At 57.4% G+C, this 57671-nt stretch carries 50 protein-coding genes and 1 pseudogene (2 of these 51 running past the window's edge); 32 read left to right on the top strand and 19 right to left on the bottom strand.

Going from position 1 to position 57671, the window contains the following annotated elements; all coding sequences use genetic code 11:
• From aztB to IFT59_RS21755, 3 genes are all read right to left on the bottom strand, one after another.
• Positions 1-330 carry the start of a zinc ABC transporter permease AztB gene (aztB, locus tag IFT59_RS21765; protein ID WP_174198033.1) on the bottom strand. Its footprint begins 546 nt before the window's first position, so only the first 330 of its 876 coding nucleotides appear in the window; the start codon lies at positions 328-330; its stop codon lies beyond the left edge, outside the window.
• The gene (aztA, locus tag IFT59_RS21760; RefSeq protein ID WP_174197968.1) at positions 330-1133 is read right to left on the bottom strand and encodes a zinc ABC transporter ATP-binding protein AztA; all 804 of its coding nucleotides are present in this window, start codon (positions 1131-1133) and stop codon (positions 330-332) included. The genes aztB and aztA overlap by 1 nt, the downstream gene beginning before the upstream one ends.
• Before the next feature lie 288 nt (positions 1134-1421).
• Entirely contained in the window at positions 1422-2306 is an 885-nt protein-coding gene (locus IFT59_RS21755; RefSeq protein ID WP_174197967.1) for a LysR substrate-binding domain-containing protein, read from the bottom strand.
• A 103-nt stretch (positions 2307-2409) separates the two neighbouring features.
• Here IFT59_RS21755 and IFT59_RS21750 point away from each other — a divergent pair, with 103 nt between their 5' ends.
• The 6 genes from IFT59_RS21750 to IFT59_RS21725 all read left to right on the top strand — a co-directional run bounded on the left by IFT59_RS21750 (position 2410) and on the right by IFT59_RS21725 (position 8944).
• Positions 2410-3591: a trans-sulfuration enzyme family protein gene (locus IFT59_RS21750; protein ID WP_192088236.1), complete on the top strand. Its 1182-nt coding sequence runs from the start codon at positions 2410-2412 to the stop codon at positions 3589-3591.
• A 38-nt stretch (positions 3592-3629) separates the two neighbouring features.
• Positions 3630-4646, top strand: a complete 1017-nt coding sequence (locus tag IFT59_RS21745; protein ID WP_192088235.1) for an amino acid ABC transporter substrate-binding protein — start codon at positions 3630-3632, stop codon at positions 4644-4646.
• A 15-nt stretch (positions 4647-4661) separates the two neighbouring features.
• A complete protein-coding gene (locus IFT59_RS21740) occupies positions 4662-5813 on the top strand; it encodes an amino acid ABC transporter permease (RefSeq protein ID WP_113165955.1) in 1152 nt (383 codons plus the stop codon).
• Positions 5810-6907, top strand: coding sequence for an amino acid ABC transporter permease (locus tag IFT59_RS21735; RefSeq protein ID WP_113165860.1), 1098 nt, complete (start codon positions 5810-5812; stop codon positions 6905-6907). Before IFT59_RS21740 ends, IFT59_RS21735 begins: the two co-directional genes overlap by 4 nt.
• Positions 6904-7650 (top strand): amino acid ABC transporter ATP-binding protein, encoded by a 747-nt coding sequence (locus IFT59_RS21730; RefSeq protein WP_113165861.1) that lies wholly within the window; start codon positions 6904-6906, stop codon positions 7648-7650. The genes IFT59_RS21735 and IFT59_RS21730 overlap by 4 nt, the downstream gene beginning before the upstream one ends.
• Positions 7651-8050: 400 nt before the next feature.
• Positions 8051-8944: a helix-turn-helix domain-containing protein gene (locus IFT59_RS21725; RefSeq protein WP_113165862.1), complete on the top strand. Its 894-nt coding sequence runs from the start codon at positions 8051-8053 to the stop codon at positions 8942-8944.
• 71 nt (positions 8945-9015) lie between these two features.
• Here IFT59_RS21725 and IFT59_RS21720 read toward each other — a convergent pair whose 3' ends face one another.
• Positions 9016-11142, bottom strand: a complete 2127-nt coding sequence (locus IFT59_RS21720; protein ID WP_113165863.1) for a TonB-dependent siderophore receptor — start codon at positions 11140-11142, stop codon at positions 9016-9018.
• Positions 11143-11427: 285 nt separating this feature from the next.
• Between IFT59_RS21720 and IFT59_RS21715 the strand changes: the two genes are divergently transcribed.
• The 5 genes from IFT59_RS21715 (at position 11428) to IFT59_RS21695 (ending at position 17524) form a co-directional block, all read left to right on the top strand.
• Positions 11428-12432 (top strand): iron-siderophore ABC transporter substrate-binding protein, encoded by a 1005-nt coding sequence (locus IFT59_RS21715; RefSeq protein WP_446737855.1) that lies wholly within the window; start codon positions 11428-11430, stop codon positions 12430-12432.
• 2 nt (positions 12433-12434) lie between these two features.
• On the top strand, positions 12435-13478 hold the full coding sequence (locus IFT59_RS21710) for a FecCD family ABC transporter permease (RefSeq protein WP_113165864.1): 1044 nt from the start codon (positions 12435-12437) through the stop codon (positions 13476-13478).
• Between the two features lie 2 nt (positions 13479-13480).
• Positions 13481-14515, top strand: a complete 1035-nt coding sequence (locus IFT59_RS21705; protein WP_113165865.1) for an iron ABC transporter permease — start codon at positions 13481-13483, stop codon at positions 14513-14515.
• Positions 14516-14523: 8 nt separating this feature from the next.
• Positions 14524-15327: an ABC transporter ATP-binding protein gene (locus IFT59_RS21700; RefSeq protein ID WP_192088300.1), complete on the top strand. Its 804-nt coding sequence runs from the start codon at positions 14524-14526 to the stop codon at positions 15325-15327.
• A 1012-nt stretch (positions 15328-16339) separates the two neighbouring features.
• Positions 16340-17524, top strand: coding sequence for a GGDEF domain-containing protein (locus IFT59_RS21695; protein ID WP_192088234.1), 1185 nt, complete (start codon positions 16340-16342; stop codon positions 17522-17524).
• Between the two features lie 247 nt (positions 17525-17771).
• Here IFT59_RS21695 and IFT59_RS21690 read toward each other — a convergent pair whose 3' ends face one another.
• Entirely contained in the window at positions 17772-19004 is a 1233-nt protein-coding gene (locus IFT59_RS21690) for an FAD-dependent monooxygenase (RefSeq protein ID WP_113165867.1), read from the bottom strand.
• A gap of 53 nt (positions 19005-19057) precedes the next feature.
• Positions 19058-19507, bottom strand: a complete 450-nt coding sequence (locus IFT59_RS21685) for a MarR family winged helix-turn-helix transcriptional regulator (RefSeq protein WP_113165868.1) — start codon at positions 19505-19507, stop codon at positions 19058-19060.
• 263 nt (positions 19508-19770) lie between these two features.
• Between IFT59_RS21685 and IFT59_RS21680 the strand changes: the two genes are divergently transcribed.
• From IFT59_RS21680 to IFT59_RS21670, 3 genes are all read left to right on the top strand, one after another.
• Positions 19771-20130, top strand: coding sequence for a hypothetical protein (locus IFT59_RS21680; RefSeq protein ID WP_197978195.1), 360 nt, complete (start codon positions 19771-19773; stop codon positions 20128-20130).
• Between the two features lie 14 nt (positions 20131-20144).
• Entirely contained in the window at positions 20145-21455 is a 1311-nt protein-coding gene (locus IFT59_RS21675; RefSeq protein WP_192088233.1) for a diguanylate cyclase, read from the top strand.
• Positions 21456-21642: 187 nt separating this feature from the next.
• Positions 21643-22680 (top strand): AMP-binding enzyme, encoded by a 1038-nt coding sequence (locus tag IFT59_RS21670; protein WP_192088232.1) that lies wholly within the window; start codon positions 21643-21645, stop codon positions 22678-22680.
• Positions 22681-23376: 696 nt separating this feature from the next.
• On the opposite strand, the pseudogene IFT59_RS23400 reads toward IFT59_RS21670, so the two are convergent.
• Positions 23377-23577: pseudogene (locus IFT59_RS23400) on the bottom strand (cold-shock protein); the annotation flags it as partial.
• A 386-nt stretch (positions 23578-23963) separates the two neighbouring features.
• Between IFT59_RS23400 and IFT59_RS21660 the strand changes: the two are divergent.
• The 4 genes from IFT59_RS21660 (at position 23964) to IFT59_RS21645 (ending at position 30374) form a co-directional block, all read left to right on the top strand.
• Positions 23964-25904: a methyl-accepting chemotaxis protein gene (locus IFT59_RS21660; protein ID WP_192088231.1), complete on the top strand. Its 1941-nt coding sequence runs from the start codon at positions 23964-23966 to the stop codon at positions 25902-25904.
• 493 nt (positions 25905-26397) lie between these two features.
• Positions 26398-28029, top strand: a complete 1632-nt coding sequence (locus IFT59_RS21655; protein ID WP_192088230.1) for a sensor domain-containing protein — start codon at positions 26398-26400, stop codon at positions 28027-28029.
• Positions 28022-28459, top strand: a complete 438-nt coding sequence (locus tag IFT59_RS21650; protein WP_113165875.1) for a BLUF domain-containing protein — start codon at positions 28022-28024, stop codon at positions 28457-28459. The genes IFT59_RS21655 and IFT59_RS21650 overlap by 8 nt, the downstream gene beginning before the upstream one ends.
• Before the next feature lie 136 nt (positions 28460-28595).
• The gene (locus IFT59_RS21645; RefSeq protein ID WP_249407695.1) at positions 28596-30374 is read left to right on the top strand and encodes a sensor domain-containing phosphodiesterase; all 1779 of its coding nucleotides are present in this window, start codon (positions 28596-28598) and stop codon (positions 30372-30374) included.
• Positions 30375-30665: 291 nt separating this feature from the next.
• Here IFT59_RS21645 and IFT59_RS21640 read toward each other — a convergent pair whose 3' ends face one another.
• Positions 30666-31859 carry a GGDEF domain-containing protein gene (locus IFT59_RS21640; protein WP_113165877.1) on the bottom strand — a complete coding sequence of 398 codons (1194 nt, stop codon included), beginning with the start codon at positions 31857-31859 and terminating at the stop codon, positions 30666-30668.
• A 176-nt stretch (positions 31860-32035) separates the two neighbouring features.
• Here IFT59_RS21640 and IFT59_RS21635 point away from each other — a divergent pair, with 176 nt between their 5' ends.
• Positions 32036-32245 carry a hypothetical protein gene (locus IFT59_RS21635; RefSeq protein ID WP_113165878.1) on the top strand — a complete coding sequence of 70 codons (210 nt, stop codon included), beginning with the start codon at positions 32036-32038 and terminating at the stop codon, positions 32243-32245.
• A gap of 82 nt (positions 32246-32327) precedes the next feature.
• The gene (locus IFT59_RS21630) at positions 32328-32828 is read left to right on the top strand and encodes a helix-turn-helix domain-containing protein (RefSeq protein ID WP_342366134.1); all 501 of its coding nucleotides are present in this window, start codon (positions 32328-32330) and stop codon (positions 32826-32828) included.
• Between the two features lie 158 nt (positions 32829-32986).
• On the opposite strand, the gene IFT59_RS21625 is transcribed toward IFT59_RS21630, so the two are convergent.
• Positions 32987-33538: a sugar O-acetyltransferase gene (locus IFT59_RS21625; protein WP_113165879.1), complete on the bottom strand. Its 552-nt coding sequence runs from the start codon at positions 33536-33538 to the stop codon at positions 32987-32989.
• Between the two features lie 253 nt (positions 33539-33791).
• Between IFT59_RS21625 and IFT59_RS23215 the strand changes: the two genes are divergently transcribed.
• Positions 33792-34433, top strand: coding sequence for a hypothetical protein (locus IFT59_RS23215; protein ID WP_249407694.1), 642 nt, complete (start codon positions 33792-33794; stop codon positions 34431-34433).
• Here the strand turns inward: IFT59_RS23215 and IFT59_RS21615 are convergent.
• The 4 genes from IFT59_RS21615 to IFT59_RS21600 form a co-directional block, all read right to left on the bottom strand.
• On the bottom strand, positions 34415-35026 hold the full coding sequence (locus IFT59_RS21615; RefSeq protein ID WP_113165880.1) for a hypothetical protein: 612 nt from the start codon (positions 35024-35026) through the stop codon (positions 34415-34417). The two genes, IFT59_RS23215 and IFT59_RS21615, sit on opposite strands and share 19 nt — an antisense overlap.
• Positions 35026-35538 (bottom strand): hypothetical protein, encoded by a 513-nt coding sequence (locus IFT59_RS21610; protein ID WP_113165881.1) that lies wholly within the window; start codon positions 35536-35538, stop codon positions 35026-35028. Before IFT59_RS21610 ends, IFT59_RS21615 begins: the two co-directional genes overlap by 1 nt.
• A 1567-nt stretch (positions 35539-37105) precedes the next feature.
• On the bottom strand, positions 37106-37729 hold the full coding sequence (locus IFT59_RS21605) for a TetR/AcrR family transcriptional regulator (protein ID WP_113165883.1): 624 nt from the start codon (positions 37727-37729) through the stop codon (positions 37106-37108).
• A gap of 422 nt (positions 37730-38151) precedes the next feature.
• The gene (locus IFT59_RS21600) at positions 38152-38754 is read right to left on the bottom strand and encodes a hypothetical protein (protein WP_192088229.1); all 603 of its coding nucleotides are present in this window, start codon (positions 38752-38754) and stop codon (positions 38152-38154) included.
• Between the two features lie 123 nt (positions 38755-38877).
• Between IFT59_RS21600 and IFT59_RS21595 the strand changes: the two genes are divergently transcribed.
• Both IFT59_RS21595 and IFT59_RS21590 read left to right on the top strand, forming a co-directional pair.
• A complete protein-coding gene (locus IFT59_RS21595; protein ID WP_062583343.1) occupies positions 38878-39192 on the top strand; it encodes an ArsR/SmtB family transcription factor in 315 nt (104 codons plus the stop codon).
• A 73-nt stretch (positions 39193-39265) separates the two neighbouring features.
• Positions 39266-42568: a chemotaxis protein CheB gene (locus IFT59_RS21590; RefSeq protein ID WP_249407693.1), complete on the top strand. Its 3303-nt coding sequence runs from the start codon at positions 39266-39268 to the stop codon at positions 42566-42568.
• A gap of 821 nt (positions 42569-43389) precedes the next feature.
• Here the strand turns inward: IFT59_RS21590 and IFT59_RS21585 are convergent.
• The gene (locus IFT59_RS21585; protein WP_113165884.1) at positions 43390-43797 is read right to left on the bottom strand and encodes a DUF2000 family protein; all 408 of its coding nucleotides are present in this window, start codon (positions 43795-43797) and stop codon (positions 43390-43392) included.
• Between the two features lie 100 nt (positions 43798-43897).
• On the opposite strand from IFT59_RS21585, the gene IFT59_RS21580 reads away from it, so the two are divergent.
• The gene (locus IFT59_RS21580; RefSeq protein WP_249407692.1) at positions 43898-44722 is read left to right on the top strand and encodes an AraC family transcriptional regulator; all 825 of its coding nucleotides are present in this window, start codon (positions 43898-43900) and stop codon (positions 44720-44722) included.
• Between the two features lie 138 nt (positions 44723-44860).
• Here IFT59_RS21580 and IFT59_RS21575 read toward each other — a convergent pair whose 3' ends face one another.
• Entirely contained in the window at positions 44861-45169 is a 309-nt protein-coding gene (locus IFT59_RS21575) for an aldehyde dehydrogenase family protein (RefSeq protein ID WP_342366133.1), read from the bottom strand.
• Here IFT59_RS21575 and IFT59_RS21570 point away from each other — a divergent pair.
• On the top strand, positions 45153-45455 hold the full coding sequence (locus IFT59_RS21570) for a hypothetical protein (protein WP_192088228.1): 303 nt from the start codon (positions 45153-45155) through the stop codon (positions 45453-45455). The genes IFT59_RS21575 and IFT59_RS21570 overlap by 17 nt on opposite strands.
• Positions 45456-45505: 50 nt before the next feature.
• Here the strand turns inward: IFT59_RS21570 and IFT59_RS21565 are convergent, their stop codons facing one another.
• Positions 45506-47626 carry a histidine kinase dimerization/phosphoacceptor domain -containing protein gene (locus IFT59_RS21565; protein WP_062583337.1) on the bottom strand — a complete coding sequence of 707 codons (2121 nt, stop codon included), beginning with the start codon at positions 47624-47626 and terminating at the stop codon, positions 45506-45508.
• A 195-nt stretch (positions 47627-47821) separates the two neighbouring features.
• Between IFT59_RS21565 and IFT59_RS21560 the strand changes: the two genes are divergently transcribed.
• The 3 genes from IFT59_RS21560 to IFT59_RS21550 all read left to right on the top strand — a co-directional run bounded on the left by IFT59_RS21560 (position 47822) and on the right by IFT59_RS21550 (position 50428).
• Entirely contained in the window at positions 47822-48937 is a 1116-nt protein-coding gene (locus tag IFT59_RS21560; protein WP_113165886.1) for a PAS domain-containing protein, read from the top strand.
• Positions 48938-48940: 3 nt separating this feature from the next.
• Positions 48941-49354: a response regulator gene (locus tag IFT59_RS21555; protein WP_062583333.1), complete on the top strand. Its 414-nt coding sequence runs from the start codon at positions 48941-48943 to the stop codon at positions 49352-49354.
• Between the two features lie 243 nt (positions 49355-49597).
• Positions 49598-50428, top strand: a complete 831-nt coding sequence (locus tag IFT59_RS21550) for a glycosyltransferase (RefSeq protein WP_162734819.1) — start codon at positions 49598-49600, stop codon at positions 50426-50428.
• 1193 nt (positions 50429-51621) lie between these two features.
• Here the strand turns inward: IFT59_RS21550 and IFT59_RS21545 are convergent.
• Both IFT59_RS21545 and IFT59_RS21540 read right to left on the bottom strand, forming a co-directional pair.
• Positions 51622-52854, bottom strand: a complete 1233-nt coding sequence (locus IFT59_RS21545) for a glycosyltransferase (RefSeq protein WP_113165887.1) — start codon at positions 52852-52854, stop codon at positions 51622-51624.
• A gap of 68 nt (positions 52855-52922) precedes the next feature.
• Positions 52923-53477 carry a DUF2585 family protein gene (locus tag IFT59_RS21540; protein WP_113165888.1) on the bottom strand — a complete coding sequence of 185 codons (555 nt, stop codon included), beginning with the start codon at positions 53475-53477 and terminating at the stop codon, positions 52923-52925.
• Positions 53478-53861: 384 nt separating this feature from the next.
• Between IFT59_RS21540 and IFT59_RS21535 the strand changes: the two genes are divergently transcribed.
• From IFT59_RS21535 to IFT59_RS21520, 4 genes are read left to right on the top strand one after another with little or no spacing between them, the layout of a single operon-like run.
• The gene (locus tag IFT59_RS21535) at positions 53862-54806 is read left to right on the top strand and encodes an ABC transporter ATP-binding protein (RefSeq protein ID WP_113165889.1); all 945 of its coding nucleotides are present in this window, start codon (positions 53862-53864) and stop codon (positions 54804-54806) included.
• Entirely contained in the window at positions 54803-56011 is a 1209-nt protein-coding gene (locus IFT59_RS21530) for an ABC transporter permease (RefSeq protein ID WP_113165890.1), read from the top strand. The genes IFT59_RS21535 and IFT59_RS21530 overlap by 4 nt, the downstream gene beginning before the upstream one ends.
• Before the next feature lie 11 nt (positions 56012-56022).
• A complete protein-coding gene (locus tag IFT59_RS21525; RefSeq protein ID WP_113165961.1) occupies positions 56023-56784 on the top strand; it encodes a fatty acid desaturase in 762 nt (253 codons plus the stop codon).
• Between the two features lie 20 nt (positions 56785-56804).
• Positions 56805-57320 carry a sterol desaturase family protein gene (locus IFT59_RS21520; RefSeq protein WP_113112029.1) on the top strand — a complete coding sequence of 172 codons (516 nt, stop codon included), beginning with the start codon at positions 56805-56807 and terminating at the stop codon, positions 57318-57320.
• Here IFT59_RS21520 and IFT59_RS21515 read toward each other — a convergent pair whose 3' ends face one another.
• Positions 57321-57671: the final stretch of a squalene/phytoene synthase family protein gene (locus IFT59_RS21515; RefSeq protein WP_113165891.1), read on the bottom strand. Its footprint extends 573 nt past the window's final position; 351 of the gene's 924 nt are visible here — the last part of the coding sequence; its start codon lies off the right edge, out of view — the gene reads right to left on this strand; the stop codon is at positions 57321-57323. It lies immediately after the preceding gene.

Raw genomic sequence — 57671 nt, 5'->3', positions numbered from 1 at the left:
TGAAATCAGATAAAAGGCGGCCATAGAGGCGTCTTCTTTCTGGATCGTGAACCGGGCGACGGCGCCGGCACCCAGTGCTACGACCACGCCGGCAATCAAACCACCGATGGTCATAGGAACGATCTCAAGGCCGTAAAGCAGAAAGCCGGCAGCTGCACCAGGCAAGATCGCATGCGCCATTGCGTCGCCAGTCAGGCTCATGCGGCGCAACATGAGGAAGACGCCGACCGGGCAAGCGCTGAGCGACAACATGAATGCGCCAAACAGCGCCCTTTGCAGGAACCCGAATTCTACGAACGGTAGTATCAGCGTCTCATAGAGCATATCGATTACATCCCGCCACGTGCCGGTGACGCCGCGATGCCGTCATGACCGATCATTGTCTCATGCAGGTGATGAGCTGGTTGCCCACACCATGGAGCGTTCTCGTCCCATGCCTCGCCGAACTGGCGTGCGCGAAGAAGATTTTCGGCAGAGAGTGTCTGACGCGCCTCACCCCACGCAATCGACCGCCGCGCCAGAAGAAGCGCCTCGGGAAAATGCTCGCGCACCAGATCAAGGTCATGCACGACGACCATGACAGTGCGCCTTTGATCCTGCCAGTGCTTGATGAGCGCTATCAGGTCGGTAAGCGTCCTGGAGTCGACAGCGTTGAATGGTTCGTCAAGCAGAATGAGATCAGCATCTTGCACGAGGACACGCGCGAACAACGCTCGCTGCATCTGTCCTCCCGAAAGTGTGTCGATGGAACGCTTCTCGAACCCTTCCAGGCCGACGGACAGCAACGCTTGCGTCACCGCTTGCCTGTCTTCTGCGCTATGACGACCCAAAAGACCCCTTTTGGGCCAGAGACCGAGCGACACAAGGTCAAGCACACGAGCTGGAAAAGAGCGATCCAGCTCGGAAAGCTGTGGCAGATAGGCGAAGCGGGTGCCCGGTGCTATCGAGCACGTACCACTCATAGGTCGCAATAGACCAACGATACCCTTCATCAGGGTCGATTTACCCGATCCGTTCCCGCCAACAACGGCCACGAGGCTTCCTTTGCGTACGACACCGGTCATGTGATGCACAGCAGGATGGCGATTGTAGCCCAAGGTCAGATTGTCAAAGGTAAGGCATGCTTCAGTCACGACTACTGTCTATCTCCCGCGGCGCATGGCGAGCAACGCGCTGCTCGTTAATGTAATGTTATTACATTTACCGACTTGGAAGAAAGGACGCAACCCTGGACAAAACGAAGTTCGACGTTTTTAGAAAACAGGGCAAACGGCCAGGGGTCGCGGTGTCGATGTTTCACGAACCACTTCGATGAAATGTATTTTGCCTTCCACCGGGACCTGCGCTGGAAAGAGGGCACTTATCCGCACAGAGTCCGCAAACCACCCTGCATTCGCAGCGGCGAGGACCAGTAGCAGTTCCTATCTTGCGTTACGAACTGCCATCAGTGCCGTGACAAAGGCTCGCACGAGGCTCGCCTTTTGCATATCCGGCCGAAACAATAGATAGCTCTTGAAGTAGACCGAGGGCTCGAAGGGTCGAAAAATCAGGCCGCGCTGAGCAAAACCATCGATAGCAAGTGGGTTGACGATTGCCAGGCCTACTCCCTCAAGCGCGAGTGCGCAGGCCGTGATGGCAAAAGGGGTCTCAATTACAAGATTAGGTCTGGATCCTGCTTCGGCGCAGAGACGCTCGAATTGGAGCCGAGCCCGATCCTCTGCCGACAACGCTATGTAATCCACTTCATGAAAGTCCTCCGGCCGGACAACGTCTCGTTTTACCAGAGGATGGCCTGGCGGGATGGCGCATAGCGCCGGGAAGCTACCGAAGACCTGATGTTCGACGCCTGACAAGTCGACTTCATCGGCCGCGAGACCGAGATCAAAATCGCCATCGACAATATGGTTGCGTACAGCAGCAGATGACATGATGCTGAGCGTCACGATCGCCGCGGGGTAGCTTTCCCGAAACCGTTTCACTGCACGCGGCACGATCGTTGATCCAGCAGCGGCAAGACTTGCCACGCGGATCTGCCCCGAACCGAAATCCCGGATCCGAGCCGCGGATGAGCGCAGCAGATCAAGCCCTTTGAAGCTGGCATCGACATCGCGGTAGAATGCCTGTCCTTCCGGAGTCGAAATCAACCGCCCCTTAACTCGGTCAAACAACGCAAATCCAACAGAGTCTTCCAGTTCGCCAATCAGGCGGCTGACATTCGGTTGCGTCACGCCCATGAGTTCGGCTGCGCGCGAGACGGTGCCACTGATGATGACGGCGCGAAAGGCCTCAATCTGACGGAAGTTCATCCCTCACCTATACGGTTTATGCATAGACTTAGATCCTCTGGTCAATTGTTTGTCTACCTCGCTACTGCTTAGACTGTTGGAAAATATCCAATGAGGACAGTTCATGCGTGACAAGACGCTCTGCGTAAAGCGGCCCGAAGTTTCCCACCAAGGTTTTGCGAGCCTTGCAACACCAACCTACCGGGCATCGACAATCGTCTTCGACAGCGCAGAAGCCTATGCCAACCGCTCCAAGCGAGGCCCCGACGGCTACACCTACGGCCTCCACGGGACACCGACCTCCCGCACGCTCGAGGCATCGATCACGGCTCTGGAGCAGGGGCTTCGGACAGTTCTCGCTCCCTCGGGACAAGCCGCCATCACTGTGGTTTTCCTCTCTGCACTGATGCCCGGCGACACGGTTCTCATTCCCGACAGCGCCTATCCGCCGGTGGCGGGCTTCTGCGAGAACTACCTGAAGCCGCGCGGCATCTCCTACCGCATCTATGACCCCATGATCGGCTCCGGCATCGCAACCCTTATCGACGACACCGTCAAGCTGATCTGGACGGAATCGCCCGGGTCTACGACGATGGAGATCCAGGATATTCCCGCCATCGTCGCGGCCGCAAAATCCCGCGGCGTTCTGACCGGCTGCGACAACACCTGGGCGACTCCGCTCTACTTCAAGCCGCTCGCCCATGACATGGACTTCTCGTCGATGGCGCTGACGAAATATGTCGGCGGCCATTCCGACCTTCTCATGGGCTCGATCGCGGTCAAGGACATCGCGCTCCACAAGAGGCTGAAGGACACCATGCGGATGATCGGGATGGGGGTTTCGCCTGATGATTGCGCGCTGGCGCTTCGCGGCTTGGAGACCATGGGCGTGCGGCTTGCCCATTGCGGCCGGGTTGCCCTGGATTTTGCCCGGAAAATTGCGGACCGCGTTGCGCCGGAACTGGTGCTTCATCCAGCCCTCCCCGGCGCTGCCGGCCATGAATTCTTCCAGCGAGACTTTGCCGGCGCAAGCGGCGTGTTCAGCCTTGTCATTCCCCCGCACGCCGAGGCTGCTCTCCCCGACCTCCTGACGGCGGCGCAGACCTTCTCGATCGGCGCCTCCTGGGGCGGCACCCACAGCCTTCTTGCACCGATGACCATCACCCGCGCGACTGACGCTCATGCCCATCCCGGCACGATCTTGAGGATCAACGTGGGTCTGGAAGATGAAGACGATCTCTGGGCAGACCTCGAGCCGATCATCGAAGCGATCGCGACAGCGCCCGCCGTGAAGAAGGCTGTCTGAGCAAATCACGAACCAAAAACAACAAAGGGAACGACAACATGAAAAACTGGACAATCGGCATTGCGGCAGTCGTCGGCACACTGATGGCGACGACTGCGCACGCAGGACCAACGCTCGACAAGGTAAAGGAGAGAGGTCGCATTATTTGTGGTGCAAGTCAGGGCACCATTGGGTTTGGATCCCCTGACGACAAAGGTCACTGGACCGGCCTCGACGTCGAAACCTGCCGCGCTGTGGCAGCAGCCATCTTCGGTGACAAGGACAAGGTGGAGTTCGTCCAATTGAGCGGTCAGCAGCGCATTCCGGCGCTCCAGACCGGCGAAATCGACATCCTGCCCCGCACCCTTACATGGACATTGCAGCGAGATGCGAACGGCATCAATTTCACCACCCCGACCTATTATGAGTTCACGGGCTTCATGGTCGCCAAGGCATCCGGCGTCACCAAGGTTGAGGAGATGACGGGAGCGTCCGTCTGCGTTCAGACGGGCTCCACCACCGAGGTCGTCGTCAACGATGTGTCCACCAAGCTGAATCTGCAGCTAAACCCGGTCGTGTTCGACAACGTTGCCGCCACCCGCCAGGCTTTCTTCTCCGGCCGCTGCGATGCCCTCATCACCGATGCGGCCGCGCTTGCTTCCGTTCGCGCCACGCAATCCGACAAGCCCGACGACTACGTCATCTTCCCGGCGACCAAGTATATGGATGCCCTGACACCGGCCGTGCGCCACGGCGACGACAACTGGACGGATATCGTCAACTGGTCGATCCAGGCACTCCTCAATGCGGAGCTCTACGGCATCACCCAAGCCAACATCGACGAAATGATGGGCTCGGACGACCCGCGGGTAAAGCGCTTCCTCGGAGTCGAGCCCGGTAACGGCAAGGCGCTCGGGCTCGATGACAAGTTCGCCTACAATATCGTCAAGCAGCTCGGCAACTACGGCGAAATGTTCGACCGCAACCTTGGTGCCGGCAGTCCTCTCAAGATCGAACGCGGTCCCAACAGGCTGTTTTCCGATGGCGGGCTGATGTTCCCGATAGCCTTTCAATAGCGATTGGTGTCGATCATGATTTCCGCTGTTCTCGATAACAGACGGTTCAGAAGCTGGGGCGGGCAGATCCTTCTGCTGGGCGGCTTTGCCGCCCTCCTCCTCTGGCTTGTGATGAACACCGTCACCAACCTCGATGCCCGCGGGATCAGGGTCGGCTTCGACTTCCTCTGGCGTCGCGCCAATTTCCCGATCTCAGAAAGCGTCCTGCCCTACGACCCCTCCGACACCTTCCTCTGGGCTTACGTCACAGGCGTCGGCAACACGCTGGCGATATCGGCCCTCGCGATTTTCCTGTCGACGGCGCTTGGCTTGCTTGTCGGACTGGCGCGGCGGTCGAAGCATCCGCTGACTTCAGGCGTCGCCGGCGTCTTCGTGACGACCATGCGCAACATGCCGCTGATCGTCCACCTGCTGTTCTGGTACGCGCTCGCCACCACAGCGCTGCCGGCGCCGCGCGAGGCCTATAATCCCCTACCCGGCGTCTTCCTGTCGCTGAGGGGATTCTACATTCCCGCACTGGAACTGGACGCCATGGCCTGGCTGATGATCGGCCTCGTCATCCTCGTGACCTTGGGTGCTTGGCGCTTGCGTCACCTCATGATGGGAACAGGCCGGTGGCGTGACCGCCACCCCGTCCTGGCACTTTTTGGGCTTACGGCCGTCGTTGCCCTCGGCGCGGCGCTGCTTCTCCAGCCAAGTGCCGTGGTCAGCCTTCCCGAAATGCGGGGGTTCAACTTCACAGGCGGGCTGCGTCTGTCGCCGGAATTTGCCGCCCTCATGCTAGGCTTGGTGATCTACACCTCCGCCTTCATCGGAGAGATCATCCGCGGCGGCATCGACGCCGTGTCGATCGGGCAGTGGGAGGCCGGACGCGCGATCGGGCTGTCGGAACGGCATACGCTCACCAAGATCATCATCCCGCAGGCACTGCGCATCATCATTCCCCCGATGACATCGCAGTATTTGTCGACTGTCAAAAACACGACGCTTGCGCTCGCAGTCGGCTACCCAGAGCTCGGCCTCGTCGTCGGCACGGTGATCAACCAGACCGGCCAGGCGATCGAGAGCATCGGCTTGCTGCTTGGCATCTTCCTGACCATCAGCATTGCCGTGTCGCTGTTCATGAACTGGTACAATGCGCATGTCGCGTTGGTGGAGGCACGATGACCGTAGTTGATGTCGCCTCAACAACTGTCCATATCGAGCCATCCGCTCCGCCAAGGCCACCGCGAAGGCCCCTGCTGCGGCTTTTCTTCGGCGATCTGGTGGCATCGGTGCTGACCGTCTCCACCGGTTTCCTGCTGATCCTGATGATCCCGGCACTGAACTGGGCGGTGCTGGACGCGGTGTGGGCCACCGACGATCCCTCCGCCTGCCGCGACGGCGGTGCCTGCTGGGCCTTCATCGCGGCAAAATTTCGCTTCATCATCTTCGGTGTCTATCCACCGGACGAGCAATGGCGACCGCTTCTGGTCATGGGCCTGATCCTTGCGATGATCCTCGCCTCCTTGTCCCCGAAGCTATGGGGCCAGCGGTTGATCGCTGCCTGGATCGCATGCGTCGCCGTCATGCTCGCTCTGATGTGGGGCGGCTTCCTCGGCATGACGCCGGTTCCGACGTCAAGCTGGGGCGGGCTGCCCGTGACGCTGCTGCTTGCCTTGCTGTCGCTTGGTCTCGGCTTTCCCTTCGCAGTATTCCTTGCACTCGGAAGACGCTCGTCGCTACCGATCCCCCGAATGCTGTCCCTGATGACGATCGAGCTGGTCCGCGGCCTGCCGCTGGTGGGGCTGCTGTTTGTGGCTTCCATCCTGTTGCCGCTACTTCTGCCGGCAGGATGGTCGATCGACAAGCTCGGGCGCACGCTGGCAGCACTGACGGTGTTTGCCGCCGCCTATCTTGCAGAGGTGATCCGCGGCGGCCTGCAAGGTGTCGCGGCCGGCCAGATAGAAGCTGCCAAGGCTTTGGGCATTCCGGGATGGAAGGCCGTGTGGCACATCGTCCTGCCACAAGCACTCCAAAAGGTTATTCCGCCTCTTACCAACACGGCCATCGTGATGGTCAAGAACACTAGCCTCGTCCTCATCGTCGGTGTCTTCGACATGCTGAGCGCTGCCCGCGTGGCGGCCACCGACCCCGTATGGGGTGCCCCCTATGTCGAGAGCTACGTCTTCGTCGCCTTGATCTATTTCCTGATCTGCTTCGGCATATCCAACTACAGCCGCTGGCTTGAAATCCGCGTGCAATCCCGGAGCTATCGATGACCGTGAATGACCTGAACGCTATCGAAGTGGCCGCCCTAGACAAATGGTATGGCAGCTTCCACGTCCTGAAGAACATCGACCTCACCGTCGCGACGGGGGAGCGCATCGTCGTCTGCGGGCCCTCCGGCTCCGGGAAATCGACCCTCATCCGCTGCATCAACCGGCTGGAGGAGCACCAGCGCGGCAGTATTTCCGTCAATGGCATCACGCTTGGCGACAGCCTTAAGAACCTGGATGCAATCCGGCGCGAGGTCGGGATGGTGTTCCAGCACTTCAATCTCTTCCCGCATCTGACCGTCAAGGAGAACTGCGCCCTGCCTCAGATCCTGGCCCGCGGAAAACGTCGACGAGATGCAGAGGAGATGGCCATGCATTTCCTGGCGAAGGTGCGCATCCCCGAACAGGCCGACAAATACCCCGGTCAGTTGTCCGGAGGGCAGCAGCAGCGGGTGGCGATCGCAAGGGCGCTTTGCATGACGCCGCAGGTCATGCTGTTCGACGAGCCAACCTCGGCTCTCGATCCGGAGATGGTGAAAGAGGTTCTCGACACAATGGTCACGCTTGCAGAAGAGGGGATGACCATGATCGTCGTGACCCATGAGATGGGCTTCGCACGAAAGGTGGCAGACCGTGTCGTGTTCATGGAAGCAGGAGAGGTGATCGAGGTCAATGAGCCCAGCGCGTTTTTCGACGCTCCGTCCCAACACAGCACCCGGCGATTTCTGGCTAACATCATGTACTGAATGTGTCATTGCCAAACTTAAAAATCGAACGGAGTCGCGCCCTACACAGAACGTCCGATCGGCCGCCTTGATCGGACACGAACCTTCGAGACGGCATAGCGCTGTCCAGCCGAAACAATTGCCCGAAGACATCCTTTCGGCATTGTTCGCGTACCTGAAGAACGAAAATGCCGGCCGCGGGAGGAACGGCAGACTTTTCGGGTAATCGAACGACGCCTGCGAGGAGGATTGCCGCTGTTCTGCCAAGTGCCTCATGGGATGAGTGGGCCTTAGACACGAAGCCATTCGGGGCGGAGTCTTCTTCGTTGATGAACATCTTCGAAAAATGGTATTTGTCATGTTGTGGTAAACCCGCGCTCGCGTTGCTGCGCAAAGCGAGCCGTTAGGAGCTATGTGCCCTTTGAATTTCTGGCATTCCATGGTTTGGCGCACGGATGGCATTCGGGTTATCTCCCCGGTCAAATGGAGACGCTTCGACGGTATGGTCGGCGCACTCTGGGAGGCGGAAAGCCAGGCAGGTGCCAACGGCTATTACCTCGCCGCCGATCCGCGCATCATGATCTTCTTCGACGACGTTTCATCGAGAGTCCGCATTTCGAACCAGAATGGCGACTTCGAGCGAAATCACCGGCCCTTGACCCGGGCAATCTACATTCCCGCGGGCGTGCCGATGTGGACGACGAGCACGTCACTTCATCGCTTCTCGCATCTAAACCTGCATCTTCATAAAGACCGTCTGCTGCGCTTCCTGTCGCCATCGGTCGGGCAGGCTGCCGCATTGTCAGCGCTGAAACAGCCTGCGGAATTACAGGATGCGCCGGGGCTGCAGGTGCTTGCCGGTCTGCTTGCCGAAGAACTGGACAATCCTTCTCGCCATGAGGTCTATGCGGAAAGCCTGGTCGGCAGCATCGTTACCGGACTGCTCGAGATCTCCGAACAGGGTGCTGGCAAAGCCGACGGCCGTCTGACCCAGGCGCAGATGAACAAGCTTGCCGCCCGCATCGACGCGCTTGGCGACTGCCGGATGACCGTCGCTGAAATGGCGGCCGCCGTCGGCCTGTCTGAAAGCTGGTTTGCCAACGTCTTCAAGCAGACGACAGGCAAGACCCCGCTCCAATGGCAGCTTGCCAGGCGGATCGATCTTGCCAAGAAACTGCTGCTCGACAACGACCTGAGAGTTGCAGGCATTGCTGCACAGCTCGGTTTCTCCGACCAGGCGCATTTCACCAAGGCATTCCGGCAGGTTGCTGGCGAGACCCCCGCGGCGTGGCGGCGGATGCTGCAGGTTCGCTAGCCACGCGATCATCCCAAAGGAAAAGCCCACCCACTTTCAGGCGCGTGGGCTTTTTCGTTTCGAGTTCCGCGTTACCAGGTCTGGCGCAGCGTCGCCATAACGGTACGGCCGGGATTGTAATAGACGCCGCCGCTGTCCTGGCTGGCAATATGCTTCTCGTCGAACACGTTGCTCATGTTGAGCTGGAACGTCGTATTCTTCTGGATCTTGTAGGTGAAGGAGGCATCGAACAGGAAGGCGCTTTCCGACGATCCGCTATTGGCAAGGTCGAGGAAGTAGGAGTCCATGTATCGACCGCCGACGCCGAACGTCATGTCGCCGCGAGCGCCCTCGCCGTCCAGCGTGTAGGTCGTCCACACAGATGCCAGGTGCTTGGGTACGCGCATCAGGCGATTGCCGTCATTGACGCCACCGGGCTCGTCGATCTTGGAGTCGATATAGCTATAGGCTGCGATGACGTCGATGCTCTCGGTCACTTCCGCCTTGGCTTCAAGTTCGAAACCGCGGTGGCGGACCTTTTCAACTGTCGACGGCAGATAGGTGACGCTGTCGTAGACGGTAATATTGCTCTTCGTCAGGTCATAGACCGACGCCGTGAACAGCGCGGGGAAGGCTTCCGGACGGTACTTGATTCCAACCTCATACTGGCGTCCAATCGTGGGCTCGGTACCGATGCCGGGAGGTGCAGCCGACTCGGCATAGCTTGCAAATGCTGCGACTTCCTCGGTGATCTTGTAGCTGACGCCGAACCGCTTGGTGAACTTGCTCTGCGTGTCGGAATCTGAAGCGGACGAGAAGAGATCGTCCTGGCTCAGATCGAACCAATCGTTGCGCACGCCGACACTGGTAGTTAGCTTATCCCAGAAGGTGAGATCCTGCTGCAGATACAGACCCGTCGTCTTCTGGTCGTTTGCGGTACCGTAGGTGGGGTCGGTTGAAACCGGTCCGCCGGTATAAACCGGATCGGTGGTGCTGATCGGCGGTGCACTTGTATCGTACAGACCGTAATTGTCCGACTTGAAGTTGTTGTAGTCGATGCCGACGAGCGTCCGGCTCTCGACATTGTCGAAGTCCTTTTCGTACATCAGGTGCGCATCGACAACGAATTGCTCGGTTGAGGTATCGCTTCCAAAGAAGTAGCGATCCGCAAGGTTCGAGCCGTCGGTACGCGTATTGGACAAATAGGCGCTTCCGAACGCGGTGTCGGAATTGCTGTAGCGCGCTTTCGAACCGAAGCTCAGGCCGTTGTCGAAGTCGTGGTCGAACATCAGGCTGTAGGAATTGCGGTTGGTGGTCAGGAAGTAATAGTCAGGCTCACCGAAGAACTTGTCGCGATCGAAGTCCGACCCGATCGGCTGACCGCCGCTGCCCGGAATGCCGTCCTTGTCGAGATGATCGAAAACGAAGGACAGGCTGGTAAGATCGGTCGGGCGCCATGTGAGGCCGCCCATCAGGAACTTCTCGTTGTCCTTGGAGTAATCGTATTCCGCATCGGCATTCTGGAACTTGCCGGTGAGACGGTAGGACAGCGTATCGTCTTCGGTCAGATTATCGCCGAAGTCGAAGCCACCTTCCTTGTGGCTGAACGAGCCGCCGGTCGCATAAACCTCTCCGAAGCGTTCGGTCTTCGGCAGCTTCGTCACGTAATTGATCGCGCCGCCCGGTTCGGCCGCGCCGAAACCCGAAGAACTGGTGCCCTTCAGAACCTCGATGCGCTCATAGGCATAGGGTTCTTCCTTGACGCCGCCGAATGTGCGGCCGATCGCCAGCCCGTCGCGGTAGGTGTAGGGCGTGAAACCACGAATATCGATATAGTCGTAACGATCGTCACCACCGTAATAGTCGGTGACAACACCAGCCGTGTACTGCACCACCTTCTCGACGCTGTCGGCACCGCGCTCCTCGATCTCCTTCGAGGTGATGACGGAGATGGATGCCGGCGCAACGAGGATATCGTTCGGCATTCTACCGACTGCGGTAGTCTCCGTCGCGACGATCGATTGGGAATCGTTGCTCGTATCGAGCGTCGTGCCACTTCCGCTGATGACGATCGGAGCCAATGTCGTATTGGAACCCGAATTGGCTTCCTGCGCGGCCAACATGGTCGGTGACAGTGAGACAAGCGCCGTACAAGCGAGAAGGACAGCTTTTGAGGAGCGAGTGGTAAACCGGTACGCGCGGCGGCCTGCTATATCCATATTGCAAATTCCAAGGGTTGGCGTGATCTTTTCAGGGGAAAGGCCGCAAAGTCGTTACCCGCCCAAGCACTTGAAATGCTTTGGCCGCAGCAAATTGTCTTACCAGAAATGTCCCCTGCAACGCTGATAACTTGAGAATTGTTGTCCGGTATTGTATTTTTTTCGTAAATTGTAAAAAACCACGGAAATTGCAGGCCAAGATCTGCGCATCTGTCGGCTTCTCGTTGACGCCGTCTCGTGAACCTGAAAATGGAAGTCTACTTAAAGCGAGGCAGAGGTCACCCTATGATGCGGTCTTTTCTCCTGGCCGTGCGATTTGCGGCCGTATGTCTTTTGTCTTCTCTTTCGGGCGTAGCGGCTGCTGCCGACGGTCAGACCTACCCCATCGTCCTCAAAAACGCGTTGGGAACGGCTGTTATCACGAAGAAACCCGTGCGTGTCGCAACCGTCGCCTGGGCCAACCACGAAGTGCCGCTGGCGCTTGGTATTGTGCCGGTCGGCTTTGCTCGCGCGAATTTCGGCGATGATGACGGTGACGGCGTGCTGCCCTGGGTGGCCGCACGGCTGAAGGAACTCGATGGCAGTACGCCGGTCCTGTTCGACGAAGGCGATGGTATCGATTTCGAGGCCGTCTCGGCAACAAGGCCAGATGTGATCCTCGCCGCCTATTCCGGCCTCAGCCAGGCAGACTACGACACGCTGAGCCAGATCGCCCCAGTCGTTGCCTTTCCTGACGGGCCCTGGTCGACAGACTGGCGGGCGATGATCCGTCTCAACAGCGCCGGCATGGGCATATCGGACGAAGGCGAGGCCCTGATCACCAGGATCGAGGGACAGATCGCCGAGACGGTCGCCGGTCATCCGGAAATCAAGGGGAAGTCGGCGATGTTCATCACCCATCTCGACCCGACCGACCTCAGCACGGTCAATTTTTACACATCCCACGATACCCGCGTGAAGTTCTTTGCCGATCTCGGCCTGACCTCGCCCAAAAGCGTGGTGGAAGCATCGCGCTCAGGCAAGTTTTCCGGATCCGTCAGTGCCGAGCGGATCGATGCCTTCGACGACGTCGATATCGTCGTCACCTATGGTGGCGAAAAGCTTTTTGATGCGCTGAAAACCAATCCGCTGACCTCGCGCATGCCGGCAGTGGCGAAGGGCGGCCTCGTCATGCTCAGCCGCAATCCGCTCGGCACAGCCGCAAACCCGACGCCGCTTTCGATCTCCTGGCTGCTGACGGACTACGTGGCGCTATTGTCCAAGGCCGTGGGCACGACCGCTCCAAACTGATGATGACGGATCGCCGCCCCGATGCGAAACACCGCATATCGGCCATCGCGCTAACGAACCGCAACCGCGCCCTGTGGCTTGCCGGTGTCGTGGCGCTGCTCGCCGCGCTCTGCGCGTTGTCGGTGACGGTCGGCACACGTGATGTGAGCTGGAGCGATATCACTGCTGCTCTCGCTGGCCGGACGGACAACCTCGGCCAGGCTGCCGTCGCATTGCGTATCCCGCGAACGCTTCTTGGCGTCTTGGCCGGTGCGGCACTCGGTCTTGCCGGCACCGTGATGCAGGGCGTCACCCGCAATCCGCTTGCCGATCCCGGTATCCTTGGGGTCAACATGGGTGCGTCGCTCGCCGTGGTGATCGGCATTGTCTGGTTTCAGATCGAGACTGCGGGAGCGTATATCTGGTGGGCGATCGCAGGAGCGGCGCTCGCTGCCGTGTTCGTCTATACGATCGGCTCGCTCGGGCGTGGCGGCGCGACGCCGTTGAAGCTGGCGCTGGCGGGGGCCGCGACTTCAGTCGCCTTTGCGTCTCTCGTCATTGCCGTGGTTCTGCCGCGCGCCGATATAGCCGGCGGCATCCGCTCTTGGCAGATCGGCGGCATTGGCGGGGCGACATCAGAGAGGATCTGGCCGGTCCTGCCGTTTCTCGCCGTCGGCTTCGCGATCAGCCTTCTGTCGGCCCGCAAGCTGAATTTGCTGGCACTGGGTGACGAGCTTGCCGTCGGTCTGGGCGAACGGGTTGCCTTCGCTCGCGCCTCCGCCTCGATCGGCGCTATTCTTCTCTGTGGCGCAACGACTGCCGTTTGCGGCCCGATCGGCTTCCTCGGACTTGTGGTGCCGCATGTCTGCCGGCTGCTGGTCGGGATAGACCACCGCTGGCTTCTGCCGTTTTCGGCGCTCGGCGGCGCCTGTCTACTGATCGCCGCGGACGTTGCGGGCCGCATAGCCGCCCGGCCGGCGGAGATCGATGTTGGTATCCTGACTGCGCTGATCGGAGCGCCGGTCTTCATCTGGATCGTACGCCGCCAGCGCGTGCGAGAACTCTGACGATGGTTTCCACCTCGCTGCAGACACTGATTGCCAATCGCCGACGCCGACAGCGCCGCTACCGAAGCGTGGTTTCCATTCTGGCGCTGCTGGTCGTGGCGCTGTTTGCGCTCAGCCTCGCCATCGGTCAGACCGTGACGCCACCACTCGAGGTGATCCGTGTCCTGCTCGGCGAACAGATCGGAGGCGCATCCTTTACCGTCGGACAGCTGAGGCTGCCGCGTGCTGTGATGTCGGTTCTTGCCGGATTGAGCTTCGGTCTTGGCGGCGTCACCTTCCAGCTGATGTTGCGCAATCCGTTGGCAAGCCCGGACATCATCGGGATTACCTCAGGCGCAAGTGCTGCGGCGGTGTTTGCCATCATCGTCCTGTCGCTGAACGGTCCGATCGTTTCAGTCATCGCAGTCGTCGCGGGGCTCGGCGTTTCCATGCTCGTCTACGGCCTCTCCTTCCGCAACGGAGTGGCCGGAACACGGCTTATCCTGGTCGGCATCGGCATCTCGGCCATGCTGGAAAGCATCATCGCCTATATCCTCTCCAGCGCACCGGCCTGGAACCTGCAGGAGGCGATGCGCTGGCTGACCGGCAGCGTTAACGGTGCCCAACTCGGCCAGGCAATCCCGCTTCTCGCTTCGCTTGCCGTGTTCGGCGGCCTTCTGCTCAACCGCAGCCGCGATCTGGAAGCGCTGCGCCTCGGAGACGATATGGCATCCGCCCTCGGCGTAGGAGTGGCGCGGACCCGCATGCTGATCATGGTTGCTGCCGTCGGCATGATCGCCTCGGCGACCGCCGTATCGGGGCCGATCGCGTTCGTCGCCTTCCTGTCTGGGCCAATCGCCGTTCGTATCGTCGGCAGTAGCAGTTCGCCGCTAGTTCCGGCAGCTCTGATCGGGGCGGTGCTGGTGCTGGCTGGCGATTTCGCCGGTCAGTTCCTGCTGCCGAGCCGTTATCCGGTTGGTGTCGTGACCGGAGCGCTGGGCGCACCCTACCTCATCTACCTGATCGTACGCGTCAACCGTACCGGAAGCGCCCTATGAACAGTGCAATGCCAGAACACACGCTCGAAGCCCACGGGCTGTCGACCGGTTACGGCACCGACAACATCCTGCATGACCTCGACCTGACGGTCCCGCCGGGCAGGATCACGGCCATCGTCGGCGCCAATGCCTGCGGCAAGTCCACGCTGCTGAGAGCCATGTCGCGGCTTCTGGCCCCGCGGGAAGGTCAGGTTCTGCTCGACGGCAAGTCGATCCACCGCATGTCGGCCAGGCTGCTTGCCCGGACCATGGGCCTCCTCCCCCAGTCGCCGATCGCACCTGAGGGCATCGCGGTTGCCGATCTGGTCAGCCGCGGCCGACATCCGCACCAGAACCTGTTTTCCCGTTGGACGCGTAAGGATGACGAAGCCGTCGATGCGGCATTGACCGCCACACGCACGACCGAACTTGCCGAAAGACCCGTGGACGAGCTTTCCGGCGGTCAACGCCAACGCGTTTGGATCGCCATGGCGCTGGCACAGGAGACCGACATCCTGTTGCTGGACGAGCCCACGACCTTTCTCGACATCAGCCACCAGATCGACGTTCTCGACCTTCTGACCGATCTCAACCGCGAGCGTGGCACGACTGTTGTCATGGTCCTGCACGACTTAAACCTTGCCGCTCGCTACGCCGACCATCTGGTCGCCATCGCAAAGGGTCGGGTCCATGTCTCCGGCTCCCCCGAAGAGGTCCTGACGCAACAGAACATCCGCGCCGTATTCGGGCTCGAAAGCCAGATCATCACCGACCCGGTCTCCGGCCGTCCCATGATGCTGCCGATCGGCCGGTATCGCGTTTTGGGGTGTTGAACGGCAAGGTCATATAGCTCCTTGATGGGACCAGAACCTACGACCCGGTCATTAGAGATCAAATCACTAAGATTCCTTAGGCAGTTCATCAGCTCATTAGTGGAGGAACGCTGTGTCAGCCTGCCGAGGGATTACAAGTTGGCGGGTCGATGAGCCCACGCCCTCCGCAATGACGACCAGATCGTACTGTTCGATCTTTCCGCTTACGAAGATAACCGAGACGGCATCTGCTACCTCCTCGCTCTCGATCGGGTCAAAGGGCGCAAGGTCGGCTTACAGGAACCACGCTTCGGCCGCTGTCAGCAGTTTCTTCTCGTCTCTCATTCCTTCCTGGAACAAGCGGAAAAGCAGCATCGCGAGCTCGTCGGGATGCGTGTCGTGTATCGGCACTGCCTGCGCAAATACTCTTTCGAGCAGAGCCAGATCTTCAGGCCGGAGAAGAACATCAGATGGAATTCTACCGCGCATAACGTAAGCTAGTGTGAGGTTGGTTGATTGGCAAGTGTTCGTGGAAGTATGATAGCGCTACCACTTTGTCGTCGGCTCGTTCTGACCAGCCTGCCAATGTCACAGAAACACGACCCAGACTTTGTCGCGGCGCAACAGGGTGGATCTTGCCACACTGGCGCTGAGCGGCAGCGAACGCGCCGCCCAGCGAGATCATGCTTCGCTCGGCTCCCTTGGTGCAGGCGGTTGGGAATGACGAGGCGACATTCCGGTTATATGCCGGGCAGCTTCAATGGCGCTCTCGGTTGAATGCAAACCGAAGATGTTTTCTGTACTGAAAACCATATCACCTTCCACTAGGTGCGGGTATGGCGGCGGCTAAAGATGCGACCGTCACATTCGATCCGCTGGCAAGTTGTATGACAGCGGGAAGCAACCCTATGCTTTAGTGCAGGCATGTAACGCCACGCTTAACGTTACGCCAACCATGTCGGCGGCATAGGAGGCTACGTAAAGAATCCTTCAAACATCTCCCTGTAAGCTTTGACTCAAGGCAGGCAGAGCAATGCAGATCGATTTACAAACTCTCTGGTACTTAACAATCGGAACGCTGCTGGTGTCAGCGTCGCTTCTCCTTTGGGAAAGGCAGGCTCATCCAGGTCGCGCACGCGTGCTCGGTGTTATGGCCGCGGCTCTCTTCGCGTTCGTTCTCGGCTGCGCACTTGCAATGAACCGCAGCCAAATCCAGGTCGCGCTCGGCATGGGGGCGACGAACATCCTGATGATGTTGGGCTACCTTTTGGTCCTCAACGCCATCGCCGGCCTCGACGGTCACCGATATGTCTGGTCGTCTGCTGGAGCGCTAAGCCTCCTGGCTCTCGCCTGGGCGATCGCTGGCACGCACTTCCCGGCCGCCTTCTGGAACCATGTCTCGTCTGTCCCCATCGCGCTGACCTGCGGCCTGACATCTTGGATACTTCTGCGCAGCCGCACGGTCCAGCGATTGCGCTCGCGTCCGATCGCAGTATCGATCTCGGCTTTCCACGCCGTGTTCTACCTCTGCCGCGCGTTCATTGCCCCTATCCTCCTTCAGCTGTACGGGCCAGATATTCTCCCCACCATCGGAAAGGCGACGATGTACGAGGCCGTCTTGTATTCTGTAGCGATGCCGATGTCTTTTCTGATGATCGTTCGAGAGGAGGAGAAGCAGCACCTGCTCCGCCTGTCGCAAACCGATCAGTTGACCGGGCTTGCGAACCGCCACGCCTTTTTTGAGCAGGCAGCTCGGATCATAAGGGAGCGGCAAGGCCACCCCGTCTCCCTGCTTGCCTTCGACCTCGACCACATCAAGGCGATCAACGACCGTCACGGCCATCCAGTCGGAGATCAGATTCTCAAGCTGTTCGCAGAGACCGCCCGCGAAGAAGCGGGACCCGACGCGCTTCTTGTCCGGCTGGGTGGTGAGGAATTCGCCGCACTCCTGCCACGGTGCAACCATCATCAAGCTCTCAGTCGTGGCTCAGTGATCGCACGCCGGTTCGCCATCGCAGCCGCGCAAGCAGAGGGCCTGAAGACCCAAGCGACCGTCAGTATTGGTCTTGCGGCACCGGACTGCCATGACCTCGCCGAAATGCTCGCGAGCGCCGATGGTGCTCTGTACCGAGCAAAAGCCCTTGGACGAAACCGGGTTGAGACAGCCTGCCCACACCAATTGCCCGCGACGCCCTTGAGCCGTTCGCTTGCATCATAGGTCAGGGGCAACTGTGGCAGGGAGTACAAGCGCGAGTTTGGCATCTCCCCGCGCCATGATGTCCAAAACTCTTCAGTGGAAGCGGTTTGGTATGATCACGAGCACAACACGGCAGCGGTTGCAGCCTATCAAAAAGCAGAAGCCAGCTCTGGCTTAAAGCAATCTGTCAAAGATAGGTGCGGAACGTCAACAATCTGACCGTGCGCTTACGAACGCCACCCGCTCCACGGGGATTCCGACCTAAACCTCAAGGTCCAGTTCGATGAGGTCGTTGGTGCAAAGGCAACTTCTCATATCGCGAAAGATCAGGTCCATCCGGTTCACTTGCGAACAATTTGGTGGCAAGACCGCGAATAGCCGGCTTGCTCGCTATGCGGAGGGTGTTATGCAGCAGGTTGATGCCGAGCCGGCTGTGCGGGTTCATCATGCGGGGAGCAATCTTTGGTACGCCCTGCCCTTTCTCGACCATTGGCCGCATCGCCTCTTCATAGGCGGAGAAGGCTTGCCTAATATCGCCGTTCCGCCGCAGCTCGCTGGCAATCACATAGCCGCCTGTCACAGCGAGTGTAGCGCCTATCCCCGCAAGCGGTGTTGCGCACCAGGCCGCGTCGCCGGTAAGCACGACGCGCCTCTTCGACCACCGATCCATGCGCACCTGCCGCAGCACGTCGAAGTAGAAATCTTCGGTCTCTTCCAAGCCGGCCAGCACCCGATGCGCCTGCCAGCCGGAATCGTCAAATCGCTCGCGGAGATAGGCCTTCTGCTGCTCGACGGTCCATTCCTGCTCGCCGTTCGGTGGCTGCTGGAGCGACAGCATGGCCCGCGTCGTTCCATGCGTGTCGGGCCGCAGCGATATGCTTCTGCCATCCGTCGCATTGTACCAGCGCCACATCTTATCGTCGTCGGCATGTCGCGGTATGGTGAAATAGGCGATGGTGAGATCCATCCATCGCGGTTTGTTCTCCTGAGGGAAAACCAGCTCGCGTGTCGATGAGCCTACGCCCTCCGCGATGACGACCGCATCATATTGTTCGGTCTGCCCGCTCGAGAAGGCAACCGAGACCGCCTCTGCGCCTTCTTCGATGGGATCGATGCGATCGATGCGATCGCCGAAACGAAACGTCGCGTAGTTGCGGGCTGACTCGTACAGGAGGCGAGCAAGATCCCCACGTAGGATTTCCATCTCCGCCGTTGGGCCAGCGCTACCGAAATCGGCAGTGAGGAATTTGGCGACCTCTCCGCCATGCTCATCGATCCAGACAGTCCCCTCTTCCCCTGTTCCGCGATCGAGGGCTGCCTGTTCCAAATCCATCCGGCGCAGCACTTCACGGCCCAAACCCCGGATGTCAATATTCTGCCCACCGTCTCGAAACTCTGGGGTGCTTTCGACGACTGTTACGTCGAAGCCGTAATGGCCTAGCCACCAAGCGGCTGTATTGCCGGCGACGCTTGCGCCGGTGATGAGGATGCGACGGGACATGCGATGATCTCCTTTCCGTAAAGAACATCACTCGTGATATATTTGTTCCGTCGTCAGCGCTCGAAATTATCGATCAGTCGCTGGAAAAGGCGAACCATTGACATTGCCTCCTCGGATGAAAAGCCTTCCAGCCCCCTAGCATTTGCAGCTAGTAGCGCGTCGCGTCCCCGCCGGGCTGCCTCTTGCCCCTGGCTCGTCAATTCGACCATTGCCGCCCTGCGATCGATTGACGAGGGCGACCGGCGGATCAGCGTCAGCGCTTCCAGCTTGTCGAGGATCGCGACCATCGCCGGCTGCTTGACTGCGGAGGAACGCACAAGGTCGCGCTGGAGCATCGGTCCCTTCCAGGAAAGGAGCATGATCGGGCCAATCAGAGAAAGCGAAAGCCCGTATGGTCGCAAGGCCGTATCTACCAGCCTGTTGAACACACGGGCAGCGTGATTGGCCAGGTAGCCGGGAGCGACTGCCGCCTCCGGATGAATATGGTCGTCCTGTTCTTGCATAGGTCTTTCCTAGGCGAACTACGACCCGGTTGCCAGCACAAGATTTGCTGCACGATCCGTGGATCTCAAATTGATAAAGCAACTGTTCCAAAAGCTGAGCGTTACCGCAGCAACTTCGTTATGCTTCCTTTAACTTGGCGGCACGCAATGCAGCCGTCTTGGGGGTCTTGAAGGGATCCGAACCTACCCAGTAATGTTTGTCTGCCTTGACTTGATGTCCGACCGGTGGCCCTATCCCGCAACTCAAACAATAGAGGCCAACTGTGACATCGGTATTCGAGAATATTTCCGGGGCAGAGCTGGAGGCTATGGACGATGACCAGCTCGACTCGGTTGAGTTTGGCGTCATTGGTCTTGATGCAAGCGGAATGGTTTGTCGCTACAACGCACGGGAATCTGCCCTTGCCGGGCTCCGGCGAGAAAGCGTCCTGGACTGCGATTACTTCAACGAAATCGCCCAGTGCATGAACAATTTTTTAGTGGCGCAGCGCTTTGAGGATGAGTCTGAAATAGATGACGTTATTCCCTATGTACTGACATTGCGAATGCGTCCGACACCTGTCCGCTTGCGATTGCTCAAGAGCAGCGAGATGACGTTGAGATACATCCTAATCCAGCGATAACCGGGCATCCTCCAGTGCAGCAACCACAAGACGACGAATACGAACAACTCCTGCAGTTTGTATATGCTTGTCCAGTCGGCCTTGTCGACATCGAGAAGGACGGCACGATACGGCTGATGAACCCGCTCGCTATGAACCTGATGATGTCGCTATCGACGGACGGGATGGCGACGAACCTCCTGGAGGCCCTTCAAAACTACGCACCTGAGCTGCGTTCGTTGGTGCAAGACTTCAGCGCGAAGCGCGGAACGATCTGTTCCAACCACCGGATATATCTTGGCCCAGAGGATACCGGTAGCTCAGACGCACCGAAGGTCCTCAGCTGCACGATCGTTAAGCTCAAGGATGAGCGCTACGTGGTCACCCTTGCGGATGTCTCTTTGCAGGTGCGCCAGGAACGCCGGCTACGAGAAGCAGAGACCTGGTTCGGGTCACTTCTGGAAGGCGTCAAAGATTTTGGTGTTGCGTCTCTAGGCCCAGATGGTCGTATAAACGCTGTAAATTCCACTCTCAGCCTGCAAACTGGATACGACGAAAGCGAACTCAATGGGCTCTCGGTTGAGGATTTGATGGAAGATCGACCAGAAGGAACTCTGCTATCCACGGCGCATCGCCTGGAACAGGCGCGAAAAGACGGCTGGCATCTGGATGAAGGCTGGGGGTCTCGTCAAAATGGAGAGCGATACTGGTGCCAAAGCCTGATCGCAGTCTGTGTCGACGAACTGTCAAACGACCAGAGGTCAATCAGAGGGTACACCGTCATTATGCGCGAGGTGGAGCGCCGTGACACGGATATGCGGGAACTCAAGAAGCTTTTGCAGACCGACCATCTAACCAGTGCTTATAATCGTGGCGCTTTTTTCGATGCGGCCAACAGGGAACATATCAGTAGCCAAAGGCTCGGACGACCGTTCGCGCTCGTTACCTTTGATATCGATCATTTCAAGCTGATCAACGATAGCTATGGCCATGGTGCCGGTGATGATGCGCTACGGACCATATCGAAGGTCTGTATCAATGCAGTTCGCCCTGGACACGTTTTTGCGCGGATAGGCGGAGAAGAGTTTGCTATCATTCTTCCAGGTGCAGCTTTGGAGGAAGCAGTTGAGCTCGCGGAGTCCCTTCGCAAAATTATCGCATCAACTGCGATCGTAACGCAAAAGTCGACAATCTGTGTGACTGCCAGTTTTGGTTGCGCCGAGGGACTGGGCGCGCAGCAAAGCGTTGCTTCCATACTCGCTGATGCTGACGCAGCTCTTTATCAAGCCAAGCGCGCGGGCCGCAACAGGACTGCCCCACCACTGACTGCAAACGAGACGCAATGAGCAAATGCTGAGCCCGAGGTCGGCTGCGCGTGTATTGCAAAGCCTCATCGAAGCCGAGTTGAAAACCCAGCGGGGACCATCTTCCCGCCCGGGTAACTCGGCTGCTGCCGCTAATGAGGTCTGGCACGCAGACCTTTCATTGAGAGATGGAACGGGCAGCGGGCTAGGGCTCGACTCCCTGGAGACTATGGCGATTGGTGCCGCCGTCAACGAGATGTTTCATCTCTACGAAAGCACATCAACCCCTAACCTCACGGAGATTGAGACATTTGGAGGCTGGTTGAAAGCGATCGAAGAGGCGTGGGATCAGGGCATATCGAAAATTACCTTCCTGACGTCTGGATCGACCGGACTGCCTAGGCGATACACGCATGATGCGACTTTCCTGATCGAAGAAGCTCAGTTTCTGGCTGGTTATTTCCAGTCCTGCCGCCGGATTATCGCACTGACTCCGGCGCATCACATTTACGGCTGCATTCTCACTGCATTTCTGGCTGACGAGTTGGGCGTGGAGGTGATCGCCGAGACAACGTGCACGCATAGTTTTTTGAATTACGAGCTGGTGCCTGGGGACCTTGTCGTTACGTTTCCTGATCGATGGGCGGCTATAAACAGGACAGTGTCAGCCTGGCCGCCCGGTGTTAACGGCGTCGTATCGACCGCTCCCTGCCCAGCTCAGTTAGTAATGTCGCTCCTTGAGCGCGGTCTTTCCGGCATGACCGAACTCTACGGATCAACTGAGACCGCTGGTATTGGGTGGCGTCGACATCCGGACGATGGCTTCACTTTGATGCCACATTGGCGCTTCCCAAATAGTGACGGAGACCCTGCCGGCAGTTTGACGCGGCTTGAAAGAGGTGAGCAATCGTATGATGTACCGGATGAATTTATCAGAACGGGCAACCGTTCATTCACCGTCGGCGCCAGGCGGGATGGCGGTGTGCAGGTGGGAGGGGTTAATGTCTGGCCTCAGCGGGTTGCAGCCGAACTCGAGCGTCATCCGGAGGTGGAGCGGGCGTCCGTTCGCCTAAAATCGACTCCCTCAGGCGCGCGGTTAAAAGCGTTCATCGTTCCAGTTTCTGCCAACGCGGAAATCGGTCTCCATTCAAGACTCGACCAGTGGTGCATGCAACGCCTGTCCGCCGTTGAATGTCCAAAGAGCTGGACCTTCGGCACAAATCTACCCACCAATGAATTTGGGAAAGCGTCAGATTGGGTGGAATAAACAGCAGCCTCCAACGGTTCAGTATCGTGGTGATCTCACGACACGCTCGTTCGATAGCGAGTAAAGTCAGTGAATTGCCGGTCTTATCGGTTATAAAAACTAAGAGTCTGCCGGGGTGAACTGCAGGACACCTACTTGACAGCGACCAAATAACTACTTCTTGACCCGACCGTGGTATAAGAGACTGGCAGGCCAGGGATGTTACCGCGTTGTGGCTTAAGCGAGATGACAATCGGTTGGTATCGGTAGTTGTCTTGCTCGCTACCTGCCGAACCATACCCGTCTCTCCACTCAGCAAGTTACTGTGTCTTTTTCGCGCTTTATAACCAGTAAATATGATTTGTGTCGTACATGGGTTGGCGGAACGAAGCTTCGTTCCCTTCAAGTGTCACAGCTCGAGGTTCTATCGCGCTATGCGATTTCACCCAACGCGCGCGCGGTACTCGGAGGCACTAGATCCCATACTCACACTTTGAACTGAACTGAACGTACCAGTCACGCAAATGGTTATTAGACAAAGCTGCCGAGCTGGTTGCGCACAATGTGGATCGATGTCGCGTCAAACGAAGTCGCTCACGATTTGAGCATCCATGACAGCTATCGCCGTCGAAGACCCCACTCCTTCTCGAATTCTTTCTCGAAAGTTGAAGTTGCATTATCCGGTTCAGGCTCGCGTTGAGGTGCCTTCGGCTTGGAAATGACCGAGAGGCCTTCTGCAAAGACTTTCCCGTTCCGCGAGCCAATGGAATACCGAAGAGCAATGCCGTTCTCCAAGGTCGGAAGATTGGCTTCCTCAACCTTTGAGATATGCAAGAATACGTCCGCAGTGCCATCGTCAGGTGTGATGAATCCGAACCCCTTGGCTACGCTGAACCACTTAACCGTTCCTGTTGGCATACATTGTTTCCCTATCTCAGCCGAGTTACTGGGTTTCATGGCTGCCATATATGAATGCGACACAATCGACGATCGGGAACGTCTGAGTTAGTGCGTCGCGCTGATTGCGATTATTGCATTCCGCAGCTTTAGCGGGTCAACAATTTCTGACGGCAGCAATCATGCGCTGTCCCATGCGCATATTTCTACCAGGCTATCGCGTATTCACAAGGAAACCAGAACTCAAGGGAAACCTGAGTAATCTTTTCTTATGAGAACTCTCTTACCTTCCCGCCAGGACACCGAGATCGATCAGATCCTTTTACGCGCATGATGCGCGCCGTCTACGACGGCTCCTGTCTCCTTTCTCCCCGCTGCGCTCATTCCTTTCCCTGCGAAGGTCATCCATGCTTAAAAATCTGAAGATCAAGACCAAGTTCCTGATGGCGATCGCTGTCCTCGGCGTCATCTCCCTCGCTGGCCTGTTGTTCGTCACACAGCGCTTCAGCGCGGCGAACCAGTCCTATTCCAGCTTTCTCCATAAAGAGAGCACCGCTGCAGCGTTTCTTCCACGCGGCGCAGCAGCCACGTGGACAGCCACAACGTGGCTCAGCCGTGCGCTGGCTCAGGCCCCGCAGTCGGCGGCTTTTGCAAATCTTTCTGAACGTTTTGGCAAGGAGCTTGCAGGAGCCCGCAGTCGTCTAGAGCAGGTCCCAGGGCTCGTTCCTAGCCGTCATGCTGCGGTGCAAGAGCTTCTCCTCGATATCGACAAGCTGGCAGCCATCGGCGACCTTCTGTTGAAGGCTCATGCCGCCGGCGACACTGCTAAGGTTACTGCATTGTCAGGCGATCTCGACAAAATCGTCATCGAATTGTCTCCCAAGTTTGGTGCAAACAACGGAGCAATGACGGATATGATCAAGAACGGCGGTGACCAGCTGTCGGCGGAAGTTTCCTCCACTATCCAGCTAGCCCTCATCGGAATGCTTATTGGTATCGCGGTTGCTGTTGCGATTGCCATGGCGATCGCCCACACAGGCGTCACCGCTCCGATGGCGCGCCTTCGTGAACGCATGTCTTCGCTTGCTGCCGGCAACACAGACGCAGAGATCGATGGCCTGGGCCGCAAAGACGAGGTTGGTATGATGGCCGAGGCTGTCGCCATTTTCCGCGACAACGCTCTGGAGCGTCTTCGCCTTGAGCAGGAGGCAATCGACAATCTCAGTCTTTCTGAACGTGAACGCGTCGAGCGCGAAGCATTGAGAAGCCAAGAAGCTGCCGACGTGAAGTTCGCCGTAGAGAACCTTGCCAGAGCGCTCAGCCAGCTTTCCGAAGGCAACGTGTCATACCGCGTTGATACGCCGTTTACTTCAGCGCTCGACGGCGTCCGTAACGACTTCAACGCATCTGCGTCAAAGCTGCAGTCGGCACTTGAACATGTTGCCGAGAATGCGCGCAGCATCGAGGCTGGTTCCGCTGAAATCAAGTCGTCCGCCGATGATCTTGCCAAGCGAACCGAACAGCAGGCCGCGTCTGTCGAAGAGACCGCAGCAGCGCTCGAAGAAATCACCACCACCGTCAAGGACGCCGCCAAGCGCGCTCAGGAAGCCGGCTCTCTCGTTGCCCGCACCCGCCAGGGCGCCGAGAAGTCCGGTGAAGTCGTCCAGAACGCTGTCAGGGCTATGCAGCAGATCGAGAAGTCTTCGGGCGAAATCGGCAACATCATCGGGGTGATTGATGAGATTGCCTTCCAGACCAACCTCCTCGCTCTGAACGCCGGTGTCGAAGCCGCCCGCGCAGGGGAGGCCGGCAAGGGTTTTGCGGTCGTCGCACAGGAAGTGCGTGAACTTGCTCAGCGTTCTGCCAATGCTGCGAAAGAGATCAAGACATTGATCAATGCTTCCAACCAACAGGTCCAGAACGGCGTACTTCTGGTTGGCGAAACCGGCCGCGCACTGGAAACGATCGTTGCGGAAGTCCAGGAAATCAACCGCAATGTCAGCGCAATCGTCGAGAGCGCTCAGGAACAATCGTCCGGCCTTCAGCAAATAAACACCGCCGTCAACGCGATGGACCAGGACACCCAGAAGAACGCCGCAATGGTCGAGGAGCAGACTGCCGCAAGCCATGGAATGGCGCGCGATGCAGCTTCGCTGAACGAACTCCTGTCACAGTTCAAGCTGTCGGGTGGAAGCGGTCGACGTGGATATACACTCGCTCAGGCAATGCGCCCTTCAGAACGCCGCGAAACATCCGGAGCTTCGCCGGCCCGTGCCTTGAGCCGTAAGCTGGCAACGGCCTTCTACGGCAATGCCGCTGTAGCTGCCAACGAGTGGGAGGAATTCTGAGGCTCAGCTCCCAGCGATCAGCAAGGCAAGGCCGCGGATATCAGTCGATACCGCGGCTATTGGCGGGCTGGAGCGACTTGCGTGGATCAAGCGCCCGTTGTGTCTGACAACGGAGGTCGAGCCATTGAACCAATTTAGTGGCGCACCTGCGGGATCGGCCGGTCTGAGTAAGCAAGAGTTGTCAGGATGCCGCGCAAATCACGGCTTTAAGTACATACCCGCAACAGCCTGCTTACGCTTAAAAATCAGTCCGCGAATTGCCTAACCCTCCACGATAATAGACAATGTGGCGTAACCTCAGGAGCCGCTCTTCGGCATTTCTCCAGTAAGCTTGTTGCGCCAACCCCGGCGTCTCCATCTACCTAAGCTAGATCTAATATTCGTTCAGCAGTCACTAACTTTGTCGCCAGGAACCCTCATATTTTCGGAAATGAAGCTATTGTTGAGTAATATCTTCCACTTACTTTCGGACAACTCGCACTGGTAGGCCGTCATGTCACTTGCTACACTTTCACCAAACAGGTCTGCACAGTATTCCCCTGGAACGCCGAGTGCCGAGCAGGTTCTTGAAAACTTGCCGCATCCCGTCCTCGTCGCCGACGCCGATGCTATCGTCATTTACTCAAATTTGGCAGGCCAAATTGTATTCGGAGCAGTTGTTGGATGTGACGTACACTCGCTGTTTCCGGGCTCTACGTTTTGGCTTACAGGCACCCCATCCGCTATCCTGACCTCATTGAACGGCGAGAAGTTCGAAGCAGCGTTTGCTCCCCTCGGCGAAGGGCGCTTCCTTATCGATCTGCGACCTCCGAGCGACTCGGCGGTCGCCGAGATGCCAGAAACCCTGGACGAGCTGACTGGTCTTAAGAAGCGCAACGCACTTCTGTCCCACCTCTCTCTTGCTCTAAGCGACGGTCCGGCTGCCTCGTCGGTCGCCATTCACTGCCTTGATCTCGATCGCTTTAAAATGGTCAACGACACGCTTGGACATGCGGTGGGCGACCTCCTGTTGAAGAAGGTAGCCGACCGCCTGACGGCTGCTTGTCGCAAGGGTGACATCGTCGCTCGGTTAGGCGGAGACGAATTTGTTGTCCTGCAGCATAACGTCGATGAGGAGGTGGAGGCCGTGACGGTCGCATCTCGCCTCGTGGACCTCGTCGGCCGCACATATGTCATCAACGGCCACACCATAAATATCGGCGCGAGCGTCGGCGTCGCACTTGGGACCAATGCGATCCAGCCGCGTGACCTACTGCGCAATGGTGACCTTGCTCTGTACGAGGCCAAGAAGGCCGGGCGTGGCCGTTACCGCAAGTTTGAGAGCGGCATGGATGCTCTGCTCCTCGGTCGCCGCGAAATGGAGATCGATCTGCGTCGTGCGTTGGCGCTTAAGCAGTTTAAGCTAAACTACCAACCGTTTCTCAACGTTGCCACCAATAGCGTGGACGGCTTTGAGGCGCTTTTGCGCTGGGAGCATCCGATCAAGGGTAATATCCCGCCTCTTTCGTTCGTTTCGGTTGCTGAAGAGAATGGCTTGATCGTGAAGATCGGCGAGTGGGTGCTGCGTACTGCCTGTATCGAAGCTATGTCCTGGCCAGGTGAGATGATCGTTGCTGTCAACGTCTCACCGCTTCAGTTCAAGGCCGACACGCTGCTCGAGACAGTCGCATCGGCGCTTAAGAACTCGGGATTGCCACCTCAAAGACTTGAAATCGAAATCACCGAGGGTGCGCTGCTCGATGATACTAACAACGTTATTCAGACGCTGAGGGCCCTGCGCGATCGAGGTGTTAAGATTTCGATGGACGATTTCGGGACCGGCTATTCGTCGTTGAGTTATCTACAGAAGTTCCCATTCAACAAGATCAAGATTGATCGCTCCTTTGTTGCCGGCGACGACGCTGATAGCGAGGCAATCCTCCGATCGATCGCAAGTCTTGGCACGAGCCTCGGCATGGCCATCACAGCCGAGGGCGTCGAGACCGCTGAACAGCTGGCGCGGATCCGCGGCGAGCGATGCACGCACGTCCAGGGATATCTCACCGGTCGGCCAATGGGCACGGATCAAGTCCCTGCCTTTCTGGCGCAAAACGATTTAGAGAAAAAGGAATTCATTCATGGCTAGCAGCATGTACCGGCTCGTCTATTATAGCCGCAATCATATCGCCCACGACGAAGCAGTATTTGCTTCGAATGTCGACGAGATCCTGGCCAAAAGCCGGGTGAACAACGAGCGCAACGAGATTACCGGCGCGCTCCTGTTTAATGCGGGGTGCTTTGCCCAAGTCCTCGAAGGACCTCTGGACAGAGTAGAAGCCGCATTCGAGCGTATCCAACAGGACGAGCGACACGGTGATGTCTCGCTGCTCGCGCTAGACCCAATAGGCCATCGGTCTTTCCCGAACTGGGCGATGGGCTTTATCGGCCGATCGGATATGCACGCTGAGCGCTTCGCCGGTATCGGTTCCTCCAGCGGGTTCGATCCTTCCCGACTGAGTGGCGATGAAATCCATTCGCTCTTGAAAGAGCTCGCGATTGAGGAAGATGCCGCTTAGCTTTTTGATGGGAAGAGAGCGACTGCCATGACGATCTCAATATAAGCTATTTCGAGCATACGCACAGAGTTCGAAAGCTTAGTTTATTCATATCTCAATTCTTTTACCGCACTAGGTAATCCTGGGAGTGCAAGCCTTGGATGAACGTCAGATGATCAAAATAGAAGAGGCTAATCGTCTCGATGCTTTGTACAACCTCGATTTGCTGGACACACCAGTAAGCGAGATCTTTGATCGCATCACAAGGATGGCGAGCCTAATATTCAATCTCCCAATCGCAGCTGTCTCCTTAACCGACGTTGATCGGCAGTGGTTTAAGTCTCGTGTCGGCGTTGACCATCAAACCATACCCAGAGATCGAGCCCCCTGTGCCCAGGTTGCTGAAAGTACCGACGTCCTGGTGATCCCAGACATGGCGAAGGATGATTGTTACAAGTACAGCCCGCTTGGTAAAAGTGGCATCCGCTTCTACGCCGGGGCCCCCTTGGTCACACGCGACGGGTTTGGGCTCGGGGCGCTGTGTGTTCTCGGGACATTGCCCCGAGAAACAACCACCGAAGAAATTGCATCACTGACGGACCTTGCAGCCATGGTCATGGCACAGATCGAGTTGCAACATGCCTTTGGACGTATTGATCCGATAAGCGGCTTACCGAACAGAACACAATTTTTGGACGACATCAGTGACATTGGGCAGGATGATACCGGCGACATCCAGCGGTTTGCGGTTCTCATAGACCTGGCCGAAACCAAACAGATCGACCACCTGTCTCGTGTGCTTGGTCCTGCGGAGATTGATAGAGGCGTCAGAGAGGCCGCACGTTTTCTGAGGACGAAATTGGATGGACGCACTGCCTATCATATTTCGGCAACTCAGTTCGCGGTCGTAACGACTGAACGCGTCCGGGAAAAGTGCATCGATGATGTCACTGCCCTGCTTCTGGGACTGCAATCGGCCTTAAGCTTCCAGTTCATGATGACACCCGTTGCAGGCATGGCGCCATTTGGTGCTGGTATTGATCCGGATGACCTCTTGAGGGCTATGGGTAGCGCTGCTCAAGATGCGCGCCTGAACGGCCTGCAGGTTGATGTTTTCTCAGCCGAAAGCGATGACAGACACCGTCGCAGTTTCAGGCTGCTGCAAGATTTTGATTCTGCATTACTGGCTGACGGGCAATTGTCGTTGGTATTCCAGCCGCGCCTCTCACTTGCGACCGGGCAGTGCGTCGCAACTGAAGTGCTTTTGCACTGGTACCACTCTGAACTGGGGAGCATATCTCCAGGGGAGTTCGTCCCTATTATTGAGAGCTCGACGCACGTCAGAGATATGACCAGCTGGGTTCTTGATACGGCGCTTCGTCAGGTACGCTCGTGGATAAAACAAGGACTGACGGTCCCTATATCTGTCAACGTCTCGTCGGCAAATCTGGAAGAGGAGGACTTTGTAGAACGGGTGATCGTAGCGCTGCTTCGCTACGGCATCCATCCATCGCTCCTTGAATTAGAAGTCACCGAAAGCGCGGTAATGAAGGATGCGGGCGCTGCATTGCAGAAATTGCAGGCTTTGGCCGACGCCGGTATTACCCTTTCGATCGATGACTTCGGAACCGGCTACAGCAGTTTATCATACCTCCAAAGGTTGCCCACGACGGTCGTGAAGATTGACCAGTCGTTTGTCAGAAATCTTGACGTTGGAGAGCGTGACGAAAGTCTCGTCCGCTCAATGATCGCGCTATCTCATGACCTCGGCTATCGGGTTGTGGCAGATGGCGTTGAAACGGCTCAGGCAGCGGATGCATTGACGGACATGGGCTGTGATGAAGCACAAGGATATCTCTACTCAAAACCGCTAACCGCGCGATCCTTCCAACATTGGTTCGTCCAGGACAGAACCTGCCAAGGTTGCGTAAGATGATTGCGGAAATTCTCACGAGCACAATTCACAAGCAAACGCACTACAGGCAGGCAACGCCCCACCAGACGACCGCGGCCCCGATACCTAGATCGCTGCACCACACGTGCAAGATGCGCAAACATAAAAGATGACCGTTGGTATGATACAGACTTTTTACCGGCCATGCTCGTAGCGAAGATGCAAAGCCCTTTTGGGCCTACGCGTCAGGACTATTCACAAAACATCTACGCACGGAGTATCAACTGCGCGCGTATGCATTTGTAATGGCGCCCTCAGTCGGGTAAGCATTGCTTATTCATATCGAGGCACAGCTAGAGCTCGTGTCGGGCTGGGCAGAGCGTAGTCGTTGCTCGCTATCTTGACCCTGTTTCGGCCTGAATGCTTCGCTTTGTAGAGTGCCTCGTCAGCTCGGCGATAGGCTTCACTCAGTCCGTCAAAAGACGTGAGTGTCGAGATACCGAAACTGGCAGTGACCTGAAGGTCATCTGGAAGGCCAGGCAAGGCCATGGTTGCTGTGCGCAGCGTCTGAGCCACACGTACCGCGACTTCGATTTCCGTGTTAGGCAAGAACACCGCGAACTCCTCACCTCCTATGCGCCCGGAGGCGGCATTTTCAGGAACCGATCTACTTAACATTTGTCCGAAACCCTGGATCACCAAGTCACCGACATGGTGGCCGTAAGCATCATTGATCCTTTTGAACCGATCGAGGTCGCAAAGGACAACGGCGTGCTTCCCTTCGGGATATTTCGCTAAGATCGAAGCGACACGCCGGTCAAGGCCCCGCCTGTTAGCCAGAGAGGAGAGCATGTCGCCCTCTGAATTGCTCCTCTCGTCTGCCATGATATCCAAGACAAGTGTGGTAAGAAGTGTTAGTCCGACAGCGACGACCAGCACAGCAGTCACGCCTTGTGAGATTATAGCGTAGTTTGTGTGAATGTAGTCCTTGGCCGTAGCACCAGACCCGACAAGCACGGCGAACCCCGCTTTCATCAAAAAATGAAAGCTGGTGAATAAAAGCAAGCCAGTAAGGAAGCGGTCAATTGCCTGACGCCTCTGCGATGTAAGGAGTGACCAGACGCTGAGGAGAAATACGATCGCGAACGGGCTTTGGTACAAGACAGCTTGCGTCACGCTTCCACGAGGTAAGTCGTATATGGCGCAAGACAACCCAAGGCACGCAAGTACAAATCCTAGAACTGCCAACGTGTTTGGCCGATGCCCGTGAAGACGACAGATGCCAACCGCAAGCAGTACCATCCCAACTAGCAAGGTCGAAAAAGCGCCAAGCGCCCAGAACTTCGTCATCGACGCGTAAGCCACCAACAGCTCACAGATCGCTGAGAGAGAAGCGACACCGAATCCTGCTGCCAGCCATAGCGTAGCTATTCGAGAGCGGCTGCGGGTTGCAACGGCAACAAATACCGTACTGAACGATACGGCTATAATAAAATTCACTGCTAGAAAGAAAGCTGCGCCGTTCATGTTTGTCACTATCAAAGTTCCGCGCGCACAACTCGCACTGGGCATGCTAAATAACGAAGAAAGGTAAAAGCATGGTAAGTCGCTTCGCCATTGGAGGACGATGTAGTGGGGGACCGACCAGCGTAGTCTTGCCCATCGATGGCGGATATCCGATCAGCCGAAGGAAGTCGGCATGTTTGGACGGCAAAGAGGCGGAAGTTGAGATTGAAGCCATGAACTCGCACGAGGCGATTGAGACAGGCGTAACCGCGCTCGCCCAGTTTGTCTGTAAACACTTCCCGCCGCCTGAGAATTTACAGGTGGACATCAGTGATGAACAAGTTCGATCCGTCGCCACAGTCAGTTTTGCCTTCAATATAAAAATCGCTACAGGTGTGGCAAACTGACCTTGTGCTCACAGCCGGGTCCTTTCGCGACATAGGAGACCAGTTAGGTCGCTTTCATCACCGTCTCTGTCGAATGTAATCGATGATTGCCTGTGCTATTGGCAGCTTGGCTCTCGTTGAGTCGCGATTGAAACACGAGGGACCGATGAGCAGAGGCAAAATGAACGCTGAGGGCCCGCACCCTGTCGATATTCACGTGGGCCGCCGCGTCCGGATGCGGCGAAACGAGGTAGGAATGTCTCAGACAAACCTCGCGGACGGGTTGGGGATTACATTCCAGCAAGTGCAGAAATATGAGCGAGGGACGAACCGTATAAGCACGTCGAAGCTCTACGAGATAGCGATCGCTCTTGAGACGCCAATAACGTACTTCTTCGAGGATCTGGCTCTCAGCGACAAGATGGCTGGAGAATCCATGGCAAGCCTCGAACGTCAACAGTCTTATAGATCGAGCAAGGAAGGATACGACGTCATCGATGCAATGAGTAAGCTTCCGCGTTCGATGCGTTCGAAGATCGTTTCGCTCCTACTCGTACTTCAGCCCGGACAGGACGGTGACGACAGCGGTGGTACCGATGCGTAGCGCTTGTGTCTTGCCAACGGATACCGCCGTTTCCCCCATTAGACATTCGCCTTAAAGTCGGGGCATCATGTCCCGACCAGGCCAAAGCCGGCGGGGTGATCATAGCATTGCCAACCTCACTATACCCCATCTGACTTAACATGACCGTGAGCTCGTCGTCAGCGAATCGGTCGCGCCGGATTTCCGACAACCGTAACCCCGGTCGCCACACTCCGGGTTACTACCGAGCCCGCGCCCACGGTCGCTCCATCGCCGATAGTCACCCCGCCAAGTATTATGGCACCTCCTCCGATCCAGACATCCTTGCCAATGGTGATAGGCCGCCCAATTTCGAGCCCCGCCTTGCGTAGGGCCGCATCTTGGTGGTGTTCTGGACAATATATCTGGACTGCAGGTCCAAACATCGTGCCGTCGCCTACCGAGACCAATGCGGTATCAAGTATGACGCAGTCTGCGTTGATATAAACGCGGTCTCCAAGTTTGATATTCATTCCGTAGGCGCAATGGAATGGTGACTCGATGAAAGCATTGCCCGGCTCGGCAAACAAGACGCGAAGTTCTGGGGCCATTGCTCCCCGCTCGTTTGGCGGCATACTATTGTGAGCGTGCACGGCAAGTCTCGCCAAATTTCGCAGCGCATCGAGTTCAGGATCGATGCAGCAATACCACTCTCCCGCTTCCATCTTCATGCGTTCGCTTTTCAAAAGCATTCCTCCGCTCGTGCCAACCGACGCGGTCTTAAACTCTTACGCTGCAGCAGGGCAATGCTATTGCGGGAAACACATTTCCTAGGAAACTCTCGACCGAGAGCATTCCGTTACAGCGTGAGAGTTTTTTGCTGGAGCCAAGGCGAACGCCCGCTTTTGTTCTGCGTCTAATCGGCGTTTCGTTCACTTCATTTGTGTCTGAAACGGTACGATAGCATTCGATGACTTTCCTGCCGGTGAACTTCCGCGTCACGGGATGCTGGTCACGACCGGCAACGTCCTGTCGCCGCTGGCTCGCTGGATCGTCATTGATCTCGACCTCATGACGATCCGGCAGGCAACAACCCGTCTGTCCGATGCGGAAGGGCCGGTGAAGATCCAAAGCGAACGCACCGATGCCATTTCGGATGACGAGCGGCGCAACATGATTGCGTCCGGGAACGAGGTCTGGATCATGCCGGATCCCGATCCGCCAATGATCGGCGAGCCGACCGACCAACTGTGCAGCGTCGCCCTGTTCGATGGCGACGACGTCCTGCAGGAGGTCGGCTCCGATTGTCCAAGACCACGTTTCGTCGCAGTGCTGGAAGCGTTGGCGGCGTCCGCCAACAGGCGAGCCCGTTCGCAGGGGCATGCGCCGGCTCCTCCTTCCGCGGAGGCGGCGATCGGCTCAGCGCATAGCGAGCCCGATGGCACGCTGGTCCTATGGCTGCGAGCCGAAAGCGAAGACGGGTCCGTCGTCGGACATGGTGAGTTTCGCTACTCCCCGAGCGATCAGAACTATGACCGTGTGCTGCGCCATCTGGGACCGATCCCGCCGGGCGGTGAGGTTCTTGTTTTACCGTTTCCACCACGCTGGCCAGACGAAGTTGCGTCGCCTCAGCGACCAAGGTCGTAGGTCGCCGTCGCAATCACCTGGGCGCGGTCACGTCGTGCACCCGGCGCGTCGGCACGGCTGAGGACCAACGCCAGCTTTGGCTCCTCACGCAGTCGGAAGAAGGTCGAGACCATGCCCTCTTGACGCTCCTCGCCGATGCGCTCCCAGCGATCAGAGAAGTCCGGCGAGGCGGCCATGGCTTCGGCCGCTGGCTGGAAGTCGACCCCGCCGCCGCCCGTGATGTGGCACATCGGGATGTCGCGCGAGACCACCAGCGCGTAACCCTCGTTGGGTCCGGCATTGATCCGCCAGTAGCGGTTGCCGCGTCGGAGGGGCTCAGGGGGGAGGAGCGGCTCGGGCAGTTTCTCGGTCTCGTACACCGCGCTGCCAAGATCGATGGCCGCGAGGAAGCGCGCCGGATCGTTCAGCCAGCTTGACGGGTCGAGGACCCAAGTCTCGCAGCCGCGCAGTGCGCCTTCCAGGCCGCTGCGCAACGGAACCGCGACAGGACCATCCTGCGCCGATGCGGATCCGGGGATGGCAAGTAGCATCGCGGAGGCGAGCAGCAGGCGGGACAAGCGTTCCATGTCGATGCAACACCTCATGCGCAGCATTATCGGTTCTCCAGACCACGTGAGGCGCGCTCAGCTCTGATCATGTCCGCTTCTCGGCCGATCTGGTCTCGAACGGCCGTCAGCCCTGCCCGCGTCCGCTCGTGTACGGCCGGATCCAGCGAAGGATCAGGATAACGTTCGTCCCAAAGAAGCACGGCGTCGATCGTCAGCTGGAGCTTGGGTATATCTCCGAAGGCCCAAGCATTGACGGACGGCCCCAGTGTCTCGAACAGCGACGAGAACAGAGCGGGTTCGCCGGTCGGGTCCTGAGCTGGGCCGCCGTTCAAGCGTGAGCGCCAGCGAAGTTGTCCGGCATAGAACCAGAACGTCGCCTCGTCGCCCCTCCCCGCCTGCATCAGGGGTGCCGCGCGTAGCATGATTTCGCTGGGCGGCGCGTTACCCGCGGTCTCGGCACCACGCGGCAAGGCCGGCTCCTCTACGAAGGCAAGTGGCGGGCCAAGAAGAAACAGAGCTGCCGCTATAAGGTGCGGGAACATGGTGCGATAGGACATGTGGCGCGGTGGCTCCCTGCGGCTTCGGTCGACACACGAGGCTTATACCATGCAGACATTTGGCTGAGGTACACCAATATTTATGCGAGCTCACGTTGCGTAAAACGAGGGTTACAGACATAACGGAGCAGAGATCGCGAGCAGTTATCGTCTGCTTATCGCGGCTGGTTGGTCCTTGCAGAATCGCCGTGCCCTCGATTTCTCGTGGGCGTCGCACATGCGCACGAAATCCAGATATACATGAAATTTAACAACTGGCAGGGTTCACCACTCAGCATGCGTAGCGTTTCAATCTCGTCTGGCACCAGTTGCGCATCGCCCTGCAAGGGGCCGATAGAACGCGGATCAATTGATCAACGGCACGACAACGTTTCGACCGATCCGTATCCGTTGTCGTCAAAGTAGCCCGGTCGTACTTCAAATATAGTGCAAAGAGCATAACTGCATTCACTCGCAAAAATTGTACTTCCTTCGTTCAACCTACGTTCTGTCATTGTCTTTCCTAATTTAGTTATTTCTAATATTCAGTGGTCCACGAATTACCTATGTGTCGGTACTGACTTTAACGCTCGCAAAACCTGAGATGAAAGGAAAACTTTCAGCACCGATGCCAACCTTGCAATCGAGGTAGATATCGAACTAGGTTTGAATCGCCTTATTTGGAAAAGCGGGACAGTGCTTCCGCACGGCACTCTTGCAACAGGTTCGAGGAGACTTCCTGCCGAACTTTGCTGAGCACAAGAATCAAGAGTTCGCGCTCGGTTACAGCGTTCCGGTTAAACCAATCTGCCGTAACGAGGTTCTCGTAGATATCGCGAACCTTAATCCTGTCGTCTGTACTGAGGTGATCCATGCAAGCCCACGCGCTAATGAAATAGAGTTCGTTCGAGCCGATGCGCGCGGTCGATGTTGGGGACGCAGTCGAGGATGAACGGCCGCGCTCGAAGCTCTAGAGTGCTCATGTCCTGGCCTTCTTAACCAGCTTCCACCTCTTGCGCAAAACAAAAGGCGATTGTCGGCCAGGCAATCCGTGAACTTTCTCCGCGGTCTTCTAAGGATGCTAACTAGACACCACCCTTGATCGTCGCGTCCAACCAACAGCACCAGAACGACGTCATGCCGGATTTTGTGGAAGAAATTCGACATCAATGTAATCGTCGAGAACACTAAAGAAACAGTCTTACGACCTACAGCAGATCAACACCGCTGCAGCGCCGTCGTGACGAAACCCAGGTGTGCGCTGCAATAGTCGAGGAACGGACGCTGTGGGCTGTAGAATGTTTCACGCGCCGCTTCGCTGTCGCAATTCTGTAGCAGACTCAGCGGTCAATAGATGCTGTCCACGTTGATAAGCCTTGGTTTAGACTGTGCGCTCTTCAGACTCCCGTAGAGTGAGTGTAGCTCTGAGGGCCCTGCCCCGAGCTACCAGGTAGCAACCGCTGTCTCAGCCAACACAACTCTCGCGCTAAACGAATGGCAGGAACCCCCAAGAAACAGCCTCCGACGAACCGTAGCCAGCCGGAGTTACGTGGCAAAGAGAACGCCGGATGCCTGCTGAGCTTAGTTACTACTGGTTGCTCTCATGACGGGCAAACGCTTCGATGGTCGCGTTGCAAGACTCCCGCAAACGACGTGAGGAACCATCGGCCCCCGTGGCTTGGCGGTTCACACGCGCGCCTTCCAGCAACAGAGAAAGCGTATCAGCGAGTAGATTAGGATCGGTAGCTCCAGCTGCCGTGCATAAAGCCGCCAGTCGGTTTCGTTGCTCCGTCTTAAATTCTTGGACAACTGCATATGCGGGGTGGGTGTTGTCTCGAAGCTCGACAACCGCGTTTGCCAAATCGCATCCTCCCGGCTCTTGCTCCAACCGCTGGACGTGAAATTCTACCCAAGATGTAAGTTTCGCGGCAGCATCCGTTTGGTCGTCCTGATCGAGTTCAGTCCAAAAAACCGACGCATGTTGCGTTACCTGTCGCAGGGTCTCGCACAGCAGATCGTCTTTCGACCGAAATTTCCGGTAAAGGGTCATTTTGTTGGTGTGGGCGGCCTCCGCGATAGCATCAACGCCAATGCCGCGTATGCCAAACCTTCGAAACAACTCAGCAGCGCATGACACAATTCGCTCACGCGGAGCTACTGAACCCTTTCGTTCAGGTTCAACGGATGCGGTGGAGGAGTTACGGATTGACATAGGTGTGACCGGTCTGTAACAAATGGCGTTACAGACTGGTAACACTGCCCGAACTTGTGGTCAAGTTATCGGAGTAGTTACAAGGAGTAGGCGACGATGGCAAAACATGAAGAAATGACACTTGCGGAACTTCTTACTGATCCGCTCATCCTGGCGCTTGCTAAAGCCGACGGTTGGTCGAGACACGCTTTTATCGAAGAAATGCATGCCGCCTCTGACGCATTTAGGCCAAATGACGCGGACCGGCTTAGCGCTCGTATACCCTTCTTGAACACAGGAACTGGCGCAAGCGTGCAATGCTGCGCTTGGTAGATGTTTTTGACGAGGCGAAACGCAAAGGTTTTGGTCTAGACGGTGCATCATTTGCCAACCGGCTGGCGTCTCCTACAATCACTATCTATTTGCCAAGCATCGGTTCTCGATCACAGAACAGTATTTAGCGCGGACTTGAGATACCGCGCAGCGAGCAGGTTGCCCCGCTCATTTGCGAGCGCGAGTGCTGCGTCACAGTAGGTCTTGAAAGGTTCGGATGCGTCGAGAAGTAGGTCTGCTTTCTTTTCTGTGACGATGCCGCAAAAAAATGAGGGTTTGCCCTGTGTATCTCTCAGACAAGTTCCAATCATCGCAACTTGCCGTCTACCGCCGGCTGAAACGGTGAAGTATTCAAAGGCGCATCGGTCCCCTGTTATTATTGCTTGATGCAAGCCGCCCGCAATGTGCGCCTGATCGCAGTCGTCAATATGCGAAAGCACGATTTCGACTGGCAATCCAACCGAAAGATCCTGAAGGTTCAAGCCGTGCAGGCTGGCGAAAATGCTGTCTGCATGAAACAGATTTCCGCTCACGAACCAGCTGAAAAAACCCATATCAGGGATGACGAACAGCACCCTTTCGTTCGCGATGTGGTCGACGCGAGATGGAGCTTCTCGAAGCAAGCCGCGACTGATCCCAATATTGGCTCGAACCTCTAGGAGAAGCCCTTCGATCTCTTCCGCAAGGACTCGCGTGCGCTCCGCGTGATGCATCTCAGATACTCCGTGACGACCATTGTAGTGACTTTTGGAATAGTGTAGCCTTTTGTAGTCGCAGGTTGAACGTCACTCGCACTGACCTGAGTGTTTTGGTTTGTTCCAGATCAGGATATAGAAATGGACCGCGACTTCAAGTTCGATGTCGATAAAGCCGCAGACCTACTTGCGCTCCTTGCCAGCCCTAGTCGATTGAAGGTCTTCGGGCTTATTTCGAGAAACGAGTGGAGCGTATCGGCCCTTGCGGCTGAGGTGGATCTCAGCCAGTCGGCTCTGTCTCAACATCTTAAAAAATTAAGAAACGCAGACGTAGTCGGCGTTAGAAGAGACGCGCAGAATATTTACTATTCCTGCTCATCAGATGAAATCATCAAGGTTCTCAAAACACTTGAGGACATTCAAAAGAAATCGCCCGACGCGAAGTCGGTTGCCTAGCGTTCGGACTACGTCTGCTTATAAATGGTTTAGCGCAGTTCTATCGGCTGTGATTTGACCAGGCAAAGGCGATATGACCAACTCGATGCACACTGCCTCCCCGCCCGAGAAAAATTTCGTGCCCGTGTGCGCTATTGGAGCGTCTGCTGGCGGCGTCGGGGTACTTCAGAATCTGTTTCGGCAGATTGCTCCTGATCTGGGGCTCGCTTATGTCGTAATCCTTCACCTGTCGCCGGACGAGCGGAGCGCGTTGCGTGATATCTTAGCGGTATGCACTACCATGCCTGTCTATCAGGTGGACGACTCCCCTGAGCTAAGACCGAATTGCGTCTACGTTATACCGCCGGACCGCGAACTTGTCATTGAAGGTGACAGGATTGCAGCCAGGCCGTTTACGGAGGTTCGTGGAAGGCGTGCTCCAATCGACATGTTTTTCCGATCCGTGGCTTCAGCTCGAGGCGACGGTGTCGCTATCGTATTGACGGGCGCCGGCTCGGACGGCGCTCTCGGTGTTACCGCCGTGAAGGAAGCGGGCGGGGTCATCATGGTTCAAGACCCCTCAGAGGCCAGCTTTCCGTCCATGCCGCAGAATGCGATTGCAACTGGCTCTGCGGATTTCGTTGCACCGATCGCCCGCCTGGTCGAATATCTTTCCGAAGTTGCCCGCAGCAAAGACGCAGTCCGCTCAATTGATGTCGCTGGATCGACAATCGAGTTGCGCCGCATCATTGCTGTGCTCCGATCGCGTGTCGGCCATGACTTCTCGGCCTATAAAAGTGCAACGGTCATGCGCCGGGTCATTCGCAGGATGCAGGTTTGTCGAGCTAAAACCCTAAGTGAATACGCCGACTATCTCACCAGTACCCCTGACGAGGCGCACAACCTTTTCTCCGACCTGTTGATCTCGGTCACGATGTTTTTTCGGGACGAGCAAGCTTTCGAGGCGCTGGCCACACAGACTATAAGGCCACTGGTCAGTGGCTACGATGCGGATGTCGAAGACAGTATTCGTGTCTGGGTCGTTGGGTGCGCGACCGGAGAAGAAGCCTACAGCGTCGCTATTCTCTTCCATGAAGAAATGGTACGACAGAATGTCCGGATACCCCTCCAAATCTTCGCGACCGATTTGGACGAGAACGCCCTCGCACTCGCTAGAGAAGGGCGATATCCACGGGCAATCGAGGCTGATGTTTCTCAGGAGCGGCTAGCGAACTTCTTCATTGATGAAGGTTCGCATTTTCGTGTCCGCAAGGAACTGCGCGATACGATCCTTTTTGCCAAGCACAGCATTCTGAAGGAGCCGCCGTTCATGCGGCTGGATCTGGTAACGTGCCGTAATTTGCTGATCTATCTTGAGCGCACTCTACAGGCCCAAGTGTGCTCTTTGTTTAGCTACGGTCTCCGCGGTGGACGTTACCTCTTTCTCGGTTCAGCGGAAACGGTAGACGCTGCTACTGACTTGTTCTCGCCCGTCGATCGGCAGGCTAGAATTTACAGCGCCAAGCTCCATGGTGCGCAACTTCTACCGATCATGCCACAATTTGCGACTCCTCAGAAGCTTTCAAGTCATCGGGTAGCAACTCAGATGGTTGAGAGGACGGCTGCGCCAGCGGCGGAAATTCATGTCACGGCACTTGAGCAACATGCACCGGCGAGTGCACTTGTCGATGATAGGCAGAACATTCTTCATCTGTCCCCGACCGCCGGTCGCTTCATCCTGCATTCAGCAGGACCTGTCTCCAAATCACTCACATCGGTTGTCAGAGCAGAGTTGCGCTTGGATCTTGGGATTGCCTTGGCTCGAGCGCTTGAAATGGGTGAGCCGACGGTCACGTTGCCCAGCATCGTTGCGTTTGAGCAAAGCAAGAGACGGGTTGCACTGCAGGTCACTCCCCTTCAAGACGACGCCACAAGATCTCCACGCGCTCTTGTTTTCTTCCTGGATGGCGGCGTCGTCGCAGAGAGCGATGATCAGGACGAAATCACCGACAGCCGGCCTGGTGAAGTAAGACGGATCTACGCCGAACTGAAAGCCTCGCAAGAAGCGTTGATGATGAGCCGCAACGGGCATGACGCGTTGGTTCAAGAGCTACGAGCCGCGAACGAAGAGCTCCAATCTATGAATGAGGAGTATCGTTCCACTGCTGAGGAGTTGGAAACTTCAAAAGAGGAATTGCAGTCCATCAACGAGGAGCTGCACACAGTCAACGCAGAACTTAAGAACAAGCTCGACAGCATTTCAGAGGCCCACAGCGACCTCCAGAATCTATCGGCTGCAACTGAAATCGGCACGCTCTTCCTTGATGCAGATCTCCGGATCAAAATGTTTACTGCGCCCGTGGCAGAACTTTTTAACATTACTCGTCACGACATCGGTCGGGCGATTACCGATTTCACCCACCATCTCGACTACAACGACATTGATAAGGACGCCCGAAAGGTTTTGCGGGACCTAATACCGGTTGAGCGCGAAGTTGCCACCCGCCACGGCCGGGACTTTTCGATGCGCCTGAGACCTTACAGAACGGTAGAGGACAGGATCGATGGCACGGTCGTCACTTTCATCGATGTGTCGGATCGTGCACGTGCCGAAGCCGCATTGTCAGAGATCCAGGATCAGCTCCGTCAGTTTGGCGAAGCTTCCCAAGATATTCTTTGGATACGTGATGCCAAGACGTTCCAGTGGTCATATCTAACCCCCGCATTTGAGGTGATCTACGGACTAGATCGAGAGGAAGCCCTGCGTGGCGACAATATGATCGGATGGCTCGATCTCATAATCCCTGAAGACCGTGAACTGGCTGCCGAAAACCTGCAGCGCGTGCTGGTAGGCGAATGGGTTACCTTTGAATATCGTATCAAGCGGCCCTCAGATGGTGCTATCCGCTGGCTACGGAACACCGATTTCCCAATCAAGGACAATCGAGGTAACGTTTTACATATTGGGGGCATTGGTCACGATGTCACGGCTCTGAAGGTCATTGAGGAGGAGCTTGCTAGGGCCGAGGTCCGGCAAAGAGCACTTTTGGAAGGTATTCCGCAGCTTGTTTGGCGTGCCGCCGAGGGTGGCAATTTAACCTGGTCGGGCCCGCAGTGGACGGAGTATACCGGTCAGGCCGAGGCTGACAGTCATGGAATGGGTTGGCTCGACCCAGTTCACCCTGATGACCGGGCCGCTGCGCTGGCGGCTTGGTCAAAAACGATCGAGACAGGTGGGTTCGAGATCGAGTATCGCATCAGGGAGGCGAATACGAATGCGTACCGTCGGTTTCACACGCGCGCTACGCCGGTGCGTAGCGCGGACGGATTCATTGTCGAGTGGCTCGGTACGTCAACTGACATAGAAAATCTTAGAAGCGGCACCAACAACCAGTAAGCACCGATGATTAGGTGACGTGGGAGCCCCTAGAGCGTACAGAACGCCGCTGCGAGGTGCGCCGTTTGGCGATCCGCGCCTGATCTTGAAGTCATGGCTCTCACGATACGCTGGGTTACCAAACAACCCGCTCAAAGTGTTCGTTGGTGAGTAAACGAGCCATAAGCGACAGCCCAAACCGTTACGGAACAATTATATGTTGTAGGTATCATCACGTCCTAACCAAAGGTCGTGCGGTGGATTACACTTACGCGCTCATAACCGTCAGCTGCTGCATAGCAGTAGGAATAGCTCTAGTGTGGTTCGGGATGCGTGGATGACGTTCTTGAAGGCATAACGACAGAGCGCTAAACAACCGGAAGCTGGTCCAGATCTCTGAGAGTTCATACCAAGAAGTCTATCGCCCGACTTTACCGCAGCTACCTCCCGTAGATGGACTGCCCAAGCAGTTCTGATATTCGATGAAGGGTGATGCGTTTCGCTAGCTCCGGACGATTGTAAACTCGAGAGGGCACTTGTGTAAGGGTTACTGCCGGTCACCACATCACCGCTTCCGGGACGTTGTCGGTAAAAGCTGGAGCGATCTACAAGCGTCCTTGACCTGATCGAGCGAATTCCACCGGATCGTAAGCGGGCTGAGCGCCAAACGTTTGCGCGCTTACGATCCTCAAAACTTCGCAATTGTCTCGCCGGCGGCTAGAGCCGCGCGCCAAATAGGGATGCCGCGGGCGGGTAGCTCCAATCGTTCGGCCCAGCGCCGATCAGGCCGATAGCGAGGACGACCGGAGCGACGCTGCCATTGCGGCATCATTCAGATGCGGTCATGGATGCATCCTGGCTCCCTTGACGATTTTGTCGACGATCTTCCTTTCGGCTCGCAGGGCGAGTCCCACGAGTTTCGCGTCATCTGGCGAGAACTGAGCAAACACAGCCCTGTTAGCAGCGTCGTAGCCAGTCCCAAACATTTCCTCGGTGTAGGCGGAGATTCTCACGTGGCGCTCAACGGAACGCCTGTGGACGCTGCGTAACGTTTCCTGATCTGCGCCGAGCACCACCATTGGCTGGATGGTCATCGGGTTGTAGACATGACCGTGCGCATCCCGGTATGGTTCGCCGATAATCTCCGGCGACTGGGCGACAAGGCCGCTCGTCAAGAACGCGGTCACGTTCAGCTTCTGCCAAATTGCAAGATCATCGCGGATTACGATCGCGATCTTGGTGTCAAACATGCAACGGAACTCCTTTTTGGGTGTGAACTCAAACGCAGACTTAGCGCCAGGTGGACGGGGCGGTCTTGAACGTTCGTGCCAGGCCCGTCCGGCTGACGGGATGCGTGTTGCCGACTCCTCACATGGGGTGGAGCGCATCGAGGCTCGCTTTCATGGCAACGCCTTCTCACCGCATCGCCATGACACGTACGGGCTTGGACTGACCCTCCATGGCCTGCAGACTTTCCGCTATCGTGGGGTCGAGCGCTTCAGCAATGCCGGCAACGTTATCGTGCTTCATCCCGACGAGCTGCATGATGGAGCTGCCGGCACTGACGATGGTTTGATCTACCGCATGATCTATCTCCCGCCGGACCTAATCAGCGCCGTTGACGGTCATCGCACAGGGCTGCCCTTTGTTCCTGATCCTGTGTTAGCCGATGAAGGGATACGGCAGGCGCTTGGAGATATACTCGCTGACCTGGACGAGCAGCTGTCTGACCTGTTGATGGATGACGTGGTGATGCGGCTAGCTGCCGGCCTTTCCCGGCAGGCGGGTACACCGGGAAAAACGCTAACTCCTTCGGCACGGTCCGCTGTCCTGAGAGCTCGGGACCTCCTCGAAGACCGCTGCGCAGCACCCGTAAGCTCCAGGGCCCTGGAGGCGGAAACAGGACTGGACCGATACGAGTTAGCGCGACAGTTTCGACGGTTGATGGGTACAAGCCCCCACCGATACCTTGTGATGCGCCGCCTGGAACGGGCGAAACGATCCATGGTGGAAGGACAGGGGCTTGCGGCGGCGGCCGCTGATGCCGGCTTTGCTGATCAGGCACATTTTACGCGCCATTTCCGCAAAACCTTTGGCATTACGCCAGGGCGCTGGCTTGCTATACGCATCCCGAGCACAGAGAAAGCTAATCCTGTCCTGAGTACTGGACGCTAGAAAGATACCGGTAAGCCTCTCACAAACTGCCAGCGAATGCCGCGACGGCAAGCTAGACGAATATTGTGTGCAGCATAAGCGCCTTCGTAGAATGGTCATCGAGGGACCATCGCTGCGGCCCTCAAGCCGACACTTCGGTCAACGCTGTTGTTCGGAGATCGGATATCGCGGGGCTTGCGGACCTTCGATTGTGATCCATTGGAGCTCGGTGAACTCTTCGAACCCGATTGCGCCACCTGACCGACCGTAGCCGCTATCTTTAACCCCTCCGAACGGTATCTGAGCCTCGTCATCAAGCGTTGCGCCGTTGATATGCGACTTCCCTGCATTCAGTCGCTTCGCCAAATCGAGGGCAAGGGTGACGTCCCGGCTTAATATTGCAGAGGACAAGCCGTAGTCGTTGTCGTTGGCGATCCGGATTGCCTCATCAGTGCCATCGACAATCACGACGGATGCCAAAGGTCCGAAAGATTCGCCGCGCGAGGGAGAACACGACCTCTATGCCTTCCTGAAGACCGACCCCAACGAGATCGTAAAACCTATCCATCCGAAGGCCATGCCCGTTCTTTTGACAACGAAGGAAGAATGCGAGATTTGGTTGACCGTGCCGTGGAGTGAGGCGAAGGCCCTTCAACGTCCCCTGCCCGCCGAGCGAATGTTAGTGCTGCCACGTTACATGGAGGTCGGTGGCCTCGGGGGGCTTCCGACACAGACGAAAGACTTGTTCGGCTGATCTTGCGTGCTCATCATTGAGGTAACGATCGCTGTGTGAGGACTAAACACTCACTGGATCGGTGCTGTAACGACGACCCGCAGACCAGGCGCGTTGTCCTCCTCGTCGATGTTGCCTTCAAGACGGTCGATGATTGCCGCAAGGATGCGAGAGCCGAAACCGCTTCTCCCGCCCGTGGTCTTCTGCTTGCCAAGGCCGACATCGGAAACGATAAGACGGAACGAGTTCCGGTGCTGTTCGAGCTTGATCGCGAGTGGTCCCGGCATGCCGTCGTAGGCGTATTTCTGCGCGTTGATGACCAGCTCGGTGAGGATCAGGCCGACATTGACGGCCTTGTCGGTGGCGATCAGGATTGGCGACAGGTCGAGTGTCAGGTTGTCCTGCCACCTCTCGTCCATCGACGTCGTCATCTCCTCCATCAGGCTTTCGATGTAGCGCGACAGGTCGATGATCTCGACGCTCTCGTCCTGGTAGAGGCGACGATGGACGAGCGCAACGGCGTTCAGCCGCTTCTGCGCCTCGTCGAGGTTCTGCCTTACCTCTTCGCTCGTCGCACCCCGTGCCTGCAAGCGCAGGAAGGCGGAGACGAGCTGGAGCGAGTTCTGGACCCGATGATTGACCTCCTTGAGGAGGTAGTCCTTCTGAGAAACGAGTCCCTGGTTCTCCCGCAGGCTAATCGTCAATTCGCGGTTCAGTTCGCGCAGGCGCTGGTTATTGCGGTACTCGAGCATCAGACGCACGACGCGGCTCGCGGACTCGATTTCGGCATGTGACCAGGGTCTCGCCTTGCCTCTAACTTCGTCGCTCCACGCCTCGAATGACGAGCGCGGTGTTAGGACCGCTGATGGATCGTGCGACGTGTCCTTGTGTGGATTGCCTGCCCATCTGAGGACTTCGACGTGTTCGGCACGGAACCACATGAGGATGGTTGGTACTTCTGTCGACATGGTGACCGCCAGCAATCCGCTGGCTATGTCCGTGAAGGCCACTGCCTCTGCCCAACTCGCCGACAGGCTCGGCGTGGCATAGGCCTGCTGCGAGGCCGGAACCCGCACGTGATCGGCCAGCTTGCGGATATCGATGGGATCGGGCGTTTTGCCGTATGCGAAGAGCTCGCCAGCCTGAACCGCGGCGAAGCCGTCCGCATGCAGCATCTTCGCGATTTTCTCTCCGGATTTGGCAAACAGCTCGTCGAGGGAAGTCTCCGGTCCGAGCAACGCCAGGACAGCGTCCTCCTGCGACCGCAGCCGGATGCGCTCCCGATGAACCTGGGCATCTTCCTTCGACTTGATCTTTCGCGCGAACGAATTCGCGAGTGTCTGGCATCCCATGCGCGCGGTAAGAGGAATAGTTCTTGGCTGGTGATGGTGGCAGGCGATAAGCCCCCACAGCACGTTGTCCTTGATAATCGAGAACGAGGCTGATGCCTTCACGCCCATGTTGTGCAGATACTTGATATGGATCGGCGAGACGCTCCGCAGCGTCGAGTCGCTGAGGTCGATACCGCGCAGGTCGCGATCCGAACGGATCGGCCGCGGGAGGTAGTCAACGTCCGGAATGACGCGGACCTTGTTGCGCAGATAGAGCGCTCTTGCCTGCTTCGGGATGTCGGACGCTGGAAAGTGGTGGTTCATGAAGCTGTAGTTGCCGGAGGCGGCGCTCTCGCCCACCACGACGCCGGCATCGTCATCGAGGAATTGATAGACCATGACGCGATCGTAGCCCGTCAGCTCCCGGAACACCGTCGCAGCACTCCGACACAGCTCGGCGACGCTTGCGGAACGTTCGAAGCGTGTGCTGGCGGCATCAAGGTCGACCAGGAACGGGACCGCCTCGACGGCCGTCTCCTCCGCCCTATCCATCTCGACGACGGCGAACTCGCCCGAGCGATACGCCACGGCGTTCAAGGGTCCTCCGCTCGCATCCACACGACCAAGCACTGCGACCTTTCCGGTCGCGATCGCCGACATTCGGCCGAGCGCCGAAGCGCTAAGGACGTCGTCGAGCCGCTGGCCAACCACCGTCTGTCCGAGAAAGCCATCAACGTCACCCGCCTCGCCTATGCAGACAAGCGTATGGGCGTCGGCGATCAGCATAATGCCATGAGACTGGATGGAACCGGGGACGTGGATCGGTTCGACATCACATGCGGTGAGGTTTTGTTGAAGCATAGGCGGCCTCTGCTTGTACTGGCAGCTCACGCCGACTACGGGCGGGACAACCGTCTTCCTTCGATAAGTAGGACATAACAGGAACACGCGTTAAAACAAGCGATATGCGGGACATGAGCTAATTGTGATCCGTCTTATTGACCTTCTCAGCACGGTCGTTAGTTACGGCAACTACTCCATTGATCGGATTACGTGATGAAGGAAACGGTCGAGCGCCGTCTTGCACGTCAGGCGGGCCAGAGGCTTCTCGCTAAGCACATGTACGAAGACCCGTTCTCGGCGGCGTTCAAAGCGACACGGATGCCGATGCTGATCACTGACCCCCGTCAGCACGACAATCCGATCATTTTTTGCAACAATGCGTTCTGCGAGCTCTCGGGCTACAGCCAGGCGGAGCTCGTCGGCCGCAACTGCCGCCTGCTTCAGGGAGAGGGCACGGATCCCGAAGCCATCGCCAGAATAAAGGACGCGGTCGCCGCCGAGAAAGACCTGGCCATCGACATCCTGAACTATCGGAAAGACGGGGCCTCCTTCTGGAACGCGCTGTTCGTCAGCCCCGTGCGAGACGACGCGGGCGAGGTGATCTACTTCTTCGCGTCGCAGCTCGACTTTACGAACATCAAGAGCAAGGAAGCCGAACTCGCGGCAGCCCGCCATTTTGCCGAGGAGGAAGTCCAAAAGCGGACGGCAGATCTGCAGAGCGCTCTGGAGACGAAGACGGTCCTCGTCCACGAGGTGGACCACCGCGTGAAGAACAACCTGATGACCATCGCGTCGATCGTCAAGGCGCAGGCGCGGATCTCGGAAGACGAAATAGCCAGGAAGACGCTGCGTTCCGTGCTCGACCGCGTCGAAGCGTTGAGCACCGTACAGCGCAAACTTCTCAACAACGACGACATTGGTCACTTCGACGTCGCCGAATTCACGCGGGAACTGATCCAGGACCGCATAGGCGGTTTGAACCGAACCGACATCGAGGTGAGGATGGACCTACACGAGGTCATTGTACCTGCCGCCAAAGCCTCTCCTATCGCTCTCGTCGTCAATGAGCTCGTCGGAGACGCCATACGCCGCGGCCTTGGTGACTACGGCGGCCAGATACACGTCGAGGTCAGACTGCTGAACGGGCACTTCCTGATCCGGGTCAGCGACACAGCATCACCCGTCAAGGTGGACAAAGGGCAACAGGCGTTCGGTGCGCTGTTGCTGGAAACTTCCGCGCGCCAGCTCGGTGCGAGAATTGAAAAAAAGTGCGAAGGAGATCGAACGGATGTCCATGTCACCATGCTCGTCGACGAACACAAGGACTGAAAGATGCGTATACTGATCGTCGAAGACGAGGCGCTTCTCGCTATGGAGATGGAAAGCGAGCTTGAATCGGCCGGCCACGAGGTAGTTGGCATCGCGGCCGAGAGTGCGACGGCGAAAGCCCTCGTCTCGGATGCCTCGCCGGAATTCGCGTTCGTCGACATTCACCTGCAGGACGGACCGACAGGCATTGACGTGGGACGGGAGTTGGCCGCGCGGGGTGTGCCTTACACGTTCGTATCGGGCAATCTCAAGCGTATACCGACGGACTACGCCGGCGCCATCGGCGGGATCGAAAAACCATACACCGTGAACGGGTTCAGGAACGCGCTGGCCTTTCTCGAGACTTACGTGGCGGGGGAACGCGGCAGGCAAGTGCCTTCGAGCCTTGTGCTTGCCGAGAGGTTGCCAACGGAATGATGGCTGACGGTCGCAAATAACCTGCTGCTTCAAGTCACGGCTCTTGGTTGACGACCTTGCGGCGCGCATCGGATCAACTGCTTTAGAAGTGTCGAGATCGCCCTGAACACCATAACGACAGAACCAAGGTGTAGCCTTTGCGCCGCTCGCAAGATCAAACCGAGCAGCCGCTTTTTAGAATTTTCCCAACGCCGCAAGTATTACGAGTACGAGTGTTCCCACTGCGGTCTACTCTACGCGGATTTGAAAGCAGCGTTACATCAAGCTACCTACTTCGACGGCCACGAAATCAGATGTTCGCAGGCTGATGAGGTTGGCTTCGACATCTTCACTCTCAAGATGATTGCCATACGATATGGCCTTGCGATAGTGCCTGGCGATGCCGCACAAGAACGTGCGCTTGCCTGCCCTCACAGTGATGTTCCTGGGCATGCATATACGACACCATTAGGAGAATTTCCGCTGGCATCGTTCGCACTAGGTATCATGTGCCGCGAGAGCGAGCTGGATAGGGCTGTTTCGTCAGCTTGCGATGTATTGGACGAGTTCGCCGAGTGTTTGATCGTGATCGATCAGCAAGAGAGTTGGCATCCAACTTTCGAATTGCCCAGAGGAATACGAGTACTTGGTCGCCCGCTCGCCCAAAGCTTTGCGGCGCAGCGAAACTTTATTCAGCAAAACAGTCGCTCGCCATGGGTCATGCAGCTCGATGCCGACGAAACAATATCAAGCCTTGATGTGCGAAAACTGCGTCAGCTAGCAACTTCCATGCAAGGCCACGGCTTTGTCTCAATTGGAATTCCGAGAGAGAACTACGTTGACGGCATTCGGTCAGACCTTTACCCCGACACGCAGTATCGACTGAACCGCAGTCATGTCGTATTCGACGGAGCAGTTCACGAGAGGCCGTTGCGGCCGTGGCAAGTCAGCACTATCGCGATTGGCTGCAATATCACTCACCATCTGGACAGTGCGCACGTCGCAACTCGCTCCTACCAATATGATAAGATTTCCCCAGGACTTGGGCGTGTCCATGAGCGAGAGGAATTCGCGGAGCCATTTTTAGGTATGTGAGCTGTCAGCTTGAAACAAACCGAGTTTCTTATCAAGCACTCTCTGATTATCAGCTTGATTGCAATGGTTACTCCTAAACAGGTCAGCTAATCGGTATCAAAAACGGCCAAACAGGAAAGGCTTGGCCTTAATACAGCATGGCAAGCGCACCGCGTTCTCGCACGTAGTCTGAAACGGTCCTAATAGGGTAATTTCGCCCAGAAGCACGCAGATCCTGCCGAACAAACGATACGGCTAGATATCGTTCTCTTCGGCGACTGTGCTGGTGTTCAACCATGTAGGCATTAAAAACCACGGCACACCACTAGCAAGATATCCCTGGACAGCTACATTACCTCCTCGGCGCTTAACGAAGCATACGCAGCCGGTTGCCGGTGATAAATCGTCCTTCTGTTGCCCTGGCCACCCTGCCAGCGCAGCCCGTCGTTTTCTGCGCTACTCCTTTCGCTGCGATTGCGACTGAAGATCCGTTTACGATGAATCTTGAGAACATTTTCGGAAGGTAGGTGTTAGTGTCATTAATGCGAGAGGATATCAGAATGCCTAGCCCGTCGGATCAATTTGTCAAACTTGCAAAAAGCGAGATGGTGCGTCGGGCTTCGCAAGCCATGGCGACTAATCGTCCGCCTGTGACAGACGAGGAATTTCAGCAACTATTAGAGCGCCTTTCCCAAGCGGAAGCCAATCGCTAATTGGCCGCTCGTAGGCATTGCCCGCGCTAAGTTGATCGTCAACAAAAGACCGCGACAGGCGCCCATAAGGGAGATCGGGTGGCGTGTCGGTCCGCCGTGACGGCCACCCGATCCATGTTCGTCAGTCCGATAGACTAGAGCTGAGCAAACACGTTGCCTCCAGCTTGCTTAGAAGCAGACGCCCTCTAACGCGACGCATACAGAAGTCAATCACAACGTCCGCCTGATCGTGGTCATAAAGGAGGCAGTTGGCTTGGGTTTACCGCCTCTACGCACTTGCGTGTCTAGGGATGAAAGTGGCTTGGTGCTAGCGACTTTAGCGACCGGGTACTAACGACAAGTCTTTGCGCTTACACTTAGCCGTGACGCGAAACTAGATGCACAGTGAGATCGACCAGAAGTCGTTGCAATAGGTTCCTACAGTCTGACGCCTTGATGGGTATCGAACATGCGACCCAGCAGTAAGCGCCTTAGGTGTGCCAAGCAATGTTCACCAAGGGATCAGATGATGGCAGCCTCGATAATACCAGCCGCCTTGCGCAGTCCGCCTGCTGCCGAGATGGTACGGCCTATCTTCCCTGCCCGCTTTTTGTAGCCTGGCTCGTGCAGCAGCGTCTCAATAGCTTGCTTCGTCTTGGCGGTCGTCAACAGGCGGGTCGACATTCGCGAGCCGACTCCATGATGGACGATCCGGGCGGAGACGCCGGGCTGATCGAACGCTATCGGGAGTGCAAGCAGGGGAGTGCCGAACTCGAGCGCGTCCATGACGGTGTTCATCCCGCAATGCGTGATACAAAGATCAGCACGGGCAAGCACGGCTCGCTGCGGCGCAAAGTCCACGACCCAGGTTGCGCCCAGGGCCTCTGCCTGTTCCCGGTCGAGCCCACCGCAATGGGCGACGAGCAACTGCACATCAAGCTGGCGGCAGGCTCGGGCGGCGGCAGCGAAAAGCGATGCGCGGTGCCCCTGCAGCGTGCCGAGAGACATGAAGACGAAGGGCTTTCCCGAGTCGACGTCGAACGGGATTTCCTCCTCGAGCTCCTCCTCTCGAAGCGGACCCACCATGTGCAACCGACTATTGGCTGAGGTACGGGGAAAATCGAAGCCGACCGTCGTCTGGGCAATTGTCGCTACATCGGAAAGGCATGACTGAAGGTCGTGGAATGTCTCTCCGAGACCGAAGCGGCGTGACCATTTGCGGATGACCCGGTTCTGCTCCAGCAGGAGCAGCCGGGAGACGCGCTCCCCTCCCCTGTTTCGGCGGATCCCTTTTGGCGACGGATCATAGAGCCACGGCAAAAACGGGAGCGGGATGGTTTCATCGCGTTCGATCGGCAGTGCGCAAGCGATCGATATGATGGGTACCCCGAGATGGCGAGCGAGCAGCCCAGCTGCCGGCTCCATCTGATCGCCAAGAACGGCATCTATTCCGAGTGCACGAAGATGTTCCGGAGCATGTTCACAGAGGGCGTCCGTCAGCATGGCCGTGTCGTGAACGGTTCTCAGAACGCCCAAAAGCCCGCTGGGTCGTGACGCCCGGTCGATGACGCGTTCCATCTGTCGCGCGTCGGTCCCCTCCACCGCGCAGACATCGAATCCTTCCGTCACATACCGCTCGGCTCCGGCATTCAGCACGAAGGTAACTCGGTGACCTCTGCGCACAAGCTCGGCTCCGACTGTCTCGAAGACGGCGATATGGCTCTTGAATAGGGGGCAGATAAGAGCGAGATGCAAAAGCCGGTTACCTTTCGGAGCGTGACGAGGTTGTCTTCAGGCAAGTTGTCGAGGCGTTTTGCTGCATTTCACGCTATCGACGACGATACTATGCGCAAGACTCCTGCCACCACGCTATCGCCGATCCAGGTGAAGGTCAGGACCTCCAGCGCGAGGATTACCGATACGGTTACGGGTGTAGAGATGCGCGACGCAACTGCGAAGCCGATAAGAACGCTGAATGTGTCGGACAGCGAGTTGACGATACTGTCGCCGGAATAGGCGAGCTGGGTGCCCTCGGTGCCGAAAAGTCCGATGACGAAGGGCAGGTTCTCGCACATTTCCCACAACACGCTGCTCATCACGGCGTAGGCTGCCCGTCTGGCAAGAGTGAAATGCGGTCGCACGGCCGTGAGCCACAGGAAGAGACCGCAGCCGAATGCGAAATGGAGGAGAGAATACGGGTCAAAGAACTGTTGCGAGTTCTGGGCCGGATCCATTCCCGCCCAGAGCCTGATCGACCCGCAGGCACAGAACCAGTCTCGTCCGAGCGAAAGCAACCAGATGATCTGCGAACATATGAGCAGGAAAGAGATCGTGAAATGGCGACTCGAGCGCGAGACAACATCGTTACTGATATGCATTCCACTTTCCTAATCCGCCACGCACCCACGCGATAACCGACAAACCGTTTCCTCTTCGAATGTCTCGCGCGACGACGCTCGCTTATCCAAACGCGCCGTTTCATAAAGACGAAGAGATCTGATTGTCGTCAGAACGTCGTCCGTCAACCGTACCGTGCTACGAAAGCCGTAACGATCACTGGCCATCTTCGGGATGCGATCAGTTCGGCATGACCCAAGCGCGAGCTCTCGATTTGAATTCGAACGAAACTACGCAGCCTCAAACTAGCGAGAGATGAAATGGTTCGCCTTATCTTGACCTTTGATGGCCGTTATCAATCCGATGCCGGGCTGTTAGATCTGGCTGCTCGTGTTAGACGGTAACGACGGAAGGAGTGCGATTTGATGGGAAGTCCTGCTGCTCTCGAGGTCCGTGATCTCAGTGCCTGCTACGGCGATCGCGAAATCCTCCGTCGGATCAACATTCGCATCGAGCGAGGAGAGATATTCGGTCTGTTCGGCCAGAACGGCGCGGGCAAGACGACGCTGATACGTGCCATTTGCGGTCGGCTGAAGCCGCGTGCGGGAACGATCGCGATCGGCGGTCAGGCAATACGGGCCGGCGTCTCCCGGCAGATCGGACTTGTCCCGCAGGAAATCGCGCTCTATCCGCACCTGACGATCCTGGAAAACCTGCAGGTCTTCGGACGGCTGTCCGGTCTGAGTGCTGCCGCGACGAAAGACGCGATCGGCGAAGTCATCAAACACACAGCTTTGACGGACCGTCTTCGTGAGCGGGTCGAAGTCCTGTCCGGGGGATGGAAGCGCCGCGTCAATATCGCCGCTTCAATCCTGCATCGCCCTGCTCTTCTCATTCTGGATGAGCCGATGGTCGGCGTCGATATCGAGGCTCGCATCACCTTGCAAAACGTCATTCTCAAGCTTCGCGACAGCGGCGTCGGGATACTGCTGATCACCCACGATCTGCAGCAGGCAGAAACTCTCTGCACGCAGGTTGGCTTTCTGCATAAGGGCGTTATCGGTCCGCAGGGAGCTCCGCGCGCCCTCCTCGATCTGGCGTTTGACGGACAGCACGAGATCATCATCGAGACGCAACTGCCGGTCTCGGCGACGGATGAGGCAGTCTTGCGCGGGCGCGGATTTTCTGCCGTTGAGGGAGGCCAGTGCTGGAGCGTAATCAGCAACAAGCCGCTTCACGAGATCACCGAACATCTCGAACAATCCGGCATGGCGACGAAGGAGATCCGGTTCCGCAAGCCCGGCCTCGACAGCCTGTTCCTCCGCCTAGCAGACCAGCCAGGAACCGGGTTTGAGGGCCCTCGCCCATGATCCTTGCCATGCTTCGTGTGATGACGCTAGGGCTTTTGCGCGACCGGGGAGCGCTGGTTCTTGCATTCGTGCTGCCCCCGGCGATCTTCGTGATCTTCGCCTCCATATTTTCGGCAACGACGAGCGACAAGCTAGATCTGAAGGTTGCGGTCGCGCAGCTTTCATCCACCCAAGCGTCGCAGCGTCTGGAGAAGGCGCTCCGTCAGGAACGGACATTCGAGGTCATCGGCCCCGTGCGCTCAAACCGGGCTGAGGTCGAGAGCCTTGTCAAACAGGGCGCTGCGGATGTCGGACTTGTCATCCGCGCGGAGATCGATGACACCGGGGCCGCACCTTTCGAAGTTCTGGTCGAACCGTCGAAGCTGATGGCCGGCAGTATCGTCTCCGGTCGTGTCCAGGAACTGGTGGCGCGTCAGCTACCCGATCTCCTCCTTTCGCGGACCGCCATCACGTTCCAGAGCGTTGTCGGCACATTCACGCCGGAGCAGTCCGCAAGGCTGGCAGCCGCGATCGAAGCCGGTGCGCGGGTAAGCGAGCCGCCGGCTGCCACCAACGCGCCCGGCCTTGTCGCGACGGCGTCCGTCGGTTCGTCCGATAGCTCCGGGGCAACGGTGACCTATTATGCGGGCGCCGTCGCCATTCTGTTTCTGCTGTTTGCGTCTCTGCAAAGTGCTGCGACCCTGATTGAGGAGCGAAACTCCGGTATTATCGATCGTATTGCGGTCGGCCCGGGCGGTAGCGCGGTGGTCGTGCTAGGCAAACTCCTGTTCCTGACGATCCAGGGCGTCATCCAGGTCGGCCTCATCTTCATCGTTGCGCAGCTGGTCTATGAGGTCGACGTGACCAGGCGGCTAGATCTGTGGCTGCTGATCACCGTTGCCGCGGCACTGGGTGCGTCCGGGCTGGCTCTGGCGGTTGCAACGGCGTGCACGACGAAACAGCAGGCGCAGACCGTTTCCACCTTCGTCGTGCTCATCTGTTCGGCCGTCGGCGGCTCCATGGTACCGCGCTTCATGATGCCCGAATTCCTGCAGTCGATCGGTCGCTTCACGCCAAACACTTGGGCGATCGAAGCCTATTACGGTGTGTTCTGGAGACACGAGACCTTGTCGGATGTCATTCCGGAGATAGTTTCACTCGTGGCAATGGCTGTGGTCGGCACGGCTTCCGCTCTGATCGTTTCGCGACGAAGGCTGAGGTTCTGATGGATGGAGCGATGAGGACCAACGAGAGATCAAGACAAGGCGACCGACGGGACGTCGCGACAGGACTGTTGCTGGCAGGCCTCATCGTCGCCGCTTGGATGACGATCCATGTCACTGCGATCTTCCTGATCGACTGGACGGTGCCCGGCCGCATCTTCGCTGCACCTTTTGTGATCGCCGTCCAATGCTGGCTGAGCGTCGGCCTTTTCATCGTTGCGCACGACACGATGCATGGCTCGATGCTCCCGCAATATCCGGCCATCAACCGCGCAATCGGTCGCTTCTGCGTCTTCATCTACGCGGGATTTTCATACGAAAAGCTGCACGAAAACCATCACGCCCACCACCGCAACGCAGGCACGGCAGACGATCCCGATTTCGACACCGAACACTCGGCGCAATTCTGGCCGTGGTACCTCAAATTCTTCCAGTATTATTTCGGTTGGCGTGAGTTCGCGACACTGACGGTTGCCGTGGTCCTCTACCTCGTAATCCTGCAGGAACGCTTCCCGACGATGTTGATTTTCTGGGCGCTGCCTGCCATCCTGTCGTCAGTCCAGCTCTTCTATTTCGGTACGTATCGGCCTCACCGCGTCGACGACATCCCGTTTGCGGACAAGCATCGTGCGAGAAGCAACGAATTTTCGCCGCTTCTGTCGCTTTTGACCTGCTTCCACTTTGGCTATCATCATGAACATCATGATGCGCCCTGGGTGCCATGGTGGAAGCTGCCGGCCCATCGCGCGCTCGTAACGCAGCATGAGCAGGACTGAGGTCGCTTTTGGAGAATCTTATGAACTATCTGGTCCCGGCCGCGCTGGTCATCGGAACCGTCGTCTTCATGGAATGGTTTGCCGCATGGTCACATAAGCACATCATGCACGGCTGGGGATGGCGGTGGCACAAGTCCCACCACGAGCCCCATGACCACGCGTTGGAAAAGAACGATCTCTACGCCGTCATTTTTGCCGTCATCTCGGTCGCCATGTTCTTCATCGGCAACTGGTACTGGCCGCTATGGTGGATCGCGGTCGGCGTTTCCGTCTACGGCGTTCTGTATTTCTTCATGCATGACGGTTTGGTTCATCAGCGCTGGCCGTTTCGCTACATTCCGCGCAAGGGTTACCTGAAGCGCGTCTATCAGGCGCACCGGCTTCATCATGCGGTCGAAGGTCGCGATGGTTGCGTATCCTTCGGCTTCGTCTACGCGAAGACCGCGGACACGCTCGTCAAGGAGTTGCAGGAAAACAAGCAGAAGTTAAGCCCGCCACCGGCCGGAGGTGAGGACAAGCGCGACGTCCGGGCATAATCACGGACGTTGCCAGAGCCCCTGCCGGGGAACCTCCTGCATACGAAGGCGCGAGCGCGCCACGTCTCCAAGCGCGACGCTCAACAGCGCGGCCTTCTCGGCCTTCGTCGTCGAGACGCGTTTGTCCCAGGCGTTCGGACCTGCTGTCCGGAGCTTGGTGCCGATCGCCCGGTAGACGCGACGCGCGGTCGCGATTGCCCAAGCCGAGCGCGGCGGGAGTGAAGCCAGTCCCTGATAGGCCGACTGGTAGTAGGCTTCCGCAAGGTCGAGAAGTTCGACGGCTGCCGCATGGAGATGTGCGCGTTGCGCGCTATCGTCAAGATCGATCTCGCTGATGCCGTGCCGGGCAAG

The organism is Rhizobium sp. CFBP 8752 (genome assembly GCF_014842035.1).
GTDB lineage: Bacteria > Pseudomonadota > Alphaproteobacteria > Rhizobiales > Rhizobiaceae > Neorhizobium > Neorhizobium soli.
This window is presented reverse-complemented; position numbering and strand designations above follow the sequence as displayed.

Excerpts from the sequence above, each read along its gene's own strand:
- IFT59_RS21660 (WP_192088231.1), top strand. The coding sequence starts at position 23,964 with ATGCTTAAAAATCTGAAGATCAAGACCAAGTTCCTGATGGCGATCGCT.
- IFT59_RS21530 (WP_113165890.1), top strand. The coding sequence starts at position 54,803 with ATGATCCTTGCCATGCTTCGTGTGATGACGCTAGGGCTTTTGCGCGAC.
- IFT59_RS21525 (WP_113165961.1), top strand. The coding sequence starts at position 56,023 with ATGAGGACCAACGAGAGATCAAGACAAGGCGACCGACGGGACGTCGCG.
- IFT59_RS21625 (WP_113165879.1), bottom strand. The coding sequence starts at position 33,538 with ATGCTTTTGAAAAGCGAACGCATGAAGATGGAAGCGGGAGAGTGGTAT.
- IFT59_RS21695 (WP_192088234.1), top strand. The coding sequence starts at position 16,340 with ATGCAGATCGATTTACAAACTCTCTGGTACTTAACAATCGGAACGCTG.
- IFT59_RS21615 (WP_113165880.1), bottom strand. The coding sequence starts at position 35,026 with ATGCTGCGCATGAGGTGTTGCATCGACATGGAACGCTTGTCCCGCCTG.
- IFT59_RS21655 (WP_192088230.1), top strand. The coding sequence starts at position 26,398 with ATGTCACTTGCTACACTTTCACCAAACAGGTCTGCACAGTATTCCCCT.
- IFT59_RS21585 (WP_113165884.1), bottom strand. The coding sequence starts at position 43,797 with ATGTTTGACACCAAGATCGCGATCGTAATCCGCGATGATCTTGCAATT.
- IFT59_RS21595 (WP_062583343.1), top strand. The coding sequence starts at position 38,878 with ATGGACCGCGACTTCAAGTTCGATGTCGATAAAGCCGCAGACCTACTT.
- IFT59_RS21670 (WP_192088232.1), top strand. The coding sequence starts at position 21,643 with ATGGCGATTGGTGCCGCCGTCAACGAGATGTTTCATCTCTACGAAAGC.
- IFT59_RS21715 (WP_446737855.1), top strand. The coding sequence starts at position 11,428 with ATGATGCGGTCTTTTCTCCTGGCCGTGCGATTTGCGGCCGTATGTCTT.
- IFT59_RS21590 (WP_249407693.1), top strand. The coding sequence starts at position 39,266 with ATGACCAACTCGATGCACACTGCCTCCCCGCCCGAGAAAAATTTCGTG.
- IFT59_RS21735 (WP_113165860.1), top strand. The coding sequence starts at position 5,810 with ATGACCGTAGTTGATGTCGCCTCAACAACTGTCCATATCGAGCCATCC.
- IFT59_RS21740 (WP_113165955.1), top strand. The coding sequence starts at position 4,662 with ATGATTTCCGCTGTTCTCGATAACAGACGGTTCAGAAGCTGGGGCGGG.
- IFT59_RS21730 (WP_113165861.1), top strand. The coding sequence starts at position 6,904 with ATGACCGTGAATGACCTGAACGCTATCGAAGTGGCCGCCCTAGACAAA.
- IFT59_RS21580 (WP_249407692.1), top strand. The coding sequence starts at position 43,898 with ATGCGTGTTGCCGACTCCTCACATGGGGTGGAGCGCATCGAGGCTCGC.
- IFT59_RS21540 (WP_113165888.1), bottom strand. The coding sequence starts at position 53,477 with ATGCATATCAGTAACGATGTTGTCTCGCGCTCGAGTCGCCATTTCACG.
- IFT59_RS21700 (WP_192088300.1), top strand. The coding sequence starts at position 14,524 with ATGCCAGAACACACGCTCGAAGCCCACGGGCTGTCGACCGGTTACGGC.
- IFT59_RS21610 (WP_113165881.1), bottom strand. The coding sequence starts at position 35,538 with ATGTCCTATCGCACCATGTTCCCGCACCTTATAGCGGCAGCTCTGTTT.
- IFT59_RS21710 (WP_113165864.1), top strand. The coding sequence starts at position 12,435 with ATGACGGATCGCCGCCCCGATGCGAAACACCGCATATCGGCCATCGCG.
- IFT59_RS21630 (WP_342366134.1), top strand. The coding sequence starts at position 32,328 with ATGATTGCCTGTGCTATTGGCAGCTTGGCTCTCGTTGAGTCGCGATTG.
- IFT59_RS21720 (WP_113165863.1), bottom strand. The coding sequence starts at position 11,142 with ATGGATATAGCAGGCCGCCGCGCGTACCGGTTTACCACTCGCTCCTCA.
- IFT59_RS21755 (WP_174197967.1), bottom strand. The coding sequence starts at position 2,306 with ATGAACTTCCGTCAGATTGAGGCCTTTCGCGCCGTCATCATCAGTGGC.
- IFT59_RS21705 (WP_113165865.1), top strand. The coding sequence starts at position 13,481 with ATGGTTTCCACCTCGCTGCAGACACTGATTGCCAATCGCCGACGCCGA.
- IFT59_RS21560 (WP_113165886.1), top strand. The coding sequence starts at position 47,822 with ATGAAGGAAACGGTCGAGCGCCGTCTTGCACGTCAGGCGGGCCAGAGG.
- IFT59_RS21745 (WP_192088235.1), top strand. The coding sequence starts at position 3,630 with ATGAAAAACTGGACAATCGGCATTGCGGCAGTCGTCGGCACACTGATG.
- IFT59_RS21750 (WP_192088236.1), top strand. The coding sequence starts at position 2,410 with ATGCGTGACAAGACGCTCTGCGTAAAGCGGCCCGAAGTTTCCCACCAA.
- IFT59_RS21600 (WP_192088229.1), bottom strand. The coding sequence starts at position 38,754 with ATGCATCACGCGGAGCGCACGCGAGTCCTTGCGGAAGAGATCGAAGGG.
- IFT59_RS21685 (WP_113165868.1), bottom strand. The coding sequence starts at position 19,507 with ATGCAAGAACAGGACGACCATATTCATCCGGAGGCGGCAGTCGCTCCC.
- IFT59_RS21690 (WP_113165867.1), bottom strand. The coding sequence starts at position 19,004 with ATGTCCCGTCGCATCCTCATCACCGGCGCAAGCGTCGCCGGCAATACA.
- IFT59_RS21535 (WP_113165889.1), top strand. The coding sequence starts at position 53,862 with ATGGGAAGTCCTGCTGCTCTCGAGGTCCGTGATCTCAGTGCCTGCTAC.
- IFT59_RS21640 (WP_113165877.1), bottom strand. The coding sequence starts at position 31,859 with ATGAACGGCGCAGCTTTCTTTCTAGCAGTGAATTTTATTATAGCCGTA.
- IFT59_RS21605 (WP_113165883.1), bottom strand. The coding sequence starts at position 37,729 with ATGTCAATCCGTAACTCCTCCACCGCATCCGTTGAACCTGAACGAAAG.
- IFT59_RS21565 (WP_062583337.1), bottom strand. The coding sequence starts at position 47,626 with ATGCTTCAACAAAACCTCACCGCATGTGATGTCGAACCGATCCACGTC.
- IFT59_RS21555 (WP_062583333.1), top strand. The coding sequence starts at position 48,941 with ATGCGTATACTGATCGTCGAAGACGAGGCGCTTCTCGCTATGGAGATG.
- IFT59_RS21650 (WP_113165875.1), top strand. The coding sequence starts at position 28,022 with ATGGCTAGCAGCATGTACCGGCTCGTCTATTATAGCCGCAATCATATC.
- IFT59_RS21520 (WP_113112029.1), top strand. The coding sequence starts at position 56,805 with ATGAACTATCTGGTCCCGGCCGCGCTGGTCATCGGAACCGTCGTCTTC.
- IFT59_RS23215 (WP_249407694.1), top strand. The coding sequence starts at position 33,792 with ATGCTGGTCACGACCGGCAACGTCCTGTCGCCGCTGGCTCGCTGGATC.